This is a genomic window from Psychrobacter sp. 1Y1 (assembly GCF_051847395.2).
Lineage (GTDB): Bacteria > Pseudomonadota > Gammaproteobacteria > Pseudomonadales > Moraxellaceae > Psychrobacter.
Genome location: NZ_JBPYDF020000001.1, coordinates 1960829 through 2018499 on the forward strand (window position 1 = coordinate 1960829; position 57671 = coordinate 2018499).

The 57671-nt window shown below is 43.1% G+C and carries 44 protein-coding genes and 1 other RNA gene (2 of these 45 running past the window's edge); 27 read left to right on the forward strand and 18 right to left on the reverse strand.

Going from position 1 to position 57671, the window contains the following annotated elements:
- From ACS8FA_RS22040 to ffs, 10 genes are all read right to left on the reverse strand, one after another.
- Positions 1–378, reverse strand: partial view of an ABC transporter ATP-binding protein gene (locus ACS8FA_RS22040; RefSeq protein ID WP_439265418.1) — the 5' end (the start) only. It extends 1302 nt beyond the left edge of the window; only the first 378 of its 1680 coding nucleotides appear in the window; the start codon lies at positions 376–378; its stop codon lies off the left edge, out of view.
- Position 379: 1 nt separating this feature from the next.
- Positions 380–1429 (reverse strand): ABC transporter permease, encoded by a 1050-nt coding sequence (locus ACS8FA_RS22045; protein ID WP_439265484.1) that lies wholly within the window; start codon positions 1427–1429, stop codon positions 380–382.
- 62 nt (positions 1430–1491) lie between these two features.
- A complete protein-coding gene (yejB, locus tag ACS8FA_RS22050) occupies positions 1492–2562 on the reverse strand; it encodes a microcin C ABC transporter permease YejB (RefSeq protein ID WP_439265420.1) in 1071 nt (356 codons plus the stop codon).
- 103 nt (positions 2563–2665) lie between these two features.
- On the reverse strand, positions 2666–3445 hold the full coding sequence (gloB, locus tag ACS8FA_RS22055) for a hydroxyacylglutathione hydrolase (RefSeq protein ID WP_179798985.1): 780 nt from the start codon (positions 3443–3445) through the stop codon (positions 2666–2668).
- 310 nt (positions 3446–3755) lie between these two features.
- Entirely contained in the window at positions 3756–5588 is a 1833-nt protein-coding gene (locus ACS8FA_RS22060) for an extracellular solute-binding protein (protein ID WP_439265486.1), read from the reverse strand.
- A gap of 295 nt (positions 5589–5883) precedes the next feature.
- Complete coding sequence (gene serC / locus ACS8FA_RS22065) at positions 5884–7011, reverse strand: 3-phosphoserine/phosphohydroxythreonine transaminase (RefSeq protein ID WP_165596967.1); 1128 nt, start codon at positions 7009–7011, stop codon at positions 5884–5886.
- A 92-nt stretch (positions 7012–7103) separates the two neighbouring features.
- The gene (locus tag ACS8FA_RS22070; RefSeq protein ID WP_201571771.1) at positions 7104–8012 is read right to left on the reverse strand and encodes a DNA polymerase III subunit psi; all 909 of its coding nucleotides are present in this window, start codon (positions 8010–8012) and stop codon (positions 7104–7106) included.
- A 114-nt stretch (positions 8013–8126) separates the two neighbouring features.
- Positions 8127–11075 (reverse strand): M48 family metalloprotease, encoded by a 2949-nt coding sequence (locus ACS8FA_RS22075; RefSeq protein ID WP_439265423.1) that lies wholly within the window; start codon positions 11073–11075, stop codon positions 8127–8129.
- Between the two features lie 13 nt (positions 11076–11088).
- Complete coding sequence (locus ACS8FA_RS22080) at positions 11089–11685, reverse strand: LemA family protein (RefSeq protein WP_102091727.1); 597 nt, start codon at positions 11683–11685, stop codon at positions 11089–11091.
- 268 nt (positions 11686–11953) lie between these two features.
- An RNA gene (gene ffs, locus ACS8FA_RS22085) (signal recognition particle sRNA small type) lies at positions 11954–12050 on the reverse strand.
- A gap of 308 nt (positions 12051–12358) precedes the next feature.
- Between ffs and ACS8FA_RS22090 the strand changes: the two genes are divergently transcribed.
- Positions 12359–13075: an SIMPL domain-containing protein gene (locus tag ACS8FA_RS22090; protein ID WP_371547160.1), complete on the forward strand. Its 717-nt coding sequence runs from the start codon at positions 12359–12361 to the stop codon at positions 13073–13075.
- Between the two features lie 282 nt (positions 13076–13357).
- Here the strand turns inward: ACS8FA_RS22090 and ACS8FA_RS22095 are convergent, their stop codons facing one another.
- Together ACS8FA_RS22095 and glnA are read right to left on the reverse strand one after the other, a co-directional pair.
- The gene (locus tag ACS8FA_RS22095) at positions 13358–14116 is read right to left on the reverse strand and encodes a DUF4124 domain-containing protein (protein ID WP_439265426.1); all 759 of its coding nucleotides are present in this window, start codon (positions 14114–14116) and stop codon (positions 13358–13360) included.
- 221 nt (positions 14117–14337) lie between these two features.
- Positions 14338–15747 (reverse strand): type I glutamate--ammonia ligase, encoded by a 1410-nt coding sequence (gene glnA, locus ACS8FA_RS22100; protein WP_057760355.1) that lies wholly within the window; start codon positions 15745–15747, stop codon positions 14338–14340.
- Positions 15748–16576: 829 nt separating this feature from the next.
- On the opposite strand from glnA, the gene ACS8FA_RS22105 reads away from it, so the two are divergent.
- The 5 genes from ACS8FA_RS22105 (at position 16577) to ACS8FA_RS22125 (ending at position 21154) form a co-directional block, all read left to right on the forward strand.
- Positions 16577–17200 (forward strand): anthranilate synthase component II, encoded by a 624-nt coding sequence (locus ACS8FA_RS22105; protein WP_439265429.1) that lies wholly within the window; start codon positions 16577–16579, stop codon positions 17198–17200.
- Between the two features lie 98 nt (positions 17201–17298).
- Entirely contained in the window at positions 17299–18420 is a 1122-nt protein-coding gene (gene trpD, locus ACS8FA_RS22110; protein ID WP_165596962.1) for an anthranilate phosphoribosyltransferase, read from the forward strand.
- Positions 18421–18590: 170 nt separating this feature from the next.
- A complete protein-coding gene (gene trpC / locus ACS8FA_RS22115; RefSeq protein WP_439265431.1) occupies positions 18591–19460 on the forward strand; it encodes an indole-3-glycerol phosphate synthase TrpC in 870 nt (289 codons plus the stop codon).
- Positions 19461–19582: 122 nt separating this feature from the next.
- Entirely contained in the window at positions 19583–20314 is a 732-nt protein-coding gene (locus ACS8FA_RS22120) for a Smr/MutS family protein (protein WP_101204988.1), read from the forward strand.
- Between the two features lie 207 nt (positions 20315–20521).
- Entirely contained in the window at positions 20522–21154 is a 633-nt protein-coding gene (locus ACS8FA_RS22125; protein WP_439265433.1) for a DNA-3-methyladenine glycosylase family protein, read from the forward strand.
- Between the two features lie 61 nt (positions 21155–21215).
- On the opposite strand, the gene ACS8FA_RS22130 is transcribed toward ACS8FA_RS22125, so the two are convergent.
- The gene (locus ACS8FA_RS22130; RefSeq protein ID WP_439265488.1) at positions 21216–23141 is read right to left on the reverse strand and encodes a mechanosensitive ion channel family protein; all 1926 of its coding nucleotides are present in this window, start codon (positions 23139–23141) and stop codon (positions 21216–21218) included.
- 498 nt (positions 23142–23639) lie between these two features.
- On the opposite strand from ACS8FA_RS22130, the gene ACS8FA_RS22135 reads away from it, so the two are divergent.
- From ACS8FA_RS22135 to ACS8FA_RS22175, 9 genes are all read left to right on the forward strand, one after another.
- Positions 23640–25532: a TonB-dependent receptor plug domain-containing protein gene (locus ACS8FA_RS22135; protein WP_439265435.1), complete on the forward strand. Its 1893-nt coding sequence runs from the start codon at positions 23640–23642 to the stop codon at positions 25530–25532.
- A gap of 348 nt (positions 25533–25880) precedes the next feature.
- Positions 25881–27305, forward strand: a complete 1425-nt coding sequence (gene ahcY, locus ACS8FA_RS22140; RefSeq protein WP_101204984.1) for an adenosylhomocysteinase — start codon at positions 25881–25883, stop codon at positions 27303–27305.
- 13 nt (positions 27306–27318) lie between these two features.
- A complete protein-coding gene (gene metF, locus ACS8FA_RS22145) occupies positions 27319–28167 on the forward strand; it encodes a methylenetetrahydrofolate reductase [NAD(P)H] (RefSeq protein ID WP_439265437.1) in 849 nt (282 codons plus the stop codon).
- Positions 28168–28467: 300 nt separating this feature from the next.
- Positions 28468–29364 carry a 16S rRNA (uracil(1498)-N(3))-methyltransferase gene (locus ACS8FA_RS22150; RefSeq protein ID WP_439265439.1) on the forward strand — a complete coding sequence of 299 codons (897 nt, stop codon included), beginning with the start codon at positions 28468–28470 and terminating at the stop codon, positions 29362–29364.
- A gap of 153 nt (positions 29365–29517) precedes the next feature.
- Positions 29518–31230 (forward strand): putative bifunctional diguanylate cyclase/phosphodiesterase, encoded by a 1713-nt coding sequence (locus tag ACS8FA_RS22155; protein ID WP_439265441.1) that lies wholly within the window; start codon positions 29518–29520, stop codon positions 31228–31230.
- Positions 31231–31845: 615 nt separating this feature from the next.
- Positions 31846–33639, forward strand: coding sequence for an acyl-CoA dehydrogenase C-terminal domain-containing protein (locus ACS8FA_RS22160; protein WP_160022714.1), 1794 nt, complete (start codon positions 31846–31848; stop codon positions 33637–33639).
- Between the two features lie 348 nt (positions 33640–33987).
- A complete protein-coding gene (locus ACS8FA_RS22165; RefSeq protein ID WP_160022712.1) occupies positions 33988–35772 on the forward strand; it encodes an acyl-CoA dehydrogenase C-terminal domain-containing protein in 1785 nt (594 codons plus the stop codon).
- Between the two features lie 237 nt (positions 35773–36009).
- Entirely contained in the window at positions 36010–38454 is a 2445-nt protein-coding gene (locus ACS8FA_RS22170; protein ID WP_439265444.1) for a site-specific recombinase, read from the forward strand.
- Positions 38455–39334: 880 nt separating this feature from the next.
- Positions 39335–40273 (forward strand): bile acid:sodium symporter family protein, encoded by a 939-nt coding sequence (locus tag ACS8FA_RS22175; RefSeq protein WP_102093031.1) that lies wholly within the window; start codon positions 39335–39337, stop codon positions 40271–40273.
- Between the two features lie 184 nt (positions 40274–40457).
- Here the strand turns inward: ACS8FA_RS22175 and ACS8FA_RS22180 are convergent, their stop codons facing one another.
- Complete coding sequence (locus ACS8FA_RS22180; RefSeq protein WP_439265446.1) at positions 40458–41294, reverse strand: symmetrical bis(5'-nucleosyl)-tetraphosphatase; 837 nt, start codon at positions 41292–41294, stop codon at positions 40458–40460.
- A gap of 141 nt (positions 41295–41435) precedes the next feature.
- The gene (gene rsmA / locus ACS8FA_RS22185) at positions 41436–42299 is read right to left on the reverse strand and encodes a 16S rRNA (adenine(1518)-N(6)/adenine(1519)-N(6))-dimethyltransferase RsmA (protein ID WP_439265448.1); all 864 of its coding nucleotides are present in this window, start codon (positions 42297–42299) and stop codon (positions 41436–41438) included.
- Positions 42300–42819: 520 nt separating this feature from the next.
- On the opposite strand from rsmA, the gene ACS8FA_RS22190 reads away from it, so the two are divergent.
- Entirely contained in the window at positions 42820–43599 is a 780-nt protein-coding gene (locus ACS8FA_RS22190) for a transglutaminase-like domain-containing protein (RefSeq protein ID WP_439265450.1), read from the forward strand.
- A 161-nt stretch (positions 43600–43760) separates the two neighbouring features.
- Here the strand turns inward: ACS8FA_RS22190 and pdxA are convergent, their stop codons facing one another.
- Positions 43761–44861 carry a 4-hydroxythreonine-4-phosphate dehydrogenase PdxA gene (gene pdxA, locus ACS8FA_RS22195; RefSeq protein ID WP_439265452.1) on the reverse strand — a complete coding sequence of 367 codons (1101 nt, stop codon included), beginning with the start codon at positions 44859–44861 and terminating at the stop codon, positions 43761–43763.
- Between the two features lie 298 nt (positions 44862–45159).
- On the opposite strand from pdxA, the gene dnaB reads away from it, so the two are divergent.
- The 3 genes from dnaB to argF all read left to right on the forward strand — a co-directional run bounded on the left by dnaB (position 45160) and on the right by argF (position 48986).
- Positions 45160–46563: a replicative DNA helicase gene (dnaB, locus tag ACS8FA_RS22200; RefSeq protein ID WP_057760393.1), complete on the forward strand. Its 1404-nt coding sequence runs from the start codon at positions 45160–45162 to the stop codon at positions 46561–46563.
- Positions 46564–46741: 178 nt separating this feature from the next.
- Positions 46742–47848 (forward strand): alanine racemase, encoded by a 1107-nt coding sequence (alr, locus tag ACS8FA_RS22205; protein WP_439265454.1) that lies wholly within the window; start codon positions 46742–46744, stop codon positions 47846–47848.
- Positions 47849–48065: 217 nt separating this feature from the next.
- On the forward strand, positions 48066–48986 hold the full coding sequence (gene argF, locus ACS8FA_RS22210) for an ornithine carbamoyltransferase (protein WP_165597694.1): 921 nt from the start codon (positions 48066–48068) through the stop codon (positions 48984–48986).
- A 123-nt stretch (positions 48987–49109) separates the two neighbouring features.
- Here argF and rpiA read toward each other — a convergent pair whose 3' ends face one another.
- On the reverse strand, positions 49110–49769 hold the full coding sequence (rpiA, locus tag ACS8FA_RS22215) for a ribose-5-phosphate isomerase RpiA (RefSeq protein WP_439265456.1): 660 nt from the start codon (positions 49767–49769) through the stop codon (positions 49110–49112).
- 306 nt (positions 49770–50075) lie between these two features.
- Between rpiA and ilvA the strand changes: the two genes are divergently transcribed.
- From ilvA to ACS8FA_RS22255, 8 genes are all read left to right on the forward strand, one after another.
- On the forward strand, positions 50076–51629 hold the full coding sequence (gene ilvA / locus ACS8FA_RS22220) for a threonine ammonia-lyase, biosynthetic (RefSeq protein ID WP_439265458.1): 1554 nt from the start codon (positions 50076–50078) through the stop codon (positions 51627–51629).
- 102 nt (positions 51630–51731) lie between these two features.
- A complete protein-coding gene (locus ACS8FA_RS22225; protein WP_522901995.1) occupies positions 51732–52121 on the forward strand; it encodes an excalibur calcium-binding domain-containing protein in 390 nt (129 codons plus the stop codon).
- A 98-nt stretch (positions 52122–52219) separates the two neighbouring features.
- Entirely contained in the window at positions 52220–52639 is a 420-nt protein-coding gene (hslR, locus tag ACS8FA_RS22230) for an Hsp15 family ribosome-associated heat shock protein (RefSeq protein WP_201579447.1), read from the forward strand.
- Positions 52640–52846: 207 nt separating this feature from the next.
- Complete coding sequence (locus ACS8FA_RS22235) at positions 52847–53344, forward strand: low molecular weight protein-tyrosine-phosphatase (protein WP_439265460.1); 498 nt, start codon at positions 52847–52849, stop codon at positions 53342–53344.
- 315 nt (positions 53345–53659) lie between these two features.
- The gene (murB, locus tag ACS8FA_RS22240) at positions 53660–54700 is read left to right on the forward strand and encodes a UDP-N-acetylmuramate dehydrogenase (protein WP_439265491.1); all 1041 of its coding nucleotides are present in this window, start codon (positions 53660–53662) and stop codon (positions 54698–54700) included.
- A gap of 49 nt (positions 54701–54749) precedes the next feature.
- Positions 54750–55478: a YdcF family protein gene (locus tag ACS8FA_RS22245; protein ID WP_227511134.1), complete on the forward strand. Its 729-nt coding sequence runs from the start codon at positions 54750–54752 to the stop codon at positions 55476–55478.
- 115 nt (positions 55479–55593) lie between these two features.
- The gene (gene ccoS / locus ACS8FA_RS22250) at positions 55594–55854 is read left to right on the forward strand and encodes a cbb3-type cytochrome oxidase assembly protein CcoS (protein ID WP_102091786.1); all 261 of its coding nucleotides are present in this window, start codon (positions 55594–55596) and stop codon (positions 55852–55854) included.
- Positions 55855–55951: 97 nt separating this feature from the next.
- Entirely contained in the window at positions 55952–56851 is a 900-nt protein-coding gene (locus ACS8FA_RS22255) for a sulfite exporter TauE/SafE family protein (protein ID WP_439265463.1), read from the forward strand.
- 106 nt (positions 56852–56957) lie between these two features.
- Here the strand turns inward: ACS8FA_RS22255 and ACS8FA_RS22260 are convergent, their stop codons facing one another.
- Positions 56958–57671, reverse strand: partial view of a DEAD/DEAH box helicase gene (locus ACS8FA_RS22260; protein ID WP_439265465.1) — the 3' portion only. It continues 441 nt past the right edge of the window; the window shows 714 of its 1155 coding nt (coding positions 442–1155); its start codon lies beyond the right edge, outside the window — the gene reads right to left on this strand; it ends in the stop codon at positions 56958–56960.

Genomic DNA, 57671 nt, shown 5'->3' on the forward strand with positions numbered 1-57671 from the left:
CATTGGCTCTTGAAATACCATACCGATACGCTGTCCACGAATAGCACGTAATGCGGCATTACGCGCCTTATCATTCGCTATGGACAAGGTCGACATGCCTGTTGTACTTGCAAGCCGCACCTCACCAGTAACGGTGAGGCTATCTGGTAACAGCCCTAGTAGCGCAAGACTGGCAATTGACTTGCCAGAGCCTGACTCACCAACGATGGCCAAGGTTTGCCCTTGTCTTAACTCATAAGACAGCGCATCGACCAACTGGATGCCTGTAGTCGTCGTGATAGTTAATCTATCTACAGTTAGCATGAGCTTATCTTGTGCACGATGAAGACTTTCATTTGGCGCATTGCTGTGCTTAGTGGCGACAATATTTTTAGTCATATTAAGAACGCCTCGGATCAAATGCATCACGCAGCGCTTCGCCGACGAAGATGAGCAATGACAAAATAAAGGTCAAACTAAAGAATCCTGACAAGGCAAGCCAAGGTGCATCAAGGTTGTTCTTCCCTTGTACCATTAGCTCACCAAGAGACGGCGAGCCAGGTGGCAATCCATATCCCAAGAAATCCAGCGCAGTCAAAGCGATAATATTGGCCGTTAGAATAAATGGCAACTGCGACAAACTAGAAGCTAACGCATTGGGTAAGATATGTCTAAGCATGATTTGGCTGTCCGAAACACCTAAATTGCGTGCAGCTCGCACATAGTCAAAGTTGCGGGCTCGTAAGAACTCTGCCCGTACCAAACCGACCAAACCCATCCAACCGAACAGTAGCATCATGGCGAACAGCATAATAATGCTGGGACTAAACAGACTGACCAAAATAATAATCATAAACAGCTGAGGCATACCGCCCCATACTTCCATAAATCGCTGCCCTGCCAGATCTACCCAGCCGCCATAATAACCTTGTACCGCACCGACGATAATCCCAATCAGTGCACCCGCAAGCGTCAAGGCCAGACCAAACAGTAACGACACTCGCATACCATAAAGTATCCGTGCCAGCACATCACGTCCCATATCATCAGTACCAAGCCAGTTCTGAGCATTGGGTGCTGCTGGATAAGGCAGACCAAGCTCGACGTTGGGCGTCTGGTCGGCAAACGGAATAGGCGGCATTACATAAAACCCTTGCTCATCAATCAGCGACTGCACTGCAGGGTCTTTATAATTGGTTTCGGTCTCAAATACACCGCCAAACGTCGTTTCAGGATAGGCCTTTAATACCGGAAAGTAATAATCGCCTTGATATTGAACCAGTAAAGGTTTGTCATTGGCAATGACGTTAGCTGCCATACAAATAACAAATATCACTGCGAAAACAAACAGCGATATCACCCCAAGTCTATTTTGACGAAAGCGATTGAGTCGTGCTTGCCAGATAGGGTTCAAGCGTTGCTTTTTTGTGGTAGATAGCTGCTCAGGCATTGGCGCTTTATCTGGTTCGCTATTAATAGTACTGCGATTTGGTGAAGGTTGATTATTTGACATTAGCGCCCCTCAAAGTCAATACGAGGATCGATTAAGTGATAGCTCAAATCACTGATTAACTGCAGTAGCAGCCCCACTAAGGTAAAGATAAATAGTGTGCCAAATATCACTGGATAATCGCGTTGTTGAATGGCTTCAAAACCTAGTAAACCGAGGCCATCAAGTTTAAAGATAATTTCAATCAAAAAGTTACCGGCAAAGAAGATACCAACGATAGCGGCCGGAATACCTGCGATAATAATCAACATCGCATTGCGAAAAACATGTCCGTATAGTACTTGACGCTCACCTAAGCCTTTAGCACGAGCAGTGAGTACATACTGTTTGCCCAGCTCCTCTAAAAAGCTGAATTTGGTCAGATAGGTCAAACCTGCAAAACCGCCTACAGTACTTGCCAGCAGCGGTAACGCCAAATGCCAAAAATAATCTTTTACTTTACCAAGCGCGCTTAGCTGATCAAAATTTTCGGACGTCAGTCCCTGTAATGGAAAGATATTCCAATAGCTGCCACCTGCAAAGAAAACCAGTAAAATCACTGCGAAGACAAACACAGGTATTGCATGTCCGATCGCTAGCAGCATAGCAGTGGCTTCATCAATGCCTGAGCCATGATGCATCGCTTTATAGACGCCTAGCGGAATAGCGATCATATAGATGAGCAACGTACTCCACAGCCCAAGCGATATCGAGACTGGCAGCTTCTCTATGATAAGATCGGTCACCGACTGCCCTTTAAAAAACGACTCACCAAAATCTAGCTGAGCGTAGTTCTTTAGCATGAGCCAAAATCGCTCTGGAGCGGATTTATCAAAGCCATATTGAGCATTGATCGCAGCGACCATCTCCTCAGAGAGACCACGCGTGCCTTGATAAGTACTGTCGTTGCCACCTGCACTGCCCGCACCAATATTACCGCCAAGCGCATTATCTTTTGCGCCCTGCTCAATAAGTGCCAGCTGCTGCTCAACAGGCCCGCCCGGTGCCGCCTGTACGATCACAAAATTGGCAAGCAATATCAAAAATAGTGTCGGCAATATCAGTAGTAGTCTTTTTAAGATATAACGACCCATAATGGCGACTTCCTAAATAAAGAGAGATAGCAATGACGTTCAGCAGCGAATTGTGGTGTATTAAATAGGTGCTTAAAAGCAAACTATTTGTTAAAAACTTACTTTAAAAGTTGTTTTTCAGCTCACGTAACGCTGCAAATACCGTTAACGACTTCTCATCATCGATAGGCATTTTGGATTTAACTCCTGCGATTACACTCGGCTCTTGTGTACGTAAAAACACATTTACCGTGCGCTCATGCTCTAGTGTCACTGGTAGCGTTGCCATGCCTTGTTCAGTTTGTACCTCTGCTCGTGCTAAGGCTTGCTGCATCGATTCATTGTCAGGTTCAATAGATAGACCAAAACGTAGGTTACTGGCCGTATATTCATGCGCCGGATACAGTAGCGCCTCATGAGGCAAGCCGTTCAAACGCTTAAAGCTCTCATGCAGTTGCTCAATCGTACCAGTAAACACACGTCCACAACCTGCACTAAACAACGTATCACCGCAGAAGCAGTGCTTTTGCCCATCGATATCTAAGATATAGGCCATATGGCTAGCGGTATGCCCTGACACATCCCAGACTTGCGCAGAGCAGCCCCATGCGCTCACCGTGCTACCATCTTTGATAGTTTGATCTTCATCAACACCATGCTCACTATGCGCAACCAGATGAGTCATCGGATACGACTCCTGTAACTCTGCGACGCCGCCGATATGATCATGATGATGGTGAGTCGTCCAAATCGAGGTTAGCTCCAGTTCATGCGTCTCTAGATAATCAATGACCGGCTGGGCTTGACCTGGATCAATGACAATCGCCTGCTTATTATTTTCATTAATCAATGTCCAGACATAGTTATCGCTAAATGCTTTGATTGGGTGAATACGGATACTCATGTTAAATCCTTACCGGTAGTTATTTTTGTTACGTGTTATTTTGAATTATCTAGGGCGTGTCCTCAATTCAAACGAGTGCCCTCTAAATGGGCTAAAAACAGCTAAATTTTGCCAAACATCGTCAAATAGTTGGTCAATATCTCGATATTATCTGCACTATTTTCCTCGTTTGACGGCAATTTATCTCATTTTTATCACCATTTTTAAAATGAGGACACGCCCTAATCTAACTGTTATTTGACAGCAACAGCATATATGCTCAGCTGACTGTTGTTATCGGTATCGGGTCAAACTTTATAATAAACACTATTTACTGTTTTAAATACTTATTGATACGCCCTTCTGCCTCTTTATCCACCCACCAGTAATCGATACCAACAGCATTGGTCGGTAGTTTTTCGGTATGGCGATACTGATCCCAGTAGGCGACATTGGTGCCAGACTTGCCGTATAGCGGTACGACATAATGACCTGCGCGTAACAACCGATCTAGCACCTGTGTATACAGTACAATTTCGTCACGATTTTTGGCATTACCAAGGGCAGCAACGACCTTATCGACGGCTGCATTCTTGATACCAGCACTATTATGATTGCCCGGCTCGTCAGCAGCATCGCTACCCCAGAATGCTGCTTGCTCAGCACCAGGAGAGAGACTTTGGGCAAATACGTCCACGACCATATCATAATCGAAGCGGCGCATACGCTCATAATATTGCGGCCCATCGACTTGACGCAATGTTGCATCAAATCCCAAGCGTTTTAGATTGCGAATATAAGGCAACAATACACGGCCCATGGTCTCGCCTGTCATCAAAATCTCAATCTGAGCAAGCGACCCATCAGGTTGATATAGTTTCATATCCTCATAATAAAACCCAGCCTCTAATAGAAGCTGGCGCGCTTCTAATAATCCTTGACGATTAAAACCATTACCATCACTGGTGGATAGCTGCCATTCTGCTAATGTTGCTTTGCGCTGAATCGGTTCGAGCTCAGACAATAACGGTGTCAATACCTGCATCTCTGCATCAGATGGCGTACCCTTTGCTGCAAGCTCTGAGCCATGGAAGAAGCTCTGCAAACGCTCGTACTGCCCATGAAATAGGGTTTTATTCATCCATTCAAAATCATAAGCAGCTGTCAGTGCTTGGCGAACTTTGATGTCTTGAAAGATTGGGCGACGCAAATTCATCACCAACGCTTGCATCGGTACTGGATTTTGACTGGTTATCGTCTCTTTTTGGATAAGCCCTGCTTTTACGGCAGGGAAATTATACCCAGTTACCCAGTTCGATGCTTTATTTTCGGGGCGAAAACGGTATTGACCAGATTTAAAACCCTCAAAGGCAATCTCATCGCTTTGATAATAAACAAACTTGATCATATCAAAGTTGTAGCGGCCACGATTGACCATCAAATCACGACCCCAATAATTGGGATCACGTATATAACTTACCGAACGTCCCGCATCGACTCGACCTAATTTATAAGGACCACTACCCATCAATGGTGACAGACTGATTTTCTCAAAATCGGCATCAATGGAAGACTTGGCAAATATAGGGAACTGGCCAACAGTCAGTAAAATCTCTTTGTTTTCAGCAGAGGCAAAGACAAACTTTACTTGTTGATCATTAATGATTTGAATGTCTTTGATATCACTTAGATAACTGCGAATATACATGGGGCCTTTGTTCAATATCGCCTCAAAAGTCGCTTTTACATCACGACTGGTCACACCCGACCCATCCCAAAAACGAGCATCAGGGTTGAGATGATAGATAATCCAGCTCGTATCATCTGGATCATATGTCACTTTACTTGCCAGCTGCGGATACATGGTAAATGCTTCATTTAATGAACCAGTCATCAAAGTATCATACAGATAGTCTGTGCCAATCATCGCCACACCCGTGGTCATCCATTTGTTGGCGCTATTAAACGTACCGCGAGCATCTAGAGACAGCGTACCCCCTGATGGCGCTTTTGGATTGGCATAGGGCATGTAAGGTGCGTTAATGTACTCAGTTGGGCTATTGTGCCCAAGCGCTGTCGTTGTGATAGGCGCCGCAATACTACTCGGTATCCAGCTGACAGTGATGGCTAGCAAAACAGCTTTTAGCAGGGCATTTTTTCTTATCATAACGTTATAACAAACCTCTATGCTAACCAATGCGAGTATCAAAAATTAAGCGCTGACGGTAAAATAGCCTGATGGCAAAATTTTATCATAACAAACTTAGGTAATTCATCCTAATGGTTTGCCATGTTACGCAGCATCAGTGCGACATCTATCAGTACGACATCATTGGTATTAGATATAATGATGGTAGATATTAAACGCTTTTTACTCAAACTGTGCATCGATAAATATACTCATAAAAAAAGACGCAACTTGTAAAAGCGGCGTCTTTTATTTTAAAGTCTAGTATGACCTATGCATGCTTTTTCTCAAACGCAATCATAAAGTCAACCAGCTGCTGTACCCACTCAATTGGTACGGCATTGTAGATGCTGGCTCGCATACCGCCTACGTCACGATGACCTTTTAGATTTAACAAGCCAGCTTTTTCTGACTCTTCTAAGAATACTTTATCAAGGCTGCTGTCTGCTAAAGTAAATGGCACGTTCATGATAGAACGATACTTAGAATCTACTGGATTATTATAAAAACTGCTGTCATCGATTGTCTTATAAAGTAAGTCAGCTTTTTGCTGATTGATTTTACCGATAGCAGCTACACCTCCCTGCTCTTCCAACCAATCAAACACCAGCCCTGCTAAGTACCAAGAATACGTCGCTGGCGTGTTAGACATAGACTCTTTGTCAGCTTGATGCTCATAGTTCAACAGCATAGGACACCATTCACTTGCTTGCCCCATCAAATCGTCACGGATAATGACAATGACTAGACCTGCAGGACCGATGTTTTTCTGGGCGCCCGCGTAGATCATGCCAAATTTAGACACATCTATCGGCTGCGACAAGATACAAGATGACATATCAGCAATGATTGGCGCATCTACTTGTGGCGGCTCAAATATCTGTAGGCCATGAATTGTTTCATTAGCACAGTAATGAAAATAAACGGCGTCTTTACTGATATTCCAATCGCTTTGCGCTGGTACGTCAGTAAAGTTATTCTCTTTGCCAGTCGCAACTAAATTAATCTCGCCCAAACCCAATGCTTCATAGCGCTTAGCTTCTTTGATTGCTTTACCTGACCACGCTCCTGTCGTCAAATAGTCACCGCGTCCGCCATTTAACAGATTCAATGGAATCGCAGAAAACTGCAAACTTGCGCCACCTTGCAAAAACAGCACTTTATAGTTATCTGGTATTTCCATAAGCGTGCGTAGCTTAGCTTCCGCCTTGTCAGTAATGGCCATATACTCTTTACTACGATGGCTGACTTCCATGACCGACAGGCCGCGACCTTGCCAATCAAGCAGTTCGCTCTGCGCGCGCTCTAATACGGCTGTTGGCATAGTAGCAGGACCAGCACAAAAATTTGGCAGGCGATGCGGTGTGGCAGTTGCTGTAGACGTTGGGGTTGTAGGCATAATCACAGTCCTAGGTATGATGAAATAAAAGGATGTTTTTTATTTCAGTTTGTTGATAAAGGCAATGGTATCGATGTTAGTTTTTATACAACTCAATGAGATATCTGCTCCCACAACTGACGTTTAGCATCACTGTCTGCGAGCATTGCTTCTAATGTCGGCACAGTGGTCAGATTGGGATGTTGGAGGCCGTTAGGCAGCGCTGTCAGTGCAGCAACTTGTATCTCTTCACTCCGGCCAATTCGAAAGATATATCCTGCAAGACTGGCATTGGCAAGCTCAGCAGTATCCATACCGTCGCAAATCGGGAATGATGTTGTCTCGCAAGTGATTGATAGCGCTTGAATGATGTTTTGCCATAGTTTCTGACTGTCACTATTTAGCGCTTTGATATCAACCACTATTACCCAGTCACCATAGCGGCCACCTTGCAAGTCAAATGGTGCTACTTTTTTTAAGCTATCATCATTTATGCTGTCATCACTAGCACTCTGTGGAAAACTACTTTGCGGAAAATTATTCTGCGCAAATTGAGGTTGCTCAATAGGTGCATTCGTAGAGGTTACAGCAGTTTGGTTCGATGTAGTACTTGGGATGTCATGATAGATAGACCCAGTACTTGAACTAACAGTAGTTGAATCAACGGAATCAAAACTATAAATAACAGGGCTTTGCTCGCTAGCCGTCTGCTCAGCGGTAGCTTGCAAATCAGGATCATACTCATCGGCAACATAGCCCTTAGCATTGTAATCATTGATATCATAACCATCAGTCGATCGATCAACTGTGCCTAAAATTCCAACGCTCACTACTTCATTGTTACTAGACTCAATATCAGTGGAAACAATATTTGATTGCTCAACCGAAGCTGTCGCAATGTCAGCCATATTGATGGTTTCTGACTCAGGTTGTACCCACTGATTGATACCTATCATCGCTAGAATTTGGCGTTGCTGCACACGGCGCTGTAATACAGTTAGCGGGTCTTGGGTATCACTCATTCGACTCTACTATCCTACTCATTTTGTTTATATCATTTATAGATGTTTTTATGGTTTTGGCAGCTCTCATTAAGCATGCGCTATACTATCAATTAAGTAATAAATACATGCCCATCAAAACAGCTGTCGAATACCGAGCCAACGCTCTGATATTGCCAACAAACAATCGTATTCATCTTGGCTGATTATCGTATCGTGTAACATCATCGTATGCAACGTACTTAGCCATTGGCGATACTCATTATGAGTAGGCTGGCTCATTTCACTTTCATTATAATCTATTTGACTACCATCCTGTTGCTTCTCTCGATAATTATCAGCATTCGGATCACCTACCAAGCGCTTGATAAAGTGATTGGCAGAGACAGGAACCGCAGAAATAATCGCCAATAACTGAATGCTATTCAAGTGCTGTGCGGTCAATAATAGCCACTGTAAATTAACATCGCTTACTGTCATAAGATCAATATCAATCAAGCGCGCATGCCGTCTCAAATCTACAATATAATGCGCCAAACTGTCGTTACCCTCACTCAATAGCGATCGGTCATGCATTGAGATCATCTGGCCTTTGGCATCTTTTGATAGTCGATAAGCCAATAAAATAACAACTGATACTTCTGATTTACTAAGTCCTGTAAATACTTGGCCCGAAGGATCTAGTTGCGCCCTTACGTTTTCCATACCAGTCTTCAGTATTTGCGGCCATAGAGATTGCGCGTCTGTATCTTGTAAAACTTCAGACAATATCGGTAGTAACTGCTGCAAATGTAGCGCTTGCCATAGTGACAATATTGGCGATTTTTGATGTGCTAAAGCTAACGGGTTATTCAGAGCAATTGCATGATCGTTACCACTAGGTATATTTTGATCTGACGAATCAGAAGCTAAGCTTTTGGTTAAGTCAGATGTCAGCTGTTGGTTAAATAACTCAAATATGCCCTGCTGATAACGCAACAACATCGTACGGCATTTTTCTTGTTTTTTATAGTACTGATGACTGTCGTGACTATGATCGCGTTTACTTTTGAGCTTTAGATCTTCAATACATAGTTCAGATAAATTGTTTTGATGCAATTGATTTAAGGCGAGCTCAATCAAAGCGCTGTCTAAACGCCTGTCCAAACTGGCTACTACTGTCATCAGCTTAGTATCTATCCTATGCGGTAATATTTTCTCATGGGAAGTCGAGTCAGTAGCAACAAAGAGCCCGTCATTCCAAATATCATTCAAACTATACATGACAGTCGTTGATAATGATTGATGCTGATGACAAAGCAAGACAGCTTCGACTAATGCTAGCGCACCTAAAGGATGATGACTATGGTTGAGTATGTACTGAGGTAGTGATACCTTTTTAATATCATTAAACCCAATTAATGTGTTTTCTGGTAGGTCAGCGTCAGGTTTGGACTGCCACGGTTTTAATAGCTGATGAACGCCAACGTCTTCGGCCTGTACTTGAAGCCGCCCATCGACCACCACATCAGCTTCTACGGCAAACTCTAAACCGTCATCAATCTCTAATTCGCCATTATCTTTATTACGATTTTCGCTTATAGATTCAGCAAGAACTTTTGCGTCACTTATCTGTTTATTGTCTCTTATATTAATCGTTGCAGCTGTTTGAGTCTCAAATACTGACGAATGCTGCACGTTTCTTTCTGGCAAATATTCACTTAGGCTATTTTCTTTTGTTGCCCCCCAATCACCTAAGCGTCGTTGCCTATATATTTCTTTGACCTTTTGCTGATTTATTCGCTTTTCTTTGGCAACTTGTACCGCAAACTCATGATAAGCATCCGCATTAATAGCGCTCATACGCTCAGTCAAGCTTGGATGTGTGGCAAACCATGACACATCACCCAAGTCTGCCCCACTACTAGCAAAGAAAAAATGACTGAGTCCATTGATATCGGCGATGCCAGACAAACGCGAGCCGAGCGAGTCTTGATGAATAGCTTGTAAGGTTTCGATAATCGCAGGCATACGTGTTAACTGAACGCTGGTGGCATCAGCAAGTAGCTCGCGCTCACGATTAAAACTGTGCTTAATCAACTGCGCGCTTGCCATACTAGAGAAGCTCAAACCATGCAGTAGCAATGTCCAGACACTACGCGGGGCTTGACGATCTATTATAGGTGGCGTTTGCACCCATTTAGACTGACGCTTGGCTGAGGACTGCTGTTGTTGTGATTGCTGCTGCCAATAAGCGACCCATTCACTATGCGTGGTGAAATTAGCGGTTTGCGCTTCTGTATTGCGTGCAAGCGTATCAACCTGTCTCTGTGATAGAAACTTTTGGGAAATACTATCGCTATCAAAATAACGGTAATTAGATATTGGGTCACTCCAGTCGTATAGTATCTGCAAGCCTGCCAATACCACCATCAGCTGTAAATTGAACGTAGCATCACCGTGCAATATATGACCATATTCATGACCAATGAGTCCGTATAGCGCCTCATCAGACAGTTTATCTAACGCACCTTGAGTAACGACGAGTACCATATCTGAGCTATGGCGACCAGCGACGAAACCGTTGATACCCTGCTCGTCAGGTAGCACGTACAAAATAGGGGTTTGCAAACCTGAAGCAATGGCCAGTTGTTGAGCGATTTCATAGTAGCGACGATAAACGGGCGGAAAATCGTGCTCGTCACGTACTGCTATATGACGCGAACGATAGCGAACCTTTTCTTTAGCTTCGTGTTGATGAGCGACTCCTTGACTGTGCTCCCATGCTTCTTGGCTGTTATCAATGAATAGCCTAACCGCCCCTACTCGCTGAGCAATAGCGCGGCCACCTGCTCGCAGGCGTCGATACTCTAAAAAACTACCACCAACGAAACTGCCTAACGTCAAGACAATGACCAGAACCAATACCCAGTAGTATATACCGCCTGTAAATACTGTCAGCAGTATAGACATGACAGCCAGTCCCACTGCCATATGAGCAAGTACAATCAGGAAAAACAGTCCATAAAGTAATAGACTGCGCCGCGTACGTATCCGCTGTTCACCAAAAAAATCCATCAGATTAGGCTGCCTAGAGTTCGCCAAAATTGTCTAAACCTTAGCCCATATTGACAATCGGTGCCTGAGCAATCGCTTCTCTATCCTCGAATACCAACTGACTGAGTGGACGAAAGCCAAACGTCGTACTAACGAGGTTATTAGGAAAGACTTCGCGATCATTATTATAAAACATCACGCTGTCATTATAATGCTGACGGGCAAATCCGATGCGATTTTCCGTATTGGTTAGTTCGTCCATGAGTTCCTTGATCATACTATCGGCTTTGAGCTCTGGGTAGGCTTCGACGACAGCGGAAAATTGACCCAACGCTTTAGACAGCATACCTTCTGCTTTTGCAAACAGTGCCATATGCTCTAGCGAGTCTGGCTGATGCTTATTAGAGTCTTGTAGATCTTGAGCATGATTACGCGCGCTAATGACGCGAGTGAGTGTTTCTTCTTCATGACTCAAATAACGCTTGGCAGTTTCGACCAAGTTTGGAATCAGATCATGACGACGCTTTAGTTGCACATCTATTTGAGCAAAGCCGTTCTTTGCTTGGTTACGTGCGCGTACCAATCTATTAAAAATAGATACCCCAAACACAACTACCAACACCAAAAATGCAATGAATAGCCAAACAAACATCTTCATAATCAAACTCCAAGGTGTCTAGAATGTTAATAAAAAGTTAATACATTGTATTTTAACTCATATTAATCAATAAAACCTTAGAACTAGATCGGAACTACAAAGGAAATCGAACAGGAAACTAAATTGAAAACTACATAAGCAAATAGCTAACCATCAGACAAAATTTTGACCCAAAAAAAGCCCTTTACAATGAAGGGCTTAATACATCACAAATAGGTTTTTTGTACTTTATAAATATAATTATCAAATTTTAGGCAAAAAAAAGCGACTCCAAAAGCACATCCTCGGCACACACTATAACTATTACCGTTGCTACCTTCCGGTCCTGGCGGGATTCATAGAACAATGTTGCGAGGCTACCAATGGAGCCACCAGTCGCAAATTATACAAGAAATTTTTAATTTTACAACCCCTATCTTAAAACTGTTTGCTTTAGACCCTAAATAGCACTTTCCTTTAGTTCATTAGCTTATGTCCGCAATACATGAGCACAAATTATATCAGTAACTTAGGTCACAAAATTCTCACAGCAACTTATATGAATTTTGCTATTTTAGTGAATGAAGTTGCACCCATGTCGATGTTTAAAAAATAATAGGAACAACTTTTCATGTATAAATGAGCGTTGATAATTGTCATTTATATATTATTAGAATCAACTTAGGAGATAATAATGAAAAATACTTTATTGAATAAAGCAGCACTAGCTTCTGGTACGGTTTGTCTCATGACAGCGATGATGGGTAGCGCCCATGCAGAGCCAACAGGCTATGATCAACTGACATTTCAGACAGAAATAAAAGAAGAGATTCAGAACGATGAAGTACGAGCCAGCTTGTACAAGAAAGCACAAGCAACTGACTCTAAGACTTTAGCTACAATGCTTAACACCTCAATCAACAATGCCATGAAAATTGCCAAGCGCTACCCTAGCGTGACCGTGAGCACAGGGCAACAGCGCACCTATCCACGCTATGACAAAAACGATAAAATCATCGGCTGGACAGGTCAAGCAAACATAGATTTAAAAAGTACAGACTTTTCAGCGACTAGCCAACTAATTGCTGATTTGCAAGAAACCTTGGTGATGGACAATCTTAACTTTGGTGTATCAGATACCAAAAAGGATGCTCTAGAGCAAAAATTAATGACCGAAGCCTCTCGCGCTTTTCAGCAGCAAGCTAAGAGCCTTACCCGTGCTTGGGATGCTCGTGGCTACCGCGTCGTCAATGTTAACCTAAACACAGGTAGCAATTATCCACGTCCAATGTATAGCGCTATGAGCATGAAAGCAGATTCGCTTGAATCCTCTGTACCAAGCCAAAGCTTTGAGTCTGGTAATAGCACTATTTCTGTGACTGCTAACGGTACCATCGAGTTAACTAAATAAGACAGCTTATAGTTAAAATAAAATAAGTGATTTACATTAAAAAAGGCAAGCATCGTTAACGGTGCTTGCCTTTTTTTACTAGGTCGTGTCCTCATTTTAAAAATGGTGATAAAAATGAGATAAATTGCAGTCAAACAAGAAAAATAGCGCAGATAATATCGAGATATTAGTCAGCTATTTGACGCGGTTTGGCAAGATTTAGCCATTTTCAACCCATTTAGATGACTATCGGTTAAATTGAGGATATGCCCTAGCGATATCCATCATATTTAATCGTTGTCGTTATTGGGATTGAGACTGAGCCACTTCTTTTTGACTCAGTTTCAACTTCATTTTTTGATACCATGATAGGTTTTGATAGGCCAAAAGCTGCTGTGCGATCTTTTTATTGTTTTGTAATGTGGTATTGTTTTGAATCACATAGACAGTAATGGCTACCTGCTCAAGCGTTTGGCCTGTCTCGCCTTGTATCACAGCTTTTACCGTATGAGCACCTGGCAACACATTTACCGTAGCAATCGATGTACTCAGCCCCTGTGCCACTTCCTTATCATCCAGATAAATACGCACACTGTCACCTGCTTGTAGCGCAGGCTTAATTTGTACAGCCACATCAATACTTTGCGCTGGGCGGCGATAAGCTCTCTCTTTGCTGGGTTCAGCAATCGTTAATTGATAGCTTACTGGTGCTTTCACTGTCGCAGTCGTCGTAGCAGTGGCAGGTGCATTTAGTGTTTGTGTCGCCGCAACTGGTTGAGTGATGACATCAGAACCGTTTGTTGCACTGCTACTCGCTGTATTAGCAACTCCTGAGCTATTCGTCTCATTACCTGTTGTGATGGCTATTTGACTGATTTGTTTGCCAGTTTGCTGCTCATAACTCTGCGGACGATCGGTAAAGGTCACTTGACCGGTTTGCTCGTCAATAACTTTATAGATAGGTGCAGCATGTGTAAGCGGCATACAAAGACTGGTAGCAATGGTCAGAAGTCCTACCTTTAGACTGCTTTTCAAAAAAGAAGGTTTTGATAATAATGCCATAGTCAGTCAGCCTAATTGATGTCTATTACTAAAAATTGAGTATCTATCATTATGCGATACTTTTGCAGTGAAATCAGTAGTCCTCGATATGAATTCAGTAGTAATGTTAAAGAAAAACGCTTCATAACGATTTTACCTCTATAAAAAGACATAAAAAAACCAGCTAAGAATGACTTAGCTGGTTTTTTTGAATCAAAATAACTGAGTGCTTTAGCGACTAATTAGCAGCTGTAGTACATATCAAACTCAACTGGATGCACAGTCACGTTCAGACGTTGTACTTCTTCTTCTTTCAAAGCGATAAACGCTTCTAGCATGTCTTCAGTGAACACATCGCCTTTTAATAAGAAGTCATGATCATCACGCAATGCTTGCAATGCGACGTCTAAGCTCTCTGCAACCGTTGGGATTTGTGCTTCTTCTTCTGGTGGCAAGTCATACAAGTTTTTGTCAGCAGCTTCACCTGGATGCATTTTGTTTTGGATACCGTCAAGGCCGGCCATCAACAATGCAGCAAACGCTAGGTATGGGTTAGCCGTTGGATCAGGGAAACGTGCTTCTACACGTACCGCTTTCGGACTGCTTACGTGTGGAATACGGATAGATGCTGAACGGTTAGATGCTGAATAAGCAAGTTTGATAGGCGCTTCATAATGTGGTACTAGGCGCTTATAGCTGTTCGTTGATGGGTTAGTAATCGCGTTCAACGCACGAGCATGCTTGATAATACCGCCAATGAAATACAATGCTGTTTCAGACAGACCAGCATACTCATCACCAGAGAATGTGTTTACACCGTCTTTTGAGATTGACATATGTACGTGCATACCTGAACCGTTATCACCAACGATTGGTTTAGGCATAAAGGTCGCTGTTTTGCCAAACTGATGCGCAACGTTATGAACAACATATTTCAATTGCTGAACTTCATCCGCTTTACGTACCATCGTGTTGAATGCAACACCGATTTCAGACTGGCAAGAAGCCACTTCATGGTGATGAACTTCAACCGAACCTTCACCAACGATTTCTTCGATGCGTTCACACATAACAGCACGCATGTCATGTGAGCTATCGATCGGTGGTACTGGGAAATAGCCGCCTTTCACACGTGGGCGATGCGCCATGTTGCCCCACTCGTAAGTCTCGTTAGTCGACCATGCTGCTTCTTCAGCCGTGATTTTATGACTAACGCCAGACATATCAACTGACCATTTAACATCGTCAAATACAAAGAACTCAGGCTCTGGACCGAAGTAAGCAGTATCACCGATACCAGTAGACTTTAAATACTCTTCAGCGCGACGTGCGATAGAGCGTGGGTCACGGTCATAACCTTGTAGCGTTGATGGCTCGATGATATCGCAAGTCACTACCACAGTCACCGCGTCAAAGAACGGGTCAACAAAAGCAGTTTCTGGATCAGGACGCAAGATCATATCTGACGCTTCGATACCTTTCCAACCGGCGATTGATGAGCCATCAAACATTTTGCCATCTTCCATGACATCTTCATCAACGGTATGCGCTGGGAAGCTGATGTGCTGCTCTTTGCCGCGTGTATCAGTAAAGCGAAAATCAACCCATTTAGCATTAGAGGATTGGATAAGATCTAATAGTTTATTCGACATGAATAGTCTCCGTTGTGTTGATCACGTAATTGCGATTTAAAATTATTAATATGATGTTCTTGTCCAAGAATGTCAGATGTGCTCTCAATACTAAAATAGCGCATTCGATATTATGCTTATTATCAGCACTATTTTGCGTATTAGTCAAGATGCTCATCTAAAGCGTTTACTCAATCAGACCAATATTTGTGCACATGGTCCAACATACGCCAATTCAATCCTAACGACATTCTAGCAATATACAACTCATAATGCTGAACTCTTCGGGCTCTTGTTAATAATTATTTTTAGACCAGTTTTTTGGCTTTAAAAATAATCATAACAGCAATAATGCAAAGGCTATGCCAATGTATTAACACTCTGATAACAGATATAGTTATAAATAGATTTAATTATCAATATTTACAGTGATTTATACGATTAATATCGTTAGATATTAATTAATTCTCATCTAGTTCGGTTTTAGAATAGTACTTGATTAGAGCACCAGTTGAGAACTAAACGCACTTAATCGGTGCAAATACAAGTATATTTATCGTTATAATGCTATTTATTGGTGCGCCGTGAATAGCTTAAATTAATAACATTATCCCTGAACAAACTATCCTCGTTATCGATACGATAATAAAAAATATGTTTTTACTTGGTGCTTACTTAGATAGCCTATACCCTACATTTGATAGAAAACAAAATAGTGGTAAGATAACCGCGCGCAATAACGCTCTCTGTTATAGTCAGAGCTATTTATGTTCGGCAATCAAGTGACTCGACAACAGTGAAAACCAATTTCATGTTAAAAATATAATAAAACTGATAAGTTGAAGCCTTAATGATTTTGATGATCGATAATTACGATAGCTTTACGTACAATATCGTACAGTACTTCGGTGAGCTAAGGCAGGACATCACTGTCTGGCGTAATGATCAGGTCAGCATTGAGCAGATTAAAACCCTTGCACCTGATGTCATTGTGATTGGCCCAGGTCCGTGCGATCCTGACCGTGCAGGTATTTCGCTGCAAGCCATTGAGACATTTAAAGGGATTATTCCCATACTGGGTATTTGCTTGGGTCATCAAGCTATCGGTCAAGCCTTTAGCGGTCAAGTGGTCAAAGCGGGCGAAGTCATGCATGGCCGCTTATCAGCTATCTATCACAACGAGCAAGGTGTGTTTGCTGGATTACCTAACCCGTCACAGGTTACGCGTTATCATTCACTCGTCATTGATAAGACAAGCTTGCCAGACTGCCTTGAACTCACCGCATGGACACAAAATGCCGATGGTAGTATTGAGGAAATCATGGGTATCCGCCATAAGGAGTTTGCTGTAGAAGGTGTCCAGTTCCATCCTGAGTCGATATTGAGCGAAGCAGGTTATCAATTGCTCAATAACTTTTTACAGACTCATGGCTTGTCTACTCTGACATCCGATGAGCTACCACAAGTTGGCTAGATTTGACTAAAAGCACGTCGGTAAAACATACTGCTTTCATAAACACATGCCAAATTTCATACAGATTCATATAAAAAATAATAGTAAGTGAGACTACAATGAGTACGACAAAAATAGAAGAAACGCACACGCCAGAGAGCATTGCAAAATTGTCTGATGAACAAACACATCAATTGCTAACCACAGCTTTGGGTAGAATATTTCAACACATCGATTTAACCTTTGATGAGATGTATCAAGTGATGCTCATCATCATGCAAGGTAGATGCAGCGACGCTATGATGGGCGCTATCTTGACGGGGCTGCGCATGAAGGGCGAATCCATTGACGAGATTACTGCATCAGCCAGCGCCATGCGTGCACTAGCCGCCAACATTGAACCAAAGAACTGCGATTACTTGGTAGATATCGTTGGTACTGGCGGCGATGGTGCTAATCTGTTTAATGTCTCGACTGCATCGGCATTGGTTGTTGCGGCAGCTGGTGCACAAGTTGCTAAGCACGGCAATCGCGGCGTCTCAACCAAATCTGGTAGCTCAGACTTACTTGAGCAAGCAGGTATCAGTCTTGCGCTCACTCCAGAGCAAGCAAAAGACTGTATCGAAAACCAAGGTATCGGGTTTTTATTTGCACCCAATCATCACAGCGCCATGCGTTATGCCAACCCTGTACGCCGTGAATTAAAAGCACGTACCATCTTTAATATTTTGGGCCCATTGACCAACCCTGCTGGCACGCCAAACTTAGTCATCGGTGTATTTACCGCGCAGTTATGTGAGCCGATTGCTAAGGTGATGAAAAACTTAGGCGCACGTCATGTCATGGTAGTAGGCGCAAAAGATGGTCTTGATGAAATCAGTCTTGCGACTTCGACCACAGTCGCTGAGCTAAAAGATGGCGAGATATCAGTCTATGATATGATGCCAGAAGATGCGGGTATCGAGTCCCAAACTCTTATCGGCCTAGATGTCGACTCTCCAGCACAAAGTTTAGATCTGATTCGTGCTGCGCTATCTGGAGCCGACACTCATGACCGTGCCGTACTTAAAGCACGTGATATGATTGCGCTAAATGCAGGTGCCGCGATATACACTGCAGGACTTGCCAGCAACTACCCTAACGGTGTTAGCCGAGCACAAAAAATCATTCAAAATGGTGATGCTTTACTCAAACTTGAGTCTTTGGCCAACTATACCCAACAGCTAGTCGCTCAAGGTTAACTTATAAGCACTCATCTACTGTCTATAGTCAAAGAAATCTAAAACGGATACAAGGCAGCCGACCACAGATTGTACAAGTCGTACATCTAAGGAGGACAACGCCGTAGCCATTTAGTAGTTACTAATAGTTCTCTGACTATATTTACATTTAACGATATTCGGATACCAGTATGACCACAACCCATTCAGACATACCGTCAGTGCTACAGCGCATTGTCGCCACCAAAGTAGAAGAAGTAAAAGCCGCTCGCGAAGCATTGTCTTTAGAGGACTTGAAAGCACAGGTCGCAGCTGATGATAAACCGCGCCGAGGTTTTGCCGCGGCATTACGTGCTGCTGGCACTAAAGAAAATGGTATCGGTATCATTGCTGAGATTAAAAAAGCCTCACCGTCTAAAGGCATTATCAATCATAACTTTACCCCTGCTCTATTTGCGCAGCAGTATGAGCAAGCGGGCGCTAGTTGTCTGTCTGTATTGACCGATCGTGATTACTTTCAGGGTGATGATATCTATCTTATTCAAGCAGCTAATACCTCAAGCTTACCGATATTACGTAAAGACTTTATGATTGATGTCTATCAAATCTATCAATCTTACCTAATGGGCGCTGACTGCATCCTCCTCATTATGGCTTGCCTAGATGATGCGCAAGTACAAGAGCTACATGCACTCAGTATTGAGCTTGGTATGGACGTATTGATAGAAGTGCATACCCAATCTGAGCTTGAGCGTGCGCTACAATTGCCACGTTCAGTACACAATATTTATGGTATCAATAACCGTGATTTGAATACCTTTGATGTGGACCTGCAAACCACGCTTGATCTTAAGAATATTTTAAACGACGCACTCGCTGCTGATAGCGCTGAACAAAAACCACTTATTGTGACTGAGAGCGGTATTCATAGCAGTGATGATATTCGCCTTATGCTAAGTAATGATATTCAGCACTTTTTAATCGGTGAGCAATTTATGAAAACTGATCATCCAGGGCAAGCGTTACAATCCTTACTTGCGGGCGTCGCGGCAGACGGGTAAAGTAACTCAATAATTTATGCTTAAATATATACTAATAGCTTGAACAATGTCTGCGCTATATACATAGTTCAATCAACCATTCATCAATCAACCATTCATCAATCAACGATACGTTAACTTTTATGTCAAACTCTCTGTTTTCAAAAGAAATGCAAGACCAGCTCAAAGAACTTAAAGGCCAGCTGAGCAAGGGCCGTGATACCAATTCACCTGAAGGTGAGAATCAAAAGCCAACTGAGCCGGTATCGCTACCGACTCAAAAGCAAGTAAAAAAGACAGTCAAGCAGCTAGATAGTGAACATATCGATGACGATAAAGTTCTATTTATGCAAGCCATGCATGGTGTTAATCAGCTAGAAGACAAAAATGTTCGCTCACCTGCCAGCGCAACTAGAGCAGGCAAACCTGATGCAGCGACACTATCAAAACGTGCTGCGGCTCAAGGTAGTGAGGCCAGTGATTTAGGCGCAGGCTTGTCAGATATGCAAGCACTACTGAACCCTGTTGCTGCTGAAGCTTATTTGTCTTATAAGCAACCAACACTGCAAAATAAAATCTTTGATCAGCTCAAAAAAGGCAAGCTGCGTTGGTATGATGCGGTAGATATCCATGGCTGTACGATAGAAGAAGCACGCGAAGCGATGACTCAACTATTGAGCCAAGCCAAGCAAAACAACGAAACCATGGTAAAAATCGTCCATGGTAAAGGTAGCGAAGCGATTCTAAAAACCTGTATTAACGGCTGGTTACGTCAATTGCCAGAAGTATTAGCTTTTTGCTCTGCGCCACCAAAAGATGGTGGTAACGGTGCTGTACTAGTACTACTTAAAAAACCTAAAGCAGATGGCGAATAGGTCTATTGTTAGTGATACGGTACTATATAAAAAGGACTGCTTATTTGCAGTCCTTTTTATATCAATCACTTATGGTTTAGACGTAGACTGCAACGATGTTTCCTTTAATGAATGCTCTCTTTAATGTACATTCCATTTAATGTTAGCTTCTCATTCTGCATTAATATCTTTACTTGAGCTCCTTCTAATTAGCAAAGCGAAATCACTATGAGCATACAGACTATTGAAAACACCAACGAACTAGAACGGCAGATTGCTGCGTTGATCGTACTTGAACCAAGGTTTGCTTCTGTGCATAAGCAGGTCGGGACACCTAATCTTAGGCATAACGCAGGTGGGTTTGAGCAGTTGATGAGAGCGATGGTCGGTCAGCAGTTATCAGTTGCCGCCGCTGCCAGTATTTGGAAACGGTTGGTTGATGCAGAATTAATCACTCCGCAAGCTATACGCGAGGCGACAGATGATACTTTGAAGACACAAGGATTGTCTAAGCAAAAAACTCGTTATGTACGCTCTTTAGTGGATCATGATATAGACTTTGCAGCCTTAGAAACTTTGCCAAATGAAGAGGTCATAACAACCTTGACAGCTGTGACAGGGATTGGACGTTGGACAGCTGAGATGTATTTATTATTTTCGCTAAAACGTGCAGACATACTTGCAGTCGATGATTTGGCCATTAAAGTTGCAGCCATGGAGTTGTTAGGCTTAGCAGAGCGCCCAACACCCAAGCAGCTAAAAGACTTAACTCAGCATTGGTCACCTTATCGTAGTGCTACCAGTCTACTGCTTTGGTCGTACTACGGTTTATTACGTGATAAAACCGCAGTACCTTTGTAACTAATTGAGCAAAAAACATAGCCAGTGTTATTCACTACCATTCGTGAGCAAAAAGTCTCCTTTAAGGCTGATTCCATATAGAAAAGCCAGATTTGTTTTTAGTGTGCTTAAACTTACTTTTTCTTAGCATATGACTTTTATGCTTTAGTGCCTTAAGCGCACCACTTCTGCTGACGGTCGCCATAGAGAATTTGTGGTGACTTGCAACATCATTTTTAGCCTTGTCGCTATCTTTACGAATATTAACGCCATCGTCGTTGTAGTCTTTCCTGTATACGCTTGTGTTTACTTCCTTGTTATCAGACACTTCATTATTAGCAGAGTTACTACTGTTATCTGATTCATTTCCTTCTGCTGATTCATCAGTACTACTTCCCACATGATGTTCAAGTTCAGCTTGATTAACAATCAACTGCTGAGTCGGCAATGCATGTTCTACTTTATATTTCGCGACTTTCTTTAATATATCGACAAACAAAGCGTTTTGTTTGTCATAGAACTCAATGATACCAATAGCATTCACATAAGCTTGCAACTGAATAACATAGCAATCTTGGCGCAGCTCCAAAATATTGACCTGATTCCATTCTTGATTGGTCAAATCATGCTCTTTTATAAATTCATCCAAGTCATTAACCATTTTGAATATTACGTCAAGATCAGCGGTACGCTTAATATATAAGTAGTGGAAAAAACGAAACATATCGCGAGAGGTAAAGTTTTCGATTTGCATCGATGAAAAATCACCGTTTGGTACCGTAACAATCGTCCGCGACAAGGTCCGTACGCGCGATGAGCGAATACCAATATCAATAACTGTGCCTTCGTAAGTACCAAACTTACAATAGTCACCGATACGCACAGGTGAATCGGCGACGACGACGACACTACCAACTAAGTTTTCAATCGTCTTTTGCGCACCAAGGGCCAACGCCAAACCACCCACACCCAGTGCGGCAATACCAGTGGTCAAATCAAAGCCCAAATTGCCAAAAATGACAATCACTGCAAATATCAGGAGTAGCGCTTTGACAACCTTGCGCAGCAGTCCCAAAATTGAGACACGCTCAGTATAGTTTTTCTTGTAGCTTAGATTTACCGCTCGAGTAAATATCGCATCGATCACTCGTAATAGTAGCCAAGTCAGCGCCAACCAAGAGGCTATATCCGTAAAGCGATTGACTGGCTCACGTAGTGTCACCGATACGCCTGCATAAACCATCACTTCTGATAGTATCAATGCCATAATGACCACAGAGAGTGGCAATATTACTTTGTTAGGTAACGGCAATGGCGTACCACGCAAATACGGATAAACAATCCTTAATAAGTGGTATAGCAACCATACCGCGACATAAGTAAGTACAAAGCTAGTCACAATCATGGTGAGCGCGGCAACCAAATCAGCTAGCTGATAGCCGAAAAGCTTTTTACCATCTAAAGAATCAACCGTGTAGCGCGATACTAAGGTCGGCTCAGTATTTTCTATCACTTCTGGTACTGAGGTCAACGTATCGCTAGAGAACTGCCAATATTGCTCATTCTGTTTTGAGACCACCCTTTCGAGTAGTAACGGAACACTTCGCTCTCCGATATTAATCACACCGACATTTTCTTGGCTAGGTGGCAGCTGGTCAGTTAGATTACCCTCAGGTGAGTTACTAATCTGTAGATCCGGCTGAAAACGCCCACCTGCATCTAGTGCCTGTTTAAACTGTCGCACAACGGTCGTTGGGTTATCGGACTTTGATAAGTTGAGATAATTACTTGCCAGCAAATAATCATTTTCACCCAGCGCACTGATAAACCCTTGTACCGTATGACGCGGCGTATCTCGGCCAAACGAATCAGGCAATGGCGTACTTACTGTCTCTCCACTACTGTCATTACCCACTCCAAGCGCACCAGCCTCGACAGCATAAGCATTATTTGGCAAGGCGATACTCAACAGCATAGTCAGTAATAGCATCGCGACTATAAATGGCATTTTAGTAATAGCAGAGAATAAATTAGGCGAAGGACTGGGAGTCAGATTGTGCTTGATAGACAAAACAAACCTCTTAGTTTAAAAATGGCATGATAGATTGACAGGTGACGTCCATACTATAGTAACAATTATTTATAACAGCAGTACTTTTGATTACGCAATTTTGTAGCTAACTGTATTGGTATTTGATTTTTTACTCTATGTGCATTTCTAATAATAAGTATTTATTAAGACAGCTTTCTCTTATAAAACTAAGAAGATGCTCATAAAATATTTAGGTAAATTAATTTTTAATAGACTATTTAGCAAGCTAACCTGAATAACATTCAGCCTACCCTGAATAAAAATTAGGTTAAAGTAGTTTATAAAGCAAGTTAATTTGTAGATAATGAGCACAGTTTTGCTTATATACTGTTTTTTGTAACTTTTGACCCCTTTTACGTCATAATAGTTACTTCTCATTTCTGCATTTTTAACTTGATTACTTTGGAATCGACTATGTCTGTATCACGTGCATCTTCACGTACCTATCTTCGTTTAAGTATTTTGAGCGCGCTTGGCTTACTTGCAGTAAATACTGCAATGGCAGCCACTTCTGAAAACACTTCCATCAACGATAGTAACCTACCACAAGTTGAGCTTGATGAAATTGTCGTTACAGCCACTCGCACACCTACTAAGACAAGTAATGTAATTGCGCAAACACGAGTAATCGATAAAGAAGAGTTACAACGTTATCAAGGTCAAACCGTTTTGGACGTACTCAAACGTCAGCCAGGCATTGCTTTTAAACAAAACGGTGGTCTTGGCGCTTCTTCAAACTTTTATATGCGCGGCTACGATAGCAAACAAGTCCTCGTATTGATTGATGGTATACGTTATAGCTCAGTCAGTGCTGGAGGCGCCGCGTTAAACTTGCTACCTGCTGATCAAATTGATCGAATTGAAGTTCTCTATGGTGCATCAGGTTCTAGCATCTATGGTGCGGATGCGATGGGTGGTGTGATTCAAGTATTCACTAAAGGCAGCAATATAGATCGAAGTAGCATGTCAGTTACCGCAGGTATCGGCTCAAACGATCATTACGTATATGGTGCGAGCGCACAACTTGCCAATACTAATGGTACTACATTAAGCCTTTCAGCCAGTCACAACGAAACAGATGGTATCAATGCGACCCGACCAGATCCCAGTAATCAAAACGACCCTTATAACAAAGACGCTGATGGTTTTGAGAGCGACAGTGTAAGCCTAGCAGTCAATCAGCGTTTTGGCGATACGTTACTGACAGGTGCTAGTATCTTGTATAGTAAATCCACTACTGAATATGACGACGGTATTTTTGAAGACGTTCATGCTGATCAAGAAAACGGCGCAGCGCAAGCTTATGTCGACTGGCAATATATGCCTGATGCCTCTGTTAAGCTCCAATATGGTCACTCTGTTGATAAAAGTGAGTCTTATGCTAAGTATCCGAATGTATTCGATGGTACTCAAGACCAGATTAGCTTAGTTGGTAAAAACAAGCTGCTAGCTGGTGAAGCTGTTTATGGTCTCGAATACCTCACTCAAGACTTAGACAGCACGGCTTACAGTATTGATGACCGTAATGTCAAAAGTGCCTTTGCTGGCTATGTCATCGCCAATGACCGCTTTGATGCACAAGCCAACCTACGCTACGATGATGACTCACGCTATGGTGATGAAACCACCTATAATTTGGGCGGTGCAATGCATCTTAGTCCTGATTTCCGCGTTGGTGCGAGCTATGCTAAAGGCTTCCGCGCACCTGTCTTTAATGATTTAAGCCCTGCATATGGTGGCGATCTTAACCTTAATCCTGAGACTAGCGACAACTATGAAGTATTTGCTCAGTACGATAGCACTCGGCACAGCACACGTCTGACAGGTTATCGCAGTGATGTGGATAATTTAATTGCTTACTCTAATTTCAAAGCAAAGAATATCAATAGCGCTAAGATTGAAGGCATATCATTAACCTCTGACTGGGAAATGAACGACTATCTGTTTGGCGGCAGCTATGACTACCAGAAGGCAGAAGACAGTAGTGGCGGAAGTGATGATGGCAACTCTCTTCCCTACCGTCCTGAACACAAGGGCTTGGTATATGTCGGATACCGTCTGCCAAGTTTAGATATACGCGCTGAATATCAGTATGTAGGGGACTATTACAGCAGAATTACCAATACTGACTCTCAATTTGTAGACAACTATGGATTGCTGAACATCAGTGGTAACTACAAACTTACTGATAATTTGTCTATGACTGCACGTCTAAACAACATCACTAACGAAGATTATATAACAGATATTGGCTATAATACTGACGGTATTAACTACTTTACCTCTCTAACTTACAACTGGTACTAATTTTGGCTGAGTAGTATCAAAAAACATTAAAACAAAAAAGGTCATCAGTCGATGGCCTTTTTTATGGCTATAGATTCCTGTTTGAGGTTTTGTTTGTCTAAGGCGTCAGCTATTTATCTCAGTCAATAGGTGACAATTAACCACTCATCTATTACAATAACGACCTCCGAGAGGTGTTGCGCCATAATAGTGATTTACTGCATTAACATTCTATAGTTATGCAATCACAGGTTATGTTAGGCTCGGTTAACTGTCGAGAGTCCATATTTTTGGTCGCTCACAGCGCAAACAACGGCACCTGCGTTTTTATTCTTTTTATCATTCGTTAACCACTGATAGGAGCATATTATGGACGCAGTGTCTACTACACCATCTGCCCATACGATCGATCCCTCTTTCACTGACTACAAAGTCGCTGACATCAGCCTTGCTGATTACGGCCGTCGTGAGATTACCCTTGCTGAAGCCGAAATGCCTGCCCTAATGGGTTTGCGTCGTCGCTACGAAGCAGACCAGCCGCTTAAAGGCGCGAAAATCGCTGGCTGTATCCACATGACCATTCAGACAGCCGTACTTATCGAGACACTAGTCGCGCTTGGTGCTGAAGTACGCTGGACATCATGTAATATCTTCTCAACCCAAGACCATGCTGCTGCTGCGATTGCTGCTGCTGGTATCTCTGTTTATGCTTGGAAAGGCGAAACAGAAGAAGAGTATGAATGGTGCCTACGTCAGCAAGTCCATGTTGGCGGCGAAGCATCAGGCCAACTTTGGGATGCTAACTTAATCTTGGATGATGGCGGTGATTTGACTGCTTTGATTCACAATGATTATGCAGAGCTTCTTGATAACATCCACGGTATTTCAGAAGAGACCACCACTGGCGTTCATCGCTTGGTTGAGATGCTTGGTAAAGGTACACTTAAAGTACCAGCCATCAACGTCAACGATGCAGTTACCAAGTCTAAAAACGACAACAAATACGGCTGCCGTCATAGCTTAAACGATGCTATCAAACGCGCTACCGATATGTTCCTTGCTGGTCGCCGCGCTTTGGTTATCGGTTATGGCGATGTAGGTAAAGGCTCTACACAAAGCTTACGCCAAGAAGGCATGATCGTACGTGTTTCAGAAGTTGACCCTATTTGTGCTATGCAGGCATGTATGGACGGCTTTGAAGTCTTATCACCATACATTGACGGTGACAACACGGGCGGCGCAGCCAGCATCAACAAGCGCTTGCTTGAAGACACTGACATGATCGTCACCACGACTGGTAACTATCACGTTTGTGACCGTCATATGCTAGCAGCCCTTAAGCCTGGTGCTGTGGTGTGTAACATCGGTCACTTTGATACAGAAATCGACACACAGTTTATGCGTGATAACTGGCGCTGGGTTGAGATCAAGCCACAAGTTCATCAAATCTTCCGCTCAGACGATGAGAACGATTATCTAATCTTGCTTGCTGAAGGTCGCCTAGTAAACCTAGGTAACGCAACTGGTCACCCATCACGCGTGATGGATGGCTCATTTGCCAACCAAGTATTGGCTCAAATGTATCTGTTCGAAGAAAAATTCGCTGACTTGCCAGCTGACCAACGTACTGACAACCTATACGTAAAAGTATTGCCTAAAAAGTTAGACGAAGAAGTGGCCGCTGCGATGGTTGCAGGCTTTAACGGTACGCTAACTAAGCTGACTCAAAAGCAAGCTGAGTATTTGGGTGTGCCAGTTGAAGGTCCATTCAAGCCTGACGCTTATAAATACTAAAAGGAGCCTGACTGTGAGTAAGCCTGCTTTCTCCTTTGAGTTCTTTCCTGCAAAGACCGAGCAAGGTCACGAAAAGCTTCTCAGCACTTATGATGAGCTTAATAAGTTATCACCAGCTTATTTTTCGGTAACTTACGGTGCGGGCGGTTCAACCCGTAGCCGCACCTTAGATATCGTACAGGCACTAAGTGCGCGTGGTACCACTGAAATCGCGCCGCATATGTCTTGTATTGGCGATGACAAAAGTGAAATCGCTGAATTGCTCGAGTATTATAAGACTTTAGGTATTAGACGCTTAGTAGCGCTACGCGGCGATTTGCCATCAGGTCAGGTGGGCATGGGTGAGCTACCATTTGCGGTAGATTTGGTAAAGTACATTCGTGAGCATTCAGGTGATCACTTCCATATCGAAGTGGCTTCCTATCCTGAAATGCACCCACAAGCGCGGAGCTTTGAGTTTGACATTGATAACTTGGTAAATAAATACCAAGCTGGTGCCAATGCGTCGATTACCCAGTTTTTCTACAACGCTGACAGCTATCTGTACTTGCGTGATAAGTTAGAGAAACGCGGTATTGATACAGTAGCTCAGCCTTTGGTCGCTGGTATCATGCCAATTACCAATTCAAGCAATCTCTTGCGTTTTGCTGATAGCTGTGGCGCCGATATTCCGCGCTATGTACGTAAACAGCTGACGGATTTTGGTGATGACCGTAAGGCTATTCGTGAGTTTGGCTTTGATGTGGTTTATCGCTTGTGTGAACGCTTGATTGCCGAGGGCGTACCTGCCATGCATTTTTATAGCATGAACAAAATTGAGCCAAACAAACGCTTAGTAGAAGCATTGGGATTGACCGCTTAAACTTGTAAGCATTCTAGAATATCCTTTAATCATTCCTGAATACATTATCAATGACTGGCGCTTTTAGGAGCGCCAGTTTTTTATTGTCAAAATTTTGACCAATAACCCTTAACCGTTTTATTCATACACTTTATCTTATTTGATTTTTAAAAATTTCTTCACTGTGTAATAATGCTGTTCTAAAAATAATTATCTTTGTTAAGAAAAATTCTCATAAAACAAATGTCATTAATTGTCTCAAGTGATATTCTATAGATCTAATAATAACTATACTCAATCAAATAATAGGAATAAGACCACGTGCGACGTTTTTTTTATGCCGTTAACAACGACAATACTGATACCTCACCACTGCCTAAATTGGGTGAGTTACCGCTAGGTAGCAATGTCGAATTGCCAGATAGCGTTGTCCATCACTGGTGCCGTGTACTACGAGCAAGTATTGGTGATCAAGGGATCTTGTTCGATGGATTTGGCGGCGAATATACAGTAGAGCTACAGGCAATCAGTAAAAAAAATGCCACTGCTACTTTGCTTACACATATAGACGACGATCGTACGCCGCCTACTATCACTCAGATTGGTTTGGTAATGAGCCGCGGTGAGCGTATGGATTATGCTATTCAAAAAGCAACTGAGCTTGGGGTAACTGCTATTCAGTTGCTCAGCAGCCACCATGGCGAAGTCACATTAAAACCTGCTCAAGTTGAAAAGAAACTGGCACATTGGCAACAAGTAGCGATTGCAGCTTGTGAACAATGCGGTCTTAATCGTCCGCCCTTCATTCTTGCGCCACAATCTATCAATGAATGGCTAAGCAATACCAATTCTGATGCTAAGACTACTGAGGCTATGGCTACTGACGTTACAAAGACGCAAATGGCCGTCAGTTCTATCGTTTCTGTGCTTAGTCATGATCCTTACTATCAAGTATTAGCAAACGCTGCAGATCTATGTATGCAAATGAGTGTACCAGCAGCAGGACAGCCTGCTATGCCTAACGCTTTACCCGATACTCTCAAACAACAGACCCCTTATATCAAACTGTTGATCGGGCCTGAAGGTGGTTTGAGTCACGATGAATGTCAGCAAGCGGAGAGTGTTGGATTTGAGCCTTGGCAAATTGGAACAAGAGTCTTGCGTACCGAGACTGCACCCGTGGTCGCACTGTCTACCTTGCATGCATTAAGTGTTTGATAAAAATGATAAATAATGGAATAACAATAGCATTTTAGATCATTTACACCTACTATCTAAGAGCCTGCTGTTTTTTATTTGTCACTGATTAAGCATGCCTTGATAGTTCAATTCTTATTTCCTATAAGCCATTCTCTTTTGTGAGATCTTATTATGAGCAATTTTGAACCCTTGTCAGTATTGACCAAACAACAATTAATGACCGAACTGTGCGAACGCCTCGAAGATGCCATATTTATATTAGATAGCAATTTACGCTATCTATCTGTTAATGCCAGCTATGAGCTTATGATAGGCTATAAAGAGGCCTTTTTGGTTGGTCGACCACTAGGTATTTATGCTGCTGAGTTTTTATCAGTTGAAGAACAGTCTATTTTAAGAGACATCCATCACAACTTAGATGAGCACGGGTTTTATGAGCTTGATTTTTCCATGGCCAATCGCTATGGACAGACATTAGATTGCCATATCACCTACCGTAGAATCCATATCGAGCAAGGCACCTACCATGTTTGTATGATACAAGACCTGTCTTCGGCGGTGAAAGACCAAAAACAGCTCGCACATTTGCTCAACTACGATCAATTGACAGGACTGCCTAACCGAAAAGTTTTTTTGAATCAGACCAGCGATATATTATTAGACAGTTATCAAGAAGTGGTGGTGGTACGTCTGAATATCGATCGCTATCGCAATCTTTCGAGCTTGTTAGGACCTGAAGGTACCAATAAATTAATAAAGAACTTTGTCTCAGGTGTCGAAGCACTCAAATTAAAAAATTTACGATGTTTCTCCCACTTTGGTGGTGACGACTTTGCCTTGCTGTTTGAATATAATGACGCCAACCTAGTACGCCATCAGCTAGACACACTCATGCAAATGTGTGAACGTCCTTTTTCTTTAGGAAAAAATCAAGCTGCTGACAACAATATTTATTATCACGTATCTATTGGCGTCAGTTATTTTCCAAAAGACGATTGTGATGTCATAGAACTACTGACCAAAGCTGAGAAAGCCTTACAATATGTCAAACAACATGGCGGGGATGACATCCGCTGGTATGATGATGCCATTGAAGAGGATACTGCAGGCAGCTTACAACTCGAGGCTGAGCTTAGGCTGGCTACCACAGCAGGTCAGTTTGTCCCCCACTATCAGCCAAAATTCTCATTAGATACTGGTGAGATTACAGGATTTGAGGCACTCGTGCGTTGGCAGCATCCAACTCGTGGACTATTAAAGCCCATACACTTCATCGATGCTATTCTCACTCATAAGCTGTCGTTTGAGCTGTTTTCACAAATGGCCATTCAGATTGCAAAGCAGCTGTCAATTTGGCAGCAGCAAGGATTCTCTCAGCATGTTTGTATCAATGCGGATGCCGCTGAATTTAGTCATCCTGAGTTTTTTTCGATGGTAAGTGGCTTGCTGGTGGAGCATGATATTGCCGCCCATCAATTGCATATTGAGGTGACTGAATCTTCTTTGATTCAACGCCACGATAATGTAAAAAAACAGCTTAACTCGCTCAGAGAGCTTGGCGTACGTCTAGCGCTCGATGATTTCGGTACTGGTTATGCATCATTGAGCTACTTGCAAGAATACCCATTTGATTTTATCAAGATCGATAAGAGCTTTATCTCCAATATTGAAACCGATCGTACCCAGCATGCGATTGTAAAAGCCATTTTAGACTTAGCAGTCGCTTTAGACATGCAGGTCGTTGCTGAAGGTATCGAAACTGAGCAGCAGCGTGATGTGTTGTTAGATATGGGTTGCAAAGTTGGACAGGGCTATTGGTTTAGCAAACCTGTGGCTGCTGATGTCGCCACTGCGATGCTGATTCAACAAAATGCTTCTGAGTAAACGCTAAGCTATTCGCTATAATTTATAACTTATAACTTATAACTTATTAACCATAAGCAACTATGTTCAGACTCCTAGCATACGAGCATGTTTAATATTTATCACGTTTATATCTGTGAAATAACTTACATGCTCGGTTTTACCAAATAATGTTGTAATTTATACTAATGCGTTTGTCTTTCTGGCGAACGCTATTTTTTTGCCTGTCGTTTTTTCACGTTAATATTAATCATATAAAGGACTATCTGTCTTAGTAACGTTAGAGTTTTCATATGCTTAATGCTGCTGTTTCCTAGCGCCTAACGTCGATTGCATAACCGATGCAAGATAGGTTCATGACTTATCAGTCCTGTCACCAAACTTGTATAATCACCTATGAAAGCCTATCTTTTATAGTGAATTTGTTAGAGCACATTTAATCTCTCATTGACTCTGACAATCACCACTCTTTTTAACACTAGTTTATGTAATCGATAGCATGGTTGACTTGCTTTACTGTTTATCCTTTATTTAGATTTTCAGATTGGCTAGGTAAGAATAACGCACTAGAGGATAGTGCGACCATATGCTCATTATTAGCTATGATCGGTTACATTCCAAAAAGGACAGGAAGTTATGCAATACAAAGCGCCCTTACGTGATATCCAATTCGTTATGCATGAACTACTCGATAGTGAAAGCCACTACAAAACTTTGCCTGCGTTCCAAGAAGCTGACCGCGAGCTAATGGACAGCCTATTTGAAATGGCTGCAAGCTTTGCTGAAAACGAACTGTCACCATTGAACCAAAGCGGTGATGCTGAAGGCTGTAAGTTTGACAATGGTAAGGTCACCACGCCAAAAGGCTTTAAAGAAGCTTATGACGCGTATTGTGAGCTTGGCTTCCCTGCTTTATCTGCTGAAGAAGATTTCGGTGGGCAAAATATGCCGTTTTCATTGTCTACTGTCATCAATGAAATGGTTGGTACGGCTAACTGGTCATTCTCTATGTACCCTGGCCTATCACATGGTGCTATTCAAACCATCGAGCATCATGGTACTGACGAGCAAAAGCAAACTTATTTAGAGAAAATGGTCACTGGCGAATGGTCAGGCACCATGTGTCTTACTGAAGCGCATGCGGGTTCTGACTTGGGTATCATCCGTACCAAAGCCGAGCCTAAAGAAGATGGTAGCTATAGCATCACGGGGCAAAAGATTTTTATCTCTGCTGGTGAGCATGACCTAACCGGTAACATTATCCACATTGTATTGGCTCGTCTACCAGGCGCGCCTGCTGGTACCAAAGGTATCTCACTATTTATCGTTCCTAAAATGACGGTTAACGCAGATGGTAGCGTTGGCGAAAGCAACAATGTCGTTTGTGGTTCTATCGAACACAAGATGGGTATCAAAGCCTCTGCAACTTGTGTCATGAACTTCGATGGTGCAACGGGTTACTTGATTGGACCTGAAAACCGTGGCCTACAGTGCATGTTCACCTTTATGAACGTGGCACGTATCGGTACTGCTGTACAAGGTTTGACTGCAGCAGAGTATGCATTCCAAGGTTCATTGACTTATGCAAAAGACCGCTTAGCGATGCGTTCACTATCAGGTACGAAAGCACCAGAAAAAGCAGCTGACCCTATCATCGTACATCCAGCTGTTCGTAACATGCTATTGACTGAAAAAGCCTTTGCTGAAGGTGGTCGTGCGCTAGTTTATTATCTCTCACATTTTGCAGATACCGTTGCAAAAGGCGAAGGCGAAGAGTTGAAGTTTGCTGACCAAATGTTATCACTACTGACACCAATTGCTAAAGCGTTCTTGACTGAAACAGGTTTAGAAGCTGCTAACCATGGTATTCAGGTTTATGGTGGTCATGGTTTCGTTAGCGAATGGGGTATGGAGCAGAACGTACGTGATACGCGCATCTCTTGCTTATACGAAGGTACCACAGAGATTCAAGCACTTGACTTGTTAGGCCGTAAAGTCTTGGGTTCACAAGGTAAGCTACTTGCTAACTTTGTAAACGTTATCAAAGAATTCTGTGAAGAAAACAAAGAAAATGACGAGATGGGTCAGTTCATTCGCCCACTTGCCAAGCATCTTAAAGAATGGGGCGATTTGACTGCACGCATCGGCATGCAAGCAACTGAAACGCCAGATGCTGTCGGCGGCGCTGCAGTAGACTATATGTATTTCAGCGGTTATGTCACTCTAGCCTACTTATGGGCACGTATGGCACTGGTTGCTCAGACTGCTATCGCAAACGGTACTGGCGAAAAAGCATTCTATGACGCTAAAGTTAAAACAGCTCAGTTCTACTTTGCTAAGCTATTGCCACGTACGACTACGCACGTACAGCGTATCAGCACTGGTGTAGAGCCATACATGAGCATGGACGTTGATCAGTTTGCCTTTTAATTAAAGCGCTAAACTTTGCAATCGTGTAATCCTGAGCGGCAACATACTTCGGTGTGTTGCCGCTTTGTTTTGCGTATGCTTATGACGACTATCGACATAGTTTTAACAGTAGCAACTATCTATAAGCACCGACCTATCTACCTTCTCACATTATAGTTATCAGCGAGGTGTCTATAAGCACTTCAATAGCCGCTGCTAACTTTTGGTGTACGCACAATTCACGAAGAAATACACTCGCTCACAAGCTTATTTGTTAAACTTTGATTATTAATCGCTAAGGTTATACCAAGAGAACAGTTGATAATCTTAACAACTTCAATTTTAATTATTTGAACCAAAGGAATGTTTATGGCTGTTTATAATGCCCCTCTTAATGACATGCGCTTTATCTTAAATGATGTATTTAAAGCGCCAGAGTTTTGGCAAAACAACGAAAACTTGGCTCATGTTGACATGGAAACTGTCGATATGATTTTAGAAGAAATGGGAAAACTGTCAAAAAACATTCTACTTCCTATTAACCGTAGCGGTGATGAAGAAGGCGCAACTTTCGAGGGTGATGGCGTCGTCACGACTCCGACAGGATTCAAAGAAGCCTATAAGCAATATGCTGAGTCAGGCTGGGTCGGCTTAAGCGGTAATGCTGAATACGGCGGTCAGGGCTTCCCTAAAATGGTTACCATGCTCACCGAAGAGATGGTTTTTACTGCTAACCAATCATTTGCTCTGTATCCAAACCTAACGGTTGGTGCGACGCTTTGCTTAAATGCGGCCGGCTCTGAAGAGCAAAAGCAAACTTATCTAGAAAAAATGTACAATGGCGAATGGGCTGGCACCATGTGCTTGACGGAGCCGCATGCTGGTACTGATTTGGGTATTATCAAAACCAAAGCTGTGCCTAATGATGATGGTAGCTATGATATCTCTGGTACCAAAATCTTTATCACTGGTGGTGAGCATGACCTTACTGACAACATCATTCATTTGGTATTGGCAAAAACACCAAATGCACCAGAAGGCTCAAAAGGTATCTCGCTATTTGTCGTACCAAAATTCTTGGTCAATGCAGATGGTAGCTTAGGCGAGCGCAACACATTAGCGGTAGGCTCTATCGAACATAAAATGGGTATCAAAGCCTCTGCGACTTGTGTCATGAACTTTGATAACGCCAAAGGCTGGATGGTTGGCGCGGAAAATACTGGTCTATCATCTATGTTCATCATGATGAACTACGAGCGTGTCACTATGGGCTTGCAAGGCCTTGGTGGTTCTGAGCTTGCCTATCAAAATGCAGCGTTATATGCCAATGACCGCGGTCAAGGCCGTAGCGATACTCAGCTACAAAGCCCAGAAAAACCTGCTGACGCTATTATTCATCATGCTGACGTCCGTCGTATGCTATTGAACGCCAAAGTAAACACTGAAGCATCGCGCTGTTTTGCGATGTATGTTGCCAAAAACCTTGATGAAGAGAAATTTAGTACCGATCCTGAGTCAGCCAAAGCGGCTGCAGCTCGTGTTGCTCTATTAACACCAGTTGCTAAAGCGTTCCTGACTGATAAAGCACTAGAAGCCACTGTTGATTGTCAGCAAGTATTTGGTGGTCATGGCTATATCCGCGAATGGGGTATGGAGCAGATCGTTCGTGATACCCGTATTGCGCAGATTTATGAAGGCACCAACGGTATTCAAGCGCTTGACTTGTTAGGTCGTAAAGTTGCTCGTAACAACGGCAAGTACGTCACTCACTTCTTGGGTGAGATTCGTGACTTTGTTAGCAACATGCAAGCAGACCACGCTATTAAACAAGCTACGTTAGATGCAGCGGATACCATCGAAGAGCTAACCACAACTGTGCTTAACAACATCGGCGAACGCAAAAACGAAATCAATGGCTGTGCGGTTGACTACATGCATGCGTTTGGCTACCTCGCCTACTCGTACATGTTTGCGTTGATGGTAGAAGCTGCTAATGGTAAAGAAGGCGAGTTTTATACCAATAAAGCCAAGCTTGCTGACTATTTCGTCGGTCGTGTCTTACCGCGTATCGATGCTCATGCACAGATGGTCAAAGCTGGTAGTGACCCAATGATGAACTTTGATCTTGCTTATTTTGATGTTCCTGCAAGCTAAGCTAGCTTTACAACTCACCTAAAATACCTTGATTAAAAGGACAGTCGTGTTACTGTCCTTTTTTTTGTCAAAATAACTGCTAACAAAATAATTCAATATCAATAGGCAGTTCCGATTAAAATAACGCAAGACAAGATGTCGCTCGACTACAATTGAACGATTGGTAAACATTACTCAACTACTTATACAGACTTAAATAATAAAAACGATTGAAACAACCATGATAAAGGGTGCGACGTGTCAGAATTAAAACGCATTTTACAACAGATTACCGCCTTGAGCGACGTGCCAGATCCTGCGGTACTCAAACGCTTGATTGATGAGCTACGAGTCAGTGATAAAGAACCTGCATTGGCCAACGAAAAAATTCAATCCCTTATTGATATCATACATCAGCATCCAGAATATGGAGATGGGCTGTCTAGTTTTGTACTAAAACTGATTATCCAATATCGACAAATTGCGCTATATACCGACACTGGTATTATGTCAGACCAAGGATTCTTCAACAGTTTACGCCGTTTGATTGGCCATCGGTTTTTACCATTATTACCACAAGATGACTCTGTCGTTGAACTGGTGGGCTACTTATTTAATAAACGCTCTGATGAACGCTGGCTTGCCAATATTGAAAAGGAAAAATGGGACAAACTGGTTGAGCTGGTGCGCGTAGAAGAGAAACATTTAAATCTAGTCGCTACCGCAAAAAACAGTATTTTAAACGCTATTATTATTTTGTCTTATCGCATCAGCGGTATCGGCTTGCATCCTGATTTGATGGAGTCCTATCCACAAATACTGAACTACTCAGCATCTTTTGTTGCACAAAATCAAGAAGCCGTACTCTTCGTCAATCAATATCGTCAAGCACATGAGCTTGATACCTTGACAGATATCACGCCCGAGCAAGCAGTCGACCCTGCACCCCTATTGGTTATGCTTGAACAGTGCGAAGATATCGTCGCTACCGTACGCAAGCGGATTTATAAAACTGGTATCTCTATCCGTTTGACTAATATGATGCTGCGTTTAGATCAAAGTTTGCAGCGTATGCGGATTTTGACTGAGTTGGTCACAGATGATAATCAAAAGCGAGATCGCGCTGTTATTGAACTGATACAGGCGCTTATCACTACGGCTAATCAGCGCTATAGTATTGGTTATTTGATTGATAATAATACTAAACTGCTCTCTCGTAAAGTCACAGAAAATGCCAGCCGCGTCGGTGAGCATTATATTAGTACCGACAAAGCTGGCTATCAAAAGATGCTCAAAAAAGCCTCTATTGGTGGCTTTGTCATTGCATTTATGGCAACTATAAAAATACTGGCGTATCACTTAGCGCTCGCACCCATGGGTCGCGCGTTCATCAACAGTATGATTTATGGTTTGGGCTTCGTATTTATTCATGTTATTCGCGGCACAGTCGCGACCAAGCAGCCAGCCATGACCGCGGCTGCAATCGCTTCTACCATATCTGAAGGCTCTGGTAAAAAATCACATCAGTTGACTAAGCTATCAGAATTAGTCGTCGATATCTTGCGCACCCAGTTTATCGCTATCATGGGTAACGTCATGTTAGCCGTACCCGTCGCCTTGATTATCTCTTTTGCTTGGTTGCAATATACTGGCGCGCCAATGATCGATACCGAAAAAGCAGGACACCTGTTACATGATCTCGACCCCTTTCACTCATTAGCACTACCCCATGCTGCCATTGCGGGGGTTTACCTGTTCTTATCTGGTTTGATTGCCGGCTACTACGATAACTTGGCAGTTTATAACAACGTAGGCGCGCGTATACAACGTCACAAATTATTAAAATACATATTGCCTAGTTCATGGCTTCAGCGTTTAGGCGGCTTTATAGAGGCCAACTTGGGCGCTATCATGGGTAACTTCTTATTCGGGGTGTTCTTAGGTAGTACCGCGACTATCGGCTATATCTTCGGCTTACCAATTGATATTCGTCACATTGCCTTTGCTTCAGCAAACTTGGCACACGGACTATTCAATATATCTGCTGATGACATCAGCTGGAGCCTCATCCTAATTTCTATACTTGGCGTGGCACTTATTGGTCTGGTCAACTTGATCGTTAGCTTTTCGTTGGCACTGTTTGTCGCCCTACGTTCTAAAGAAGTTCGCTTTTTTGAATGGAGTCGCCTCACAAAACTGGTATTTGGCCATATTATTAGTCATCCATCTGATTTTTTCTGGCCACGTGATAAGCCTATGAAATATGCGCGTATCGATAGTCAGGGTCACATGATATTTGATGATACCTCCGCACAAAAAAATGGCAAATCCATACCGAGTAATTATGTGGTAAGGCGTTTGTCTGATGTCAGAATCCTGCCTGAATCTAAACATGCTGATGCTCAACATTCCCAGACAAACACCGACATCAACTATGAAAAGCAGCCAACAGATGAGCATACGCAGCCGTATAGCTCTCCTGAAAAGGTAATGGATTTGGACGATGGTTTAGTCGATGACGAGCTAAACAGCGTTCCTTATACCGATGACATCCAATACGATAAGGTCACCAAAACGATAAGTGCGGTTGATAGCGACGTTGTTAGTGATGATCCACACCATACTGACTCTGATGACAAGCAGACTGGTGACGCAAAAACACCTTTACCAAAACCTAAAAAACCACCAAAGCTACCTAGTTAAATAGGTAGTTGCGGTGGGTTTTTGCTCGATCGACTGTTGTTACTAAAATTATTTGTCATAACGTCTGTTATCAGAGTATGTTCGATGCGCTATAAAGGTAGCGAAGCATTGGCTATATAATTAGCATTCTTTTGTCTATCATCCTAAATTGTACTAAATTAATTGACCACAGACTTTGATCATAGGAAAGAAAATGTCGTTCTTTTATCCTAAAGATGTAGATTTTATGGAGATGTTTGGATGCGAGAGTCATATAGATAATGATGGTTTGCTAGAATCCACATTCATTGATACACAAAATAAAAAATGGTTTTTTCTATCAGTGATATTCAGAACTCAATATCTGCTTATATATATCAAGATGAAGCATTAATATTTAAGATATATGAAGAAGGAGCGATGAGGGTCATGATATATGAAAATCAGATCATTATAGAATATCTGAATTATCAGGATTTATACGCTAAAAGACTTACTATTATTGATGTGTATCCAATATTTTAAATTGACCACTCTACTCTGATAGACAAGGATATGAACCAGCTAAACTAAATACTTTAAAGGTATTATCATATTAAGATGTACCTACAGCGAACCAATCAGGTGCTTTCACTGGTTCGGTACCCTAGTGAGGACTTGAATCTTTGGCTGTAGGCTAATGGTATCGGTATATTGAGTTATTTAGGTAGTCGCGGTGTACTTCGTTGTGTACTTACCATACATATTCTATCTGTGATCGATGCGCTATACAGGCATCAATGTGGTAGGTATATGAGACACCTCGGAATTTTAATACTCTCTAAGATTGTTGGATATCAAACAATCCCAGCGTGGTTCAGCATATGTATCAAAAAAACATTTTTTATTAGGAAAGGCCATGCTGCTTAGTTTTATTGCGCGCCATAGCACATTAATTATGCCAGTTTGTGCAATTATGGGCTTTGTTTTTCCAAACTTATCCAATGCAGTATTGGTATATTTACCCCAAATATTGTTCTTCTTGATGTTTTTTACTTTACTAGGCATTGACCAATATGCACTTTTAAAGCGTATAGCGACAAGCTATGTATGGGTTTTTGCCTTGTTACAAAGCGGGGGCATGAGTCTAGCTTTAATAGTAATTGCTTATGCACTCGGTGTACGTGGCGATTGGCTATTGGCGATTGCAGGTCTTGGTGCCACTGCCCCATTATTCGGTAGTGGTGCGTTGGTCAATGCGGTGGGATTTGATGCACAACTGGCGACGGCAAAAACTATCGCTGCTACGCTCGTTATGCCCTGTACATTATTAGGCGTATTATGGCTATTAGGCGATGAAAGTTCGAATTTAGACGTTGGTCTTTATGTCAAACGCTTGTTAGTTTATATTTTCATGCCAATGGTGCTAGCTGTGGGAGTGCGTCGGTTTGTTCCACCTGCTATTTTGTCACGTTATTATCCCAAAATTGGGCAGTTTAATATTTTACTGCTGATGTTGTTTCCACTGGGACTGATGGCAGGATTTCGTACTACGTTTGACCATAATCCCTGGCAAGCGTTGTTATTACTAGTGCTAAGTTCGGTATTGGCATTGGTGTTTTATTTTACCGCTTATATAATATATCGGCGTTTTGGCTATGAGAATGCTATTGTCGCGGCGCTGGTATGTGGCGGACGCAATGTATTACTTTCTTACACCATAACTGTACCCTTTATGGGTGCGGTGTTTCTACCGTTACTGGGTGCTTTTCAATTACCAATGTTTTGCTTACCCTTACTGGGCAAATATATGGCAAAACGCCATACAACTAGGCCTATGGATTTAAAATCAAGTTTTTGAACAGCCAGACTGTTAATAGATGATTTATCGTTTAAAGGATTTATTTTTTGAGTATACCCCAAGGGAACCATCTAGTTAGGGTCATTAATCAATTAATAGACCACTTAAAACAGACTAGTATAATGGAACTACTTATAACAGACTGTTTATTTAGCCTTATATATTAAGACGCTTATAACCCTCTTTATGGACTCGGGCACTGTGCGCTTGAAGTAAAAACCTTGCCGTCACCCAATCGATAAGCCAATAGATAATTACCCCACACGCAGCCACCGTCGAGTGCGCGCGCATGTGGCAAATCAATTTCGCCTTTTAGCGCAGCCCAATGTCCAAATAGTATCTTACGAGTGCGCGGTACTTGCCACTCAAACCAAGGCAAAAAATCGGTTGGCATAGCCTCATCTAAACCTGCTGAAAAGCTAAACTCAAGTGACCCGTCCTGCTTACACAAGCGCATACGCGTAAAGTAATTAGCAATTGCACGCATCTTGGTAAATCCTTCGATACCTGCATGCCATTCATCCGCTTCTTTGCTATATAGATTCGGCAGCAATTGATCGAGCTGATTCAAATTACTTTGCAGCTGAGCTTCTAATTGCTGTGCGTATCCTGCAGCGGCTTCAATACTCCAATGCGGTGGAATCCCTGCATGTACTAGCACCGTGTGCTCATCAGGATAGGCTAATATCGGCTGCCTACGTAACCATTCGAGCAACTCATCACAGTCAGCCGCAGCAAAGATAGGTGCGGTTTTGTCTTTATTTTTAAGCTTGGCGGCCCCGCGCCAGACTGCTATCAAATTAAGATCATGATTGCCCAATACTGTTGCCGCTGCGCCCTGCTCACACAACGCTTTGACATGGCGCAGCGTGTTCAATGAGTCCTCGCCGCGTGCTACCAGATCACCAGCAAACCATAATTTGTCTTGGGCAGGATCGAAATCCAGTGTTTTTAGCAATTGTAGATACGCAGCATAGCAACCTTGTAAGTCACCGATAACATACTGATGGCGAAAACTCATAATACCTCAACGATTTAAACACGATAGTTAAAGACAGCTCGATAAGAAATAAATACCTAAGCACTAATCATAAAAATAAAGCATAAAAAACCGCCATTATAATTGACGGTTAGTAGCATGCTATTATTCATTGAAAATACATTATACGTCTAGCTGTTGTGAATGATTGCTTAGGTTCACAAAGTCTGTGACGCTTAATGTCTCAGGTCGTGCCTGTGGATCGATACCACAAGCTGCAAAATCGTCTTCGCTCAATGTCGGCAGCAACGTTGATTTTTTGAAGATAGCACGTAGCGTCTTGCGACGATGGTTAAAAGTCTCACGTACGACAATAGCAAAATGCTCTTCATCATTTGCGACTACTGGTTTGTTGATATGCGGCGTCAGGCGGAACACAGCACTGGTCACCTTTGGTGGTGGATTAAACGCACCGCGAGGAACGGTCAGCAAATAATCTGTATCACAGTGGTACTGCATGATGACCGATAGGCGGCCATACGTCTTGCTGCCCACATCGGCCGTGATACGCTCGACCACTTCTTTTTGCAACATAAAATGCATGTCTTGAATCACATCGGCATAGCTAAGCAGATGAAATAATATAGGCGTTGAGATGTTATACGGCAGGTTACCCACCACCCGCAGCTTACCGCGCTCTTCACTATATAGCTCACGATAGTCCACATGCATCGCGTTGTCTTTGATAATCTCAAAGTTTGGGTGGCTATTGGCACCGATACGAATACGCAAGCTATCTGCCAAATCGCGATCCAGCTCCACCACGGTCATCGCATCCACTTCTGCCAATAATGGCTCGGTCAATGCGCCCATACCAGGCCCAATCTCGATCAAATTGTCATCGTGCTCTAGACGAATACTTTCGACGATTTCGCGAATGACGCTAGTATCATGCAAGAAGTTTTGGCCAAAGCGCTTACGCGGCTGATGTTTGGCAGCACGTAAGCTGTTAGAAATAGTTTGAGCATCAAATGAAGTTTTGGACATAAAAGAGTCTTAATGTATAAAAGATAAATGGGCGATGATAATGTAATGGCAGCGATATACTGACTTTATAATGGTGAATTATACCACAGCTCATAATTAGGCTGTGTTTTTGAATAATTATTATCGATAGACGAGCCATGCTTTCGAGTAACCGGCCCGGTAACTTTTTACCTCTACATTCATATAATATAAACTCTGACTATGCTAAATAGTAGCGTCAAATCAAGTGCTAGCAGACAGAAACAGGTCCAAAGATGGCGACATCATAACGATTGCGGCGTAAAACTAAATCGATAATTAAACGATTTTTAACGCTTCTTGGGTTTAATAAAGCCCCACTGCATAACGCAATTGGTTATGTTTCACCTTTTGAGTTTGAAAAGCGCTATTATGATAATTTAACCCTGTCAGGCATTGCTGTCTGACTCCAGTAAAGTAAGCCAGTCTCTGATATGGTCGAGGCAGTTTAGCCCTACGCGATCGTCAGCCCGCCAGATAAATACCCTTAGGGAACTCACATATGATTCTGAAACTTAACGTCACCCTCCATTATCGACTCTCAGAGCCAATGGATCTTTTGCTTCAGATTGAAGCTGCCGATCTTGCGGATCAACGGGTACGGTCAGCCGAGATTTGGACATCAGACGTTGCGCATTTTTCACGGGTTACCGCCGATGATGGCATAGGAGAGCGGATTTGGATTCATGCTGAAGGGGATTTTAGCTGCACTTATCTCGCAGAAATCGCCGTTGACCGTCCTGCCTTAGACATATCGGCACTGTCCCAAACGCCCCTGCATCTTTTGCCCGGAGAGACAATCAGGCATTTGATGCCGTCTCACTATTGCCCGTCAGAACAGTTCCATGCCTTCGTGGACGCCGAGTTTGGCAATCTCGCTGGCGGCGCACGGATTGCCGCGATGCGTGACTGGATCGAGTCGGCATTTAGCTACGTACCCGGATCAAGCCATGCACAAACCACCGCGCTTGACAGCTTTGCTCAACGTCAGGGCGTATGCCGCGACTTTGCGCATGTTCTCGTAACACTAGCGCGCGCGTCGTCGATACCAGCTAGGTTTGTGAGCGTTTATGCGCCCGATGTGACACCACAAGACTTTCATGCCGTGGCCGAGGTCTACCTTGAAGGAAGCTGGCATCTCATTGATCCAACGGGTATGGCAGGTGCCGACACAATGGCCCGCATCGGTGTTGGGTCCGATGCGTCAAACGTCGCGTTCTTAACCTCGTTCGGATCCATGGAGCTGGTCAATCAATCGGTATCCGTCACTAGACAAGCTTAGGGTCCTGACCCTGGGATTGTGGGCCTGCGCTTAAGACAGATGCTGTTCCTCATGCACGATATAAACTTTACTAAATCGTCTTAGGCGGCTGCCTTTTTAGATAGGCATTACTGATAATAAAATTATTAAGTACTACGTGAAAAATATCTATAAGCACTGACTTATACAGCAGGTACATCGATAAGTGATTTATCAGCCATCTCATTAGCCATATTTAGTGCTTGATATAAACTGGTCGCACTCGCACCGCCGCTTCCTGCCAAGTCTAACGCCGTACCATGATCGACGGAGGTGCGGATATAAGGTAACCCTAAGGTTAGATTGACCGTGTCACCAAAACCGTGCGATTTTAATACTGGCAATCCTTGGTCGTGATACATGGCAATGACCGCATCACAGTTTGTTAAATGTCTGGTAGTAAATAACGTATCCGCTGGCATCGCCTCTGATATATTGACGCCTGCATGGATGAATTCTTGCAACACGGGATTGATAATCTCAATCTCCTCACTTCCCAAGTGCCCGCCCTCGCCTGCATGTGGATTGAGGCCGCAAACCAAGATACGAGGCTGCATGAGACCAAACTTCTCTCTCATATCATCGATGACAATTTGTACCGTTTGGCGTACATTATCGGCAGTAATCGCAGCAGGGATGTCCTTTAATGGTAAATGCGTAGTGACAAGCGCTACTTTCATCGCTTGATTGGCCAGCATCATGACGACCTTCTCACAACCACTTTGCTGCATAAAAAACTCAGTATGACCACTAAACATAGTGCCATCTAATAGCTTGATACCAGCATCTATCAACGCTGATTTTTGCAATGGTCCGGTGACGATGGCAGCGACTGTATTATTGATTGCCAGTTTATGAGCAATATCTAACTGCTGAGCCACCATCACTGAGTTAGCAATATTGATTTGCCCGCAGACAACGAGTGCGGCACAAGGGATATTCAGTAGAATAAAAACACTATCAGCATCTATATTCTGCTTTGATATCTGCTCTACCAAGTTAACATCGAAGTTATCGGCATTTACAGCTGTATTGATAGTATGCCAACTAGGTATGCTTTTGAGCACGCCAGCCGCGACCAACTCCTCTGCGCGAGTTTGCATGGCTTTAGCATCAGCAGTCACCCAAATGGGACGGTCAAAATCTTGCAGCTTGCCCTCTGCTGCTAGTCCTAGTACTACGTCCATGCCAATACCTGCAGGCTCACCTGTAGTGATTAATAGCGGGCGCTTTTCTTCTGTCATAACAATAGCCTTGTGTCGTTCAAATTACTGATTTAATTATATTTATAATTATTATTCTAAGTTTTTATACTTAGATATTGTATGGTATTTCTTAGTTCATGAAAAACAATCACTTCAGATTTAGTTCTTTATCAAGTCTAAAAAACCACATTATGTGTTAAACTTTCGCATCTGATTGTAGCATTTACAGACAAACCTGAGACCGCGTTTTGGTACTTCTATCGTAGAGGCGCGCTATGTTTGTATTGCTCTATCATCGACATCCTTTTTCATACCCATTTTAACTCATTAGGCACTCATGGCAGAAAACGACAAAACCGACGACTTACTCAATCAGACACCGCCGCACAATATTGATATTGAAAAGGCATTACTCGCGTCTTTGATGAGTATCGAAGAGGCGTACGACAAGATTGCCGATATTGTCACCAAAGATGACTTTTATGCTGGGCGACATCAATACATTTTTGATGCCATTGCTCATTTGGCGGCAGTGAATGAGCCTTATGATACGGTCATGGTACACGACTGGTTAGAAGCGCAAAAGCTACTAAAAGGCGCAGGTGGTGACAGTTATTTGGCCGATATTTTGAGCCAAAGTCCTGCGACCTTATTTAACCTGACTGCCTACGCCCAGCGTGTGCGTGAACTATCAACGCTGCGTCAACTAATTACCACTGGTAATGACATGCTGACGCTTGCCTATAATCCAAAAGACCAAAGCGTTAGTGACATTCTCGATAATGTCGAAGGTAAGATATTTAGTATCAATGAGCAGCATAATAAACGCGCGGAACAGCGCGGACCTGTTGGTATTACCTCTGTCTTGACCAATGTTATCGATAAGATTCAAGAGCTCAAATCCAATCCCGATGGCATGATTGGTTTGCAGACACCATTTGCCGAGCTGAATAACAAAACCCAAGGCCTACAAGCAGGTGATTTGATTATTGTTGCTGCGCGTCCTTCGATGGGTAAAACCACTTTTGCGATGAACTTGGCAGAAGGGATTTTGTTTAATGAAGATTTGCCAGTCGTCGTGTTTTCGATGGAGATGCCTGCCGAATCTATCGTGATGCGTCTGCTGTCCTCATGGGGCGCGATTAACCAGACGCATCTGCGTTCTGGGCAAATGAATGAAGATGAATGGGCAAAGATGATGAACGCCATTCAACACTTGCAATCAAAGCATTTATATATTGATGATAGTACTGCCCTACCGCCGTCTGAGATGCGTTCTCGCTGCCGCCGTATCGCCAAAAACCATGATGGTCGCTTGGGTGCCATCGTAGTCGATTACCTGCAGCTGATGAAAGTGCCCAGTCTAGATGGTAACCGTGTTGGCGAGATTTCTGAGATTTCTCGTAGTCTAAAAGCACTGGCGCGTGAGCTTGAATGTCCAGTGATTGCGTTATCACAGCTTAACCGTAGTCTAGAAAACCGTCCGAATAAACGCCCTATTATGTCAGATCTACGTGAGTCTGGTGCGATTGAGCAGGATGCCGATTTGATTATGTTCATCTATCGTGATGAGGTTTATAATGAAAACTCGGACCATAAAGGCGTGGCGGAAATCATCATTGGTAAACAGCGTAACGGTCCTATCGGTACTATTCGTCTAGGCTTTGAAGGTCAATTTACCCGCTTTATCAATCTAACGCCAGAGTACTATCAAGGCGTGAGTTTTGAAAATGATGAGTAACTAACCTTATAAAATTTAACCCTAACAAAGACTAAGCCTTATATAGACTCAGTTTCAATTATAGGTTAATGAATAATTTTACATAACCAGTTTTAATACAATAGCCAGTACCGCATCAACTCAATCGATGCAGTACTGGCTTTATAACTTCATAATTCTACTCATACAGAAGGCGATTATGCGTACAATCACGATAAAACCAAAAGCCCTTACTCATAACCTAAATCAAGTCAAACAACGAGCACCTCAGTCTAAGGTATTGGCTATGGTCAAATCCAATGCTTACGGACATGGCGTGGCGGCAGTCTTGCCGGCCCTGCAGCAAGCAGATGGTATCGGTGTCGCTACGTTGACTGAAGCGCTAGAAGCCAGACAGTTAGGTTGGGAGAAAACCATCGGTCTAGTAGAAGGTGCGTTTACCGCCGATGAGTGGCAACAAGCGATTGATCATAATATTAGCTGCGTGATTCACCACGGACCACAGCTAGAATGGGCACTACAAAACATCCCGCCAGCTAGCAGTGCAACTAGAGTGGCTTGGCTCAAATACAATACGGGTATGAACCGTTTGGGTTTTAACGCTGAGGGTGTGCTTTCAGCAGCTAAGCGTTTGCATGAAGCAGGTTATCAGCTGATCCTAGCCACGCATTTTGCCAATGCTGATGACCACGATCACCCATTAAATGCCATGCAGATTGAGCGTTTCTCAAGCGTGCTAGCGACTTTGAAAGACACCATTAGCCCAGATATCCAAGGCTCATTATGCAATTCTGCTGGTATCGTCAACTTCCCAGAACACCATTATGATTGGGTACGTCCAGGCATTATCTTATACGGTAGCTCACCTGTCGTCGATAAAAGCGCACAAGAATTAGACTTACAGCCCGCGATGGAATTTAGTGCTCAAATCATTGCTCTACAAACCGTTAGCGCAAATGATGCGATCGGTTATGGTAGCCGTTGGCGTGCGCAGCAAGACACCAGAACCGCTTTGGTCAGCGTTGGGTATGGCGATGGCTATCCACGTGTGGTCACTGATGATGCGTATGTCACTGTGATGGATGCTAACGACAACCAAAGCTACCGCTGCCCAGTGATTGGGCGCGTGGCGATGGATATGATTGTCATTGATATCAGTAGCGCACCTGAGAGTCTTGCTATAGATAGCAAGGTCATGCTCTGGGGCGATGCGCCTCGTGTCGATGAAGTTGCAGGTCATGCTGGGACGATTAGCTATGAGCTGTTATGTCGCCTTAGCATACGTCCAAACCGTACACAGGCATAATCATTAGCGGTACAGTCATTAGCGTACAAGGTATCGTGGCTTGCTAATGTGATTTCAGTCTATTTGGCAAGCCATTTGATCTTGATAAAAATGAACGTTTACATTGAAAGTAAATACGCTATACTAAAAGTTTGTTGTCAACCCAGTATACGCACTGACGCGATGCTATTGAAGACTGATGACGTTTCACTGACTGCGATCGACTGCTAGGATTACTATGAGTTTGCGCCATTTTTTAACCTTATCTGATTTAACCAAACAAGAACTAGAAAACTTAATCAAACGCGCAAGCGAATTGCGTAAGATGCAACACGCAGGCGAGATATACCAGCCTTTTGTTGGTCGTACGCTTGGTATGATATTTGAAAAATCTTCAACGCGTACCCGTATCTCATTTGAGACGGGCATGGGTCAATTTGGTGGTAACGCCATATTTTTATCACCAAACGATACACAGCTCGGTCGCGGCGAGCCACTAGAAGACTCAGCACGCGTGATTTCTAGCATGGTTGATATCATCATGATTCGTACCTTTGGGCATGAAAAAGTTGAAACCTTTGCTGAATACTCTAGTGTGCCGATTATCAATGCGTTGACCGATGACTATCATCCATGCCAGTTGCTTGCTGATATGCAAACCTATTACGAGCATCGCGGTAGTATCGAAAATAAGATCGTCACGTGGGTCGGTGATGGCAATAATATGTGCTCATCATTTATGCAAGCTGCCAATCAGTTTGGTTTTGAATTACGTGTCGCAGCGCCTTATGGGTTTGAGCCTGATCCGAAACTTATGGAGCGCTTTTCACACTGCGTCAGTCTGGTAGAAAACGTACAGGACGCGGCAAAAGATTCTAACTTAATTGTCACCGATGTGTGGGCAAGTATGGGTCAAGAATCAGAGCAAAACACACGTGCACGTCGTTTTGCCCCTTATCAAGTGACGCCGTCTCTATTAGACAAAGCCGATCCTGAAGTGGTGTTTATGCATTGTTTGCCAGCGCACCGCGGCGAGGAAATCTCTCATGACATGCTTAATGACCCACGCTCTGTCGTATGGGATGAAGCCGAAAATCGTCTACATGCACAAAAAGCATTGATGGAGTTTTTGCTAAAAGACAAAATCAAGTTATCTTAATCACTTGCATACCCTCATAGCTAAGCAAAGTAAGTTACTTGTAAAGCAAGACACAAAAAAGGCAGACTATATATTAGTCTGCCTTTTTTATTATTCAATTTTTAGCAAGCGTATGGATATAAATTAACGCGTGAGCGTCGTTACGCCATTTGCACCTGCTTTTAATAGCACATCCGCTTGGTTTGCTGCAAAGATACCATTACATACCACCCCCACGATATTGTTCAGCTCTTTTTCTAGCGCAATTGGATTGCTCACATCCAAGTCATAGGTGTCTAGAATAACATTACCATAATCAGTGACAAAGTCTTCACGATATACTGGCTCGCCGCCCAATTTGGCCAATTGGCGAGCCACATACGAGCGCGCTTGTGGTAAGACTTCAATTGGCACTGGAAACGCGCGACCTAATATATCAACGCTTTTACTCTCATCGACCATACAAACGAACTTGTTAGACGCTGCTGCGACAATCTTTTCGCGAGTCAATGCACCGCCGCCACCTTTGATAAGTTGCAAGTGCTCGTTAACTTCATCAGCACCATCGATATAAACATCTAACGTGCCAGCAAAGTTCAAATCGACTATTTCGATACCAAGCGCACGAAGTTTGTCTTCTGTCACCTGTGAGCTAGCGACAGCGCCAGCAAGCTTCAATTGTGGCAACAACTCAATCAAACAGTTGACCGTACTACCTGTCCCTACCCCAAGTATCATATCGTCTTCGATATAGCTTAGAGCAGCTTTGGCCGCGGCTTGCTTTTGTGCTTGCTGATCACTCATCATAAATCCTTGGAAAATAAACGTATGGTCTTAAAAAAAGTAAAAGGCTAAAACAGATAAAATGCGCGGCTATTATAACCGATGATATTAATGGATGTTAGCGCATCATGACGCTAATTTGTGAGTCCTATCGTGCCTAGCTAAGACTTAACTTCGGCAAATACTTGCACTTCATGTAAATTCAAGCACGAAATCCCAAGAAAACTGCAATTGAGTCTTGCAAGATACTAAAAATCGGCATAGGCTAATCTATTTCGTTTTTATATTCATCTACACTTTTTATATTCACTCTGTTTAGGAATTACTATGCTGTCACACTGGGTACGAGCCATCTTACAAGCCACCGTCTATGACGTTGCTATTCAAACACCACTTGAAACGGCGCCCAAGCTGACCCAACGTTTTGCCAATGACATTCGATTTAAGCGTGAAGACTTACAACCGGTCAAATCATTTAAATTGCGCGGTGCCTATAACCGTATCAGTCAGTTGAGCGATGAGCAAAAAGCGCGCGGTGTGATTTGTGCTTCGGCAGGTAATCATGCGCAAGGCGTGGCTTACTCTGCACGCAAATTATCACTAAATAACATCATCGTTATGCCAACCACGACTCCTGACATCAAAGTGGATGCGGTAAGAGCACTTGGTGGCAATGTAGATCTGCACGGTGATAGCTTCGATCAAGCAAACCGCTATGCGATTGACCGCGCTGAACGCGAAGGACTGACCTTTATTCCACCTTATGACGATGAGCTGGTTATCGCAGGACAAGGTACCATTGGTCTTGAGCTGACCCAGCAGTGGCGCAATATGGACTATGTATTCGTTGCCGTTGGTGGTGGTGGCCTAATCTCTGGTGTGGCCGCATTCTTAGGCGAAGTTGCACCACATGTAAAAGTGATTGCGGTAGAAGCTGAGCAGTCAGCTTGTCTAAAAGCGGCGCTTGAAACAGGTGAACGTGTCAAGCTTGAGCAAGTAGGATTGTTCGTCGATGGTGTGGCAGTGGCGCAGATTGGCGAATTGCCTTTTGACGTTGTCCGTACGCAAAAAAGCGATAACTCAGGTCCTATCGTTGAACCTGAAGTGATTACTTGTACCAATGATGAAGTGTGTGCAGCTGTCAAAGATATTTTTGAAGAAAACCGCAGCATCGTTGAACCTGCTGGCGCACTGTCAGTCGCTGGTATGAAAAAATATATCGAAGCCAATAACATCCAAGATAAAAACTGCGTTGGTATCATTTGCGGTGCCAATATGAATTTTGACCGCCTACGTTATATCGCTGAGCGTACCGAAATTGGTGAGAAAAAAGAAGCCATCTTTGGGGTTACTATCCCCGAGCAAACAGGCGCTTTCTTGAACTTCTGTCGCAGTCTACATGGCCGTAATATTACTGAGTTTAACTACCGTGCTGACAGCAAAAAGTCGCCAGACTCAATGGAACCTGCTTCAATCTTCGTCGGCATCGCTTTAAAAGAAGGCGAAAAAGAGCGTCAAACCATCAGCAACCAACTGGCAGACGATGGCTACACTGCTCACGACCTGACTGATGATGATATCGCCAAATCACATATCCGTCATTTGATTGGTGGTCATGCTCATGTCGAAAACGAGCAATTGCTACAAGTGGTATTCCCAGAACGTCCAGGTGCATTGCTAACGTTCTTAGAAAAACTGGGTGACGATTTTAATATTACCTTATTCCATTACCGTAACCATGGGGCTGCTGAAGGTCGTGTATTGGTCGGTTTACAAGCCTCTGAAGGCAACTCTCGTCAGCTACAAGACGCGCTTTTAGATATTGGTTATGACTGTGCCACGGTCAATGACAACATTGGCTATCAGTTATTTTTGAGATAGTAAAAATAGACGTAATGTCTCTTATCTAATGGCAGTTTTTAAGTCGATTAAAAACTGCCATTTTCATATTAATAATGATTATGAGCTGGCAGGTATGGCACAGTGATAAACAAAGTATTAGTGATATTGGCCTGTCTGATTTTCGTGCTTATAGGTTATAGAGTTCTTCAACCTAAAAACACGGTACATCAACCTGCAACCAATACAGCAGCAGATATCGTAACACAACCTACTCTTACCTCTAATGACGTTGATAATATTGATGATATACCACCAACATACGTTGATTTGGGTACCACTTCAACATCAGCGCCAACTGCCACTCCAGTTTTATCAACACAACCAGCCCCAAGCTTTTCATGTGACGGCAGAACACATTGCTCACAAATGACATCCTGTGCAGAAGCCACTTATTTCACAAACTACTGTCCTAATACCAAAATGGATGGTAACCACGATGGTGTACCTTGTGAACAACAATGGTGCAACTAACCCACAACCATAAAAGCTATTTGCAAATATTAAAGTTGCCCTAATATTGTCTATATAAAACTATGATTTAATATAAAAACGAAGGCAGAGTGATTCTTATGAAGAAAAGTGCTGATGATAACCAAGGTTTGGTGAAAATCCGTCTCGATAAATGGCTTTGGGCAGCTAGGTTTTATCGTACACGCACCCTAGCCAAACAAGCGATTGAAAGTGGACGCGTGCACTATGCTGGTAGCCGGGTAAAAACCAGTAAAGAGATTTCAGTCGGAGATGAGCTAACCATTCGTCAAGGCTCAGCGACCGCTATGACTGAAAAGACTGTCGTTGTTGAGGCGCTATCTGCACAGCGTGGCAATGCGATTGCCGCTGAGGTACTATATTCAGAGACAAAAGAGAGCGAGACGCGCCGTGCTTACTATGCCGAACAGCGCAAACTGGCCAATCTTGCTCGTCCTGACAACAAGCCCAACAAAAAAGAGCGACGCGATCTACAGCGTTTTAAAAGTAATCAAGATTAAAACCGTTTCACTATCTCACCTTTTGGCCATGCATCATATGGCCAAATTTTCATTGTTAAATGACGCTATTGTTTAGTCTCTATCCTTGCCATTCCAAGCATTAAGCGTTAAGCTAGCAGCTGATTCAATCGATTGCATGCTAATAAAAGCCGCATTAACAATGCTGGTCTCTTATAGCATGTTTTTTTTGTTATAGAAGGTCATATTATGCTGATGAAAGCCTGTACTCCCTCGTCTGTATTATTGGTATGTTTAGGAAATATCTGCCGCTCCCCTACTGCTGAAGAAGTTTTTCGTCAGCAAGCAGCGATTGCTGGACTATCTATAAAAGTAGACTCAGCAGGCACCAGTGATTGGCACGTTGGCAGTGCGCCTGATACTCGCTCACAACGTCATGCTAAGTCACACGGCTATAAAATTAATAAGCTGGTCGCTCGTCAAGTCAGTGCCAATGATTTTCGTGATTTTGATTTAATCTTAGCCATGGATTCACAGAATCTAGCTGATCTACAAGCTATCAAAGATGGCATTATAGAGTCAGAAGATAATTTGGCAACACTAGCGCTATTCAGTGAAGAAGACCCTACCTACTGCGGCAGCGATGTGCCAGATCCATATAAGGGCGATAACGATGATTTTGAAGAAGTGATCGAGCGTATCGAATCAAGCGCCCAAGCTTGGATAGAAAGCTGGAAAGCCTGCTAGCCATACCGTCTATATTTCTGCTACTCTTGCATCCGGTATCCTCTATAATATGATTAATCCTCTATAAAAGAGCTACAGCGTTAACCTCGCTTGAAGTATCACAGTTACGTCTGCACTCAGTTGCCTTGTATCTCTTTTAAATTGAATCAACTATAGCTACCTTATCATTTATTATCCTTTTGCCACATAGGCTATGTTATGACCCAAGCTTCACGCCTTGACCACAGTACTCAGTCTACCATCAGCTCTGATGTTTCGAATGTTTCATCGACTGCCGTAGTCAACGATTCAATCGATTTGTCACATGACAATACGATGGCATTGGCTTGTATTGCTGACTCTGTCGTGACATTAGAGAATGAAGCGCAGCTTGACGGTTTTATGGCAGCTTATATAGAGGATACAGCAGACAAATTGCCACTGTTTGTACTGTCTGGCGGTAGCAATGTTTTATTGCCTGCCGCTTTGAAAGCCATAGTATTACAGCCAAAGATGCGTGGTATTCATCTGACCGAACAAACTGACGATTATGTCGATATCGAAGTAATGGCTGGCGAAAACTGGCATGATTTGGTCGTACATTCGGTCAATCAAGGTTGGTATGGATTAGAAAATCTTGCCTTAATACCGGGTCTGACAGGCGCTGCACCCATACAAAATATCGGTGCATACGGCGTACAATTAGAAGACCGCTTACAGTATGTACGCGCCTATCATTTGCCGACACAAACTTGGCGCCATTTGTCAGCTGCTGATTGCCAATTTGGCTATCGTGACAGTATCTTTAAACGTACGCCAAACACATGGCTTATTAGCCGTGTGGGTTTCAGATTACATACTAATCCTGCCAATATTTTAGCCAGTTATGGCGATGTACAAACTGTGGCGCAGCGCTATGCGGAGCAACAAGGGCGCGAGCAAGCGATGCCTCATGATGTTATGCAAGCCATTATAGATATTAGACAACAAAAGCTGCCTGACCCAAAACAGCTACCTAACTGTGGCAGTTTTTTTCAAAATCCTATTATCGCTCAGGAGCAGTTCACAGCGCTGCAAGCAACTTATCCAGCTATCGTTGGTTATGCGATGCCTGATGCAATGGTAAAGGTTGCTGCGGGCTGGCTCATTGAGCAAGCAGGATTAAAAGGGGGCGGCATTGCCCCTATTTTTACGCATAAACAGCAAGCACTCGTACTGACCAATCATACGCCTCAGCAAGCCACGCAAGAAGATGTAGCCATAGCGCAGAAACATATCGCTGCTACTGTCTATGAAAAATTTGCCATTCAATTGTCACGTGAGCCAGTCTGGGTAAATGCTGATGGCTCAATTGGATATGCTGAGCATGTGGCCTAAAAAATCATGGTCTAAGCGGCTACTATCTAAACGATTATGGCGATATTACTTGCGGTTTTCTGAACGCATGGTGACGCTTTTTCGCATTATCAATATTACTTTTATACTAGGCTCCACGTCTGTCATTTTAGTGATTATTAGCCTATTTACTCCGCTGTTTTCGCAAGCAATCGTTTATATCTTTTCTCTATTGCCACTACCTGATATGCCTTCTGCTGCAATGAGCTCACCGCCTACTGCCTATGTAGTCTTAGGCGGCGGTCTGACCAATGACCACAACAACCAAATTATCCTAAATCGCTATAGTCTCAATCGTGCCCGTACCGCTGCAGGCGCTTACCATGACTTACCTCTACCGATTGTACTGAGTGGCGCTGAAGCTCCATGGCTCGGTCAATGGTTGATGGAACACGGTATCGATGGACTGATCAGTGAAAATGCCAGCATGAATACGTGTGAAAACGCCCGTTTTACGGCTAAACGTATTCCGCTACGCCATGTATATCTGATTACTGATAGCTATCATATGGCGCGTGCACGCAGACAGTTTGCCTTAAATGGTATTAACAGCACACCACTTCCTGCGCCATTACCAGTTAGACGCGACTGGATGAAGCCTGCCCACAACTTAAGTCACTCACGGCGCGCTGTCTATGAGGTTGCTGCCTACCTGCGCGATGTGATACGCCCCCAGATGGACTGCCGCCATGCCAATGATGTGACTTCACAGCAGCTATTGACCCCAAGAGGCAATGCCGCAAAAAACTCTGACGAATAAACGTCAAAGATGTATACGATACCATTGAGAGACTCATTCTAAATGCTACCGATCATCCACTACATTTGTGATGGGTGTATAATAATAAGAGACACTGCTATTTAAGAGATTTGCCATGCTCAGTATATTTTTATTAATTCCATTAAGTCTCATGCTGTTTGTGGTTGCTATTTGGGCAGTGCGTTATGCGGTCAAGTCAAATCAATTCGAAGATCTGGACAATGCATCACAGCGTATTATATTGGATGACCGTCAAGAACGCCGCCAAACCATGCAGGCTCATGAACGCTCAGCACCTACTCAGCAACAAGATGAAACAGCGGCAACTGTTGGAAATAACAAACATTCTGAGATAGATAAAGATTCAAACATCTAATTTATCTACCTTATAAATGCGTAATTTATTGGTGCCGTTTTATTAACCAGTTCAGCACTAGCAAGTTCGCCCTTTACCATTCTTAGGAGACGCGTTCATGACCATCGCTTTACTTGTGGCGGCATTACTAATGGGATTCTTTGGTTCACCGCATTGCTTAGGCATGTGTGGCGGTCTTGTGACCGCGTTTGGTCTGTCTATGAAAGATGTTAGCCCTGCTAAACGCCGTGCTTTGGTAGCCACTTACCATCTTGGGCGTTTAACGAGTTACGCATTATTGGGTTTAATCGCAGGGCTTATCGGTATTACTATATTAAAGCCATTGATGCTGGGTAATAGTACACCGCGTATTTTATTAGGATTGGTACTGGTATTCGTCGGTGTAACGATGCTTGGTGCACCGTTTTTGACTAAGCTCGAACGTTTTGGTATGCGCTTTTGGCAGTATCTTAGCCCATTGCGCCAAAAGGTATTTCCACTCAATACTTTTCCGCGCGCATTAACAGCAGGGTTGCTTTGGGGCTTTTTGCCTTGTGGTTTGGTATATGGCGCTCTATTGATTGCGGTCGTTGCTCATAATCCATTAAGCGGTGCTGCGTTGATGTTTGTCTTTGGTCTAGGAACCATACCGATGTTGGTTGCGACGCACGAAACGGTCGGTTGGCTACGTGATAAGATCGGACGTTTTCGCTTAAGACAGCTAAATGGTGCGGTTATGGTAATATCAGGTTTGGCAGTAGCGGTCGTGCCGATGGTCATGGCAAATATGCATGGCAGTCATGGTGAGATGAACCATGGTAGCCACGCTGCTATGATGTCTGATATGGACTCTCACGACATGAGCCAAATGAATCATGATATGGATATGGCAGCAGACATGGATCACAACATGCAGGATATGAACAACCGTATGGATCATAGCATGCATGATATGAGTGATAAATCAATGGACATGAATCACCATGAGCATACTGAAATGATGGAACACGCTCAATAAAGACATCTAAACAGATACTATTGATACTTAGCATATAAAAAAGCCCTCAATACCATTTGCGATATTGAGGGCTTTTGCTTGTTGAATAATGCTCAGTTTATAGCAATTATTCCTGCCACTGCTCAAGCGTAAACTTGGTTTCTAAATGCTTCTCTAATGCAGGTATATTAAAGGCATCATCCTCACTCACAAAGCTAATACTAATACCTGTCTGGCCCGCACGGCCCGTACGACCGATACGGTGTACATAATCATCTGGCTGATCAGGCAAAGTAAAGTTAACCACATGACTGATATCATCGACATGGATACCGCGCCCTGCTACATCTGTCGCCACCAAGATAGACGCGTGACCATCTTTAAAGCGCTGTAAGTATTTCTCACGTTTTTGCTGAATGACATCGCCCGAGAGCATCACAATACTATGCGCTTGACGTAGTTTGTGATACAGACGCTTTACTTGGTCTTTACGATTGGCAAAGACGATGACCTTCTCTACTGCTTCATCACTGATAATACGCTGCAAGGCGTCTAGTTTTTGATCTTCTGTCAGCAAATAAAAATGCTGATCTACTAACTCGCTGGTCTTGTGTTCAGGCTCAATTTCAACAAACTGAGGCTCATGTAACCAGCGGTAAGCCAAATTCATAACATCTTGATTAAAGGTTGCAGAAAACAGCAAACTTTGACGATCAGTATTGGCAGGCATTCGACCAACTAGGCGCTTGATATCAGGAATGAACCCCATATCTAGCATACGATCGGCTTCATCGAGTACCAGTACCTCTACTCTATCTAGATACACCATGCCTTTATTAGC

Coding starts and splice junctions, on each gene's coding strand:
- ACS8FA_RS22180 (WP_439265446.1), bottom strand. CDS start 41,294: ATGAGTTTTCGCCATCAGTATGTTATCGGTGACTTACAAGGTTGCTAT.
- ACS8FA_RS22165 (WP_160022712.1), top strand. CDS start 33,988: ATGGCTGTTTATAATGCCCCTCTTAATGACATGCGCTTTATCTTAAAT.
- hslR (WP_201579447.1), top strand. CDS start 52,220: ATGAAGAAAAGTGCTGATGATAACCAAGGTTTGGTGAAAATCCGTCTC.
- murB (WP_439265491.1), top strand. CDS start 53,660: ATGGCATTGGCTTGTATTGCTGACTCTGTCGTGACATTAGAGAATGAA.
- gloB (WP_179798985.1), bottom strand. CDS start 3,445: ATGAGTATCCGTATTCACCCAATCAAAGCATTTAGCGATAACTATGTC.
- rsmA (WP_439265448.1), bottom strand. CDS start 42,299: ATGTCCAAAACTTCATTTGATGCTCAAACTATTTCTAACAGCTTACGT.
- ACS8FA_RS22090 (WP_371547160.1), top strand. CDS start 12,359: ATGAAAAATACTTTATTGAATAAAGCAGCACTAGCTTCTGGTACGGTT.
- ACS8FA_RS22105 (WP_439265429.1), top strand. CDS start 16,577: ATGATTTTGATGATCGATAATTACGATAGCTTTACGTACAATATCGTA.
- ACS8FA_RS22070 (WP_201571771.1), bottom strand. CDS start 8,012: ATGAGTGATACCCAAGACCCGCTAACTGTATTACAGCGCCGTGTGCAG.
- glnA (WP_057760355.1), bottom strand. CDS start 15,747: ATGTCGAATAAACTATTAGATCTTATCCAATCCTCTAATGCTAAATGG.
- ACS8FA_RS22080 (WP_102091727.1), bottom strand. CDS start 11,685: ATGAAGATGTTTGTTTGGCTATTCATTGCATTTTTGGTGTTGGTAGTT.
- ahcY (WP_101204984.1), top strand. CDS start 25,881: ATGGACGCAGTGTCTACTACACCATCTGCCCATACGATCGATCCCTCT.
- dnaB (WP_057760393.1), top strand. CDS start 45,160: ATGGCAGAAAACGACAAAACCGACGACTTACTCAATCAGACACCGCCG.
- trpD (WP_165596962.1), top strand. CDS start 17,299: ATGAGTACGACAAAAATAGAAGAAACGCACACGCCAGAGAGCATTGCA.
- ACS8FA_RS22135 (WP_439265435.1), top strand. CDS start 23,640: ATGTCTGTATCACGTGCATCTTCACGTACCTATCTTCGTTTAAGTATT.
- ACS8FA_RS22120 (WP_101204988.1), top strand. CDS start 19,583: ATGTCAAACTCTCTGTTTTCAAAAGAAATGCAAGACCAGCTCAAAGAA.
- ACS8FA_RS22130 (WP_439265488.1), bottom strand. CDS start 23,141: ATGCCATTTATAGTCGCGATGCTATTACTGACTATGCTGTTGAGTATC.
- ccoS (WP_102091786.1), top strand. CDS start 55,594: ATGCTCAGTATATTTTTATTAATTCCATTAAGTCTCATGCTGTTTGTG.
- pdxA (WP_439265452.1), bottom strand. CDS start 44,861: ATGACAGAAGAAAAGCGCCCGCTATTAATCACTACAGGTGAGCCTGCA.
- rpiA (WP_439265456.1), bottom strand. CDS start 49,769: ATGAGTGATCAGCAAGCACAAAAGCAAGCCGCGGCCAAAGCTGCTCTA.
- ilvA (WP_439265458.1), top strand. CDS start 50,076: ATGCTGTCACACTGGGTACGAGCCATCTTACAAGCCACCGTCTATGAC.
- ACS8FA_RS22095 (WP_439265426.1), bottom strand. CDS start 14,116: ATGGCATTATTATCAAAACCTTCTTTTTTGAAAAGCAGTCTAAAGGTA.
- ACS8FA_RS22235 (WP_439265460.1), top strand. CDS start 52,847: ATGCTGATGAAAGCCTGTACTCCCTCGTCTGTATTATTGGTATGTTTA.
- ACS8FA_RS22255 (WP_439265463.1), top strand. CDS start 55,952: ATGACCATCGCTTTACTTGTGGCGGCATTACTAATGGGATTCTTTGGT.
- alr (WP_439265454.1), top strand. CDS start 46,742: ATGCGTACAATCACGATAAAACCAAAAGCCCTTACTCATAACCTAAAT.
- ACS8FA_RS22045 (WP_439265484.1), bottom strand. CDS start 1,429: ATGCCTGAGCAGCTATCTACCACAAAAAAGCAACGCTTGAACCCTATC.
- serC (WP_165596967.1), bottom strand. CDS start 7,011: ATGCCTACAACCCCAACGTCTACAGCAACTGCCACACCGCATCGCCTG.
- ACS8FA_RS22125 (WP_439265433.1), top strand. CDS start 20,522: ATGAGCATACAGACTATTGAAAACACCAACGAACTAGAACGGCAGATT.
- argF (WP_165597694.1), top strand. CDS start 48,066: ATGAGTTTGCGCCATTTTTTAACCTTATCTGATTTAACCAAACAAGAA.
- yejB (WP_439265420.1), bottom strand. CDS start 2,562: ATGGGTCGTTATATCTTAAAAAGACTACTACTGATATTGCCGACACTA.
- trpC (WP_439265431.1), top strand. CDS start 18,591: ATGACCACAACCCATTCAGACATACCGTCAGTGCTACAGCGCATTGTC.
- ACS8FA_RS22155 (WP_439265441.1), top strand. CDS start 29,518: ATGAGCAATTTTGAACCCTTGTCAGTATTGACCAAACAACAATTAATG.
- ACS8FA_RS22190 (WP_439265450.1), top strand. CDS start 42,820: ATGATTCTGAAACTTAACGTCACCCTCCATTATCGACTCTCAGAGCCA.
- ACS8FA_RS22160 (WP_160022714.1), top strand. CDS start 31,846: ATGCAATACAAAGCGCCCTTACGTGATATCCAATTCGTTATGCATGAA.